Raw genomic sequence first — 57,433 nt, forward strand, 5'->3', positions numbered from 1 at the left:
TCGTTCTCGGCGAGCAGCTCGCTGCGGCTGGTGAACTGGTCGCGCACGCCTTCCCAGGCGCGCACCGGCAGGTCGGCCACGCCATAGAAGGGGGTCAGCACCAGGCCCATCTGGCTGCGCACGGGCTTGAGGTAGTCGAAACGCGCGTCGACCACCATCAGGCCCACCGAGAGCACGGCGAGCACCAGCAGGCGCACGCCCAGCGAGGGCCCTTTGGAGAATAGCGGTTTGATGACCAGCTCCTAGCTGATTGAAGGCGGTTGATGTTTCGCCGCGCGCGACAAAACGTCAACCACCCTCAAGGCTCCCACCTCACTCGGTGGAGAGCAGGTCCATGGAGTGACGGTCCATCATGTCCAGCGCCTTGCCGCCGCCACGGGCCACGCAGGTCAGCGGGTCTTCGGCGACGATCACCGGCAGGCCGGTTTCCTGGGCCAGCAGCTTGTCCAGGTCGCGCAGCAGGGCGCCACCGCCGGTCAGCACCAGGCCGCGCTCGGCGATGTCCGAGGCCAGCTCCGGCGGGGACTGCTCCAGGGCGCTCTTGACCGCCTGGACGATGGTCGCCAGGGATTCCTGCAGGGCTTCCAGGACCTCGTTGGAGTTCAGGGTGAAGCTGCGCGGCACGCCTTCGGCCAGGTTGCGGCCGCGGACGTCCACCTCCCGCACTTCGCCGCCGGAGAAGGCCGCGCCGATCTCCTGCTTGATGCGCTCGGCGGTGGATTCGCCGATCAGGCTGCCGTAGTTGCGGCGCACGTAGGTGACGATGGCTTCGTCGAAGCGGTCGCCGCCGACGCGCACGGATTCGGCGTAGACCACGCCGTTCAGCGAGATCAGGGCGATCTCGGTGGTGCCGCCGCCGATGTCGACGACCATCGAGCCACGGGCTTCCTCGACCGGCAGGCCGGCGCCGATGGCCGCGGCCATGGGCTCCTCGATCAGGTACACCTCGCGGGCGCCGGCGCCGAGGGCCGACTCGCGGATGGCGCGGCGTTCCACCTGGGTGGACTTGCACGGCACGCAGATCAGCACGCGCGGGCTGGGCTGCAGGAAGCTGTTCTCGTGCACCTTGTTGATGAAGTACTGCAGCATCTTCTCGCAGACGCTGAAGTCGGCGATGACGCCGTCCTTCATCGGGCGGATGGCCGAGATGTTGCCCGGGGTGCGGCCGAGCATGCGCTTGGCCTCGGTGCCGACGGCGACCACGCTCTTCTGGTTGCCATGGTTGCGGATGGCCACTACCGAAGGCTCATTGAGGACGATGCCGCGTTCGCGCACATAAATAAGGGTATTGGCAGTGCCCAGGTCGATCGACAGATCACTGGAGAACATGCCACGCAATTTTTTGAACATGGAAAGGGAACCCTGGACGATGCGTGGGTGAAAAATGCGCGGGTAAAAAAGTGCGGCAAACTCTAACAACGACGGGGATTTTGGGCAAGGCGGCATTGTGTTAAATTGCTTGACTTTCAGCGCCTTTGAGGCCTGTCCCCGCGGTCCCTGGGACCGCCCGCCGCGGGTTCCGTTCCCCCGCCTACGTTTCGTCCGGCCATGCGTCCGATCGACGCTGGCAGCTCTAGCCTGGAGACCCCCGATGGCGCTTGACCGCTCCGACGTGGAAAAAATCGCCCACCTGGCCCGCCTGGGCCTGGCGGAAACCGACGTCCAACCGACCACCGCGACCCTGAACAACATCCTCGGCCTGGTCGACCAGATGCAGGCGGTGAACACCGACGGCGTCGAACCCCTCGCCCACCCCCTGGAAGCCACCCAGCGCCTGCGCCAGGACCTGGTGACCGAAAGCAACCAGCGCGAGGCCTACCAGGCCATCGCACCGGCCGTGGAAGACGGCCTGTACCTGGTTCCGAAAGTGATCGAGTAATAAGGAAGGACACGGACCCATGCTGCACCAACTGACCCTCGCCGAAGTCGCCCGCGGCCTCGCCGACAAACAGTTCTCCGCCGAAGAGCTGACCCGTGCCCTGCTGAGCCGCATCGAGCAGCTCGACCCGCAGCTCAACAGCTTCATCAGCGTCACCGCCGACCAGGCTATCGCCCAGGCCAAGGCTGCCGACCAACGGCGCGCCAATGGCGAGACTGGCGCCCTGCTCGGCGCGCCCATCGCCCACAAGGACCTGTTCTGCACCAAGGGCGTGCGCACCAGCTGCGGCTCGAAGATCCTCGACAACTTCGTCTCGCCCTACGACGCCACCGTGGTCGAGCGCCTGGCCGCCGCCGGCGCCGTGAGCCTGGGCAAGCTGAACATGGACGAGTTCGCCATGGGCTCGGCCAACGAATCCAGCCACTACGGCGCGGTGAAGAACCCCTGGGACACCAGCCGCGTGCCCGGCGGCTCCTCCGGCGGCTCGGCCGCGGCCGTGGCCGCGCGCCTGATTCCGGCAGCCACCGGCACCGACACCGGCGGCTCGATCCGCCAGCCGGCGGCGCTGACCAACCTCACCGGGATCAAGCCGACCTACGGCCGCGTCTCGCGCTGGGGCATGATCGCCTACGCCTCCAGCCTCGACCAGGCCGGCCCGCTGGCCCGCACCGCCGAGGACTGCGCGCTGATGCTCGGCGCCATGGCCGGCTTCGATCCCAAGGATTCCACCTGCGTCGACCAGCCGCTGGACGACTACCTGGCCGCCCTGGGCAAGCCCCTGGCCGGCCTGCGCATCGGCCTGCCGAAGGAATACTTCGGCGCCGGCCTGGACAGCCGCATCGCCGACGCCGTGCTGGCCGTGGTCGAGCAGCTCAAGCAACTGGGCGCGCAGGTCAAGGACATCTCCCTGCCGAACATGCAGCACGCCATCCCGGCCTACTACGTGATCGCGCCTGCAGAGGCCAGTTCCAACCTGTCGCGCTTCGACGGCGTGCGCTACGGCTACCGCTGCGAGAACCCCAGGGACCTGCAGGACCTGTACAAGCGCTCCCGCGCCGAAGGCTTCGGCGCCGAGGTGAAGCGCCGCATCATGGTCGGCACCTACGCGCTTTCCGCCGGCTACTACGACGCCTATTACCTGAAGGCGCAGAAGATTCGCCGGCTGATCAAGAACGATTTCGTCAGCGCCTTCGCCGACGTCGACGTCATCCTCGGCCCGACCACGCCGAATCCGGCCTGGAAGCTCGGCACCAAGAACGACGACCCGGTCGCCCAGTACCTGGAAGACATCTACACCATCACCGCCAACCTCGCCGGCATCCCCGGGCTGTCCATGCCCGCCGGGTTCGTCGATGGCCTGCCGGTGGGCGTGCAACTGCTCGCCCCGTACTTCCAGGAAGGCCGCCTGCTCAACGTCGCGCACCAGTACCAACAGGTGACCGACTGGCACAAACAAGCACCGGCTGGATTCTGAGGACGACGCACATGCAATGGGAAACCGTGATCGGGCTGGAAATCCACGCGCAGCTCGCCACCCAATCGAAGATCTTCTCCGGCAGCGCCACCACCTTCGGCGCCGAGCCCAACACCCAGGCCAGCCTGATCGACCTGGCGATGCCCGGCACCCTGCCGGTGCTCAACGCCGAGGCGGTGCGCATGGCCTGCCAGTTCGGCCTGGCGATCAACGCCGAAATCGCCGAGCGCAACGTCTTCGCGCGCAAGAACTACTTCTACCCGGACCTGCCCAAGGGCTACCAGACCAGCCAGATGGACCACCCCATCGTCGGCAAGGGCTTCCTCGACATCACCCTGGAAGACGGCACCGTCAAGCGCGTCGGCATCACCCGCGCGCACCTGGAAGAGGACGCCGGCAAGAGCCTGCACGAAGACTTCCACGGCATGAGCGGCATCGACCTGAACCGCGCCGGCACGCCGCTGCTGGAGATCGTCTCCGAGCCGGACATCCGTTCGGCCAAGGAAGCGGTGGCCTACGTCAAGGCGATCCACGCGCTGGTGCGCTACCTGGGCATCTGCGACGGCAACATGGCCGAAGGCTCGCTGCGCTGCGACTGCAACGTCTCGGTGCGGCCGAAGGGCCAGGCCGAGTTCGGCACCCGCGCCGAGATCAAGAACGTCAACTCCTTCCGCTTCATCGAAAAGGCCATCAACCACGAAGTGCAGCGGCAGATCGAGCTGATCGAGGACGGCGGCAAGGTGGTGCAGGAAACCCGCCTGTACGATCCGAACAAGGACGAGACGCGCTCCATGCGCAGCAAGGAAGAAGCCAACGACTACCGCTACTTCCCCTGCCCGGACCTGCTGCCGGTGGTGATCGAGCGCAGCTTCCTGGAAGAGCTGCGCGCCGGCCTGCCGGAGCTGCCGGACCAGAAGCGCGAGCGCTTCGAGAGCCAGTACGGCCTGTCCGCCTACGACGCCAGCGTGCTCTCGGCCAGCCGCGAGATGGCCGACTACTTCGAGCAGGTGCAGGGCATCTGCGCCGATGCCAAGCTGGCGGCCAACTGGGTGATGGGCGAGCTGTCCAGCCTGCTCAACAAGGACGGCCTGGAGATCGAGCAGTCGCCGGTTTCCGCCGAACAGCTGGGCGGCATGATCCTGCGCATCAAGGACAACACCATCAGCGGCAAGATCGCCAAGATGGTCTTCGAGGCCATGGCCGCCGGCGAAGGCTCGGCCGACCAGATCATCGAGGCCAAGGGCCTGAAGCAGGTCACCGACACCGGCGCCATCGAAAAGATGCTCGACGAGGTGCTGGCGGCCAACGCCGAGCAGGTCGAACAGTACCGTGCCAGCGACGAAGCCAAGCGCGGCAAGATGTTCGGCTTCTTCGTCGGCCAGGCCATGAAGGCCTCGAAGGGGAAGGCCAACCCCGGGCAGGTGAACGAACTGCTGAAGAAAAAGCTCGAAAGCTGAGCCCATTCTTCCTGACGCCGGGCTTGCCCGGCGTTTTTTCGTCCGGAGGTTCGATGCTGCGTTCCCTCGCCCTGCCTGCCCTGCTCTGCGGCCTGGCCCTGCTGGCCGGTTGCGCCAGCTCGTCCTATGAAAGCGGCTCGGCGCGCGGCTACCGCGCCGAGGGCACCGCGTCCTATTACGGCCGCGCGCACCATGGGAAGAAAACCGCCAGCGGCGAGCGCTTCGACCAGCACGCCCTGACCGCCGCGCACCGCAGCCTGCCGTTTGGCACGCGGCTGAAGGTCACCAACCTCGACAACGGCCGCAGCGTGGTGGTGCGGGTGAACGACCGCGGGCCCTTCGGCCGCGGGCGGATCATCGACCTGTCGCGGGCGGCCGCGGAACGCCTCGACATGTTGCGCAGCGGCACCGCGCCGGTGCGCCTGGAAGCCATCGATTAGGAGCACCGAACATGACCGACAAGCGCAAGGCCGGCGAACAGGTTCGCCGCGAAGTGATGGGCGACGCCTTCGTCGACCGCGCCCTGAACAACGCCACCGACTTCACCCAGCCGCTGCAGGACTTCGTCAACGAAAACGCCTGGGGCAGCGTCTGGTCCCGCGACGGCCTGCCGCGCAAGACCCGCAGCCTGATCACCCTGGCCGCCCTGACAGCGCTGAAATGCCCGCAGGAGCTGAAAGGCCACGTGCGCGGCGCGCTGAACAACGGCTGCACGGTGGAAGAAATCCGCGAGGCGCTGCTGCATTGCGCGGTCTACGCCGGGGTGCCGGCGGCGATCGATGCCTTCCGCGCGGCACAGGAAGTGATCGAGGCGTGGCAGGGGGATCAGAAGGCCTGACGGGCGCGGGCCTTGCCCGCGAATCGCGCGCAGGGCGCGCTCCTACATAGGCATGGTGTTGGGGCAGCCCGTAGGATCTCATCCGCGAATCGCGCCGATACGTCCAGCTATCGCGGACAAGGTCCGCTCCTACGACAGCCGGAACGCCGGAGACCGCGGCCAATGGCGGATAACCGGGAGCTCCGCGATTCCAGCTCGCTCCGAACGGTCCCCTCTCCCTTCAGGGAGAGGGTTAGGGAGAGGGAGCGGAGTCAGGGTTGGCAGAGGTGTGTGGGCGAAGTCCGTAACCCTCTCCCCAGCCCTCTCCCTGAAGGGAGAGGGAGCCTGTCCTGAGCAAGCTCAAGGTCAAGAGTCAGCCGGCAACCCCGGCGCTTTCGTAGGAGCGAGCTTGCTCGCGAACCCGCCTCGCAGCAAAACCGTTCGCGAGCAAGCTCGCTCCTACGACAGCCGGAACGCCGGAGACAGGGCCAATGGCGGATAACCGGGAGCTCCGCGATTCCAGCTCGCTCCGGACGGTCCCCTCTCCCTTCAGGGAGAGGGTTAGGGAGAGGGAGCGGAGTCAGGGTTGGCAGAGGCGTGTGGGCGAAGTCCGTAACCCTCTCCCCAGCCCTCTCCCTGAAGGGAGAGGGAGCCTGTCCTGAGCGAGTTCAAGGTCAAGAGTCAGCCGGCAACCCCGGCGCTTTCGTAGGGAACGCTTTTGCTTACGGCTTCCAGCTTCCAGCCTCCAGCCGCCCTTACGGATAACTGAACCGCTTCACCAACGTCAGCTCCCCTGGCTGGCGCATCGGCACCAGGAAGCTCTCCTGCTTCTCGTTCGGCGTGCCCTCCTCCGTCACTATCGTCACCCTGGCCGTGGTCAGCGGCTGGGCGGCTTCCACGTCGCCACTCTCGCTGTCCTGGCTGTAGCCGCCGCCGAAGTAGTTCACGTAGACCAGGTACGCCCCCTTCAGCGGCGTAGGCGTGGCGATGATTTCCGGGCCGTAGCCGGTGGTCACGTCGACGTCCTGGGTGGCGCCGTTGGGCAGGCTGCGGTTGCCGTACCAGACGTGGCCGCCGTCGGGGGTCACCAGGTGCAGGTCGAGGTCGGTGTTGTCGCTGTCCCAGGACAGCATCACCCGCAGCTTGGCCGGCACCTCGCCGCCGCCACCGCCGTGGTAGAACTGCACGCGCTTGCGCTGCTGGCCATCGGGGCTGATCACTTCCAGGCTGTTGCTGCCGGCCGGGAACGCGTAAGGCCTGTCGAAGCCGCCGTCTTCGCCGATCTTCAGCGGCATCGACACGCCGTTGACCACCAAAGTCGCCGGCTTGTCCTTGGCCGCGTTGGCGATCTCGCCCTTGATCCGCGCGGTCATGGCCTGGTCGGCCGGGGTGTTCACCGAGGCTGCCGGGTAGTTCACCCTCTGCCGGAAGTTGGCGCCCTCGCCGTTGCCGGGGCGCCAGCCGCCCAGCGGGGCGTCCAGGCGAATGCCCGGCTCGGCGGCCTGGGCGAGCCCGGTGATCAGGAGGAGGAACAGGCAGGGACGCAGCTTCATGGCGGTCATTCCAGTATCAGGCGGCGGGCGAGGCTTTCGACGAAGCCCTCGTCCTGGCCGTTGGGGTGCGCCTGGAAGGCCAGGTGCAGGTATTCGTGGGTGAGGTCGAGGCGGTCCTGCAACGAGTACAGGCCGCGCACGTAGATGCGCTGGCGCTCGCGGTCGACGTAGGGGCGCCCGGACGCCAGTTGGCACACGGCGAAGCTTTGCAGTTCCTCGTAGCCCGGCTCACCGTCCAGCTTCGTGCGCCACGCGCGGCGCTGCTTGCGCAGCCAGTCCTCGGCCGCCGGCAGCGGCTGGCAGGCGGCCACCGGGTTGTTCCAGGCGCTGAGGCTGGCCTGCGGGAAGGCGCGGGCGAGGATGGCGTCGAAGCGCAGGCCGTTGGTCGCCTGGGCCTTGGCGTCCTGCCAGGAGAGTTTCGCCGGGCCGGCCTGGTCGGCGTGGTAAGTGACCGGGCTGCCGGCCAGTACCAGTCCATCGGTGAAGGCCGCCACGGCGCGCATCTGCGCCGTGGCCGGGCGCGGCGCGACGCGCTGGCGCTGGCTGCTGTCAGCGATGCTCAGGCACTCGCCGCGCTGCCCGGCGTTCTGCAGCAGGTAGCTGCGGATGGCCACGGCCAAGGCGCGGGCGGCCTCGACCGGAGTTGCCGCGGCTTCGCGCTGCAGCACCCGGGCGACGTATTCCTCGCGGTCCAGGCGCGCCACCAGTTGCGGCTTGCCGTCGCGCTGCAGGAAGAGTTCGCCGTCGCTGTGGATATCCAGGTCGTTGCCGTTCGCGAAGCTCACCCGGTAGCTGCCGCTGAGGCCGCCGGCCGCCGCCGGGCGGCCCTGGACGTCGAAGACCTCGCGCAGCGGGTAGCGCTCGAACAGCGCCACCGCCACGCAGCGCCCCGGCTCGCGCGGCCAGGGCGCCGGCAGCGCGGCGCCGAGGGCTTCGGCGTAGTGCGCCAGCACCGTCTTGCTGGTGCCGGGCCCGGAGGCCCAGACCGCCGAGCCGTCCGCCAGCCAGCCGGCGAAGCCGCCGCGGCGGGACTGCGGGTCGTGCTCGTCGAGCCAGCTCCAGGTCTTCACCCGCAGGCGCCCGCCCAGGCTGGCCAGGGCGCGGCCGTCGTCGGCGTTGACTACCACGTCGAGCAGCACCCGGCGCGCCTCGGCCTGGGCCGGCAGGCGCGTCAGCATGTCGAGCAGTTCGGCCACCGGCACTTCGGTCTGCGGCTGCAGGCGTTCAAGGTCGAGCAACCAGGCCGGCGCCTGGCGTTCCTGCCAGTAGCGGCGCCAGGTGGCGGCGTCCAGGCCGAGGCGCGCCGGCTGGTAGTAGAGGCCGCAGGACTTCACCAGCGCCTGGTCGCGGCCGATGCTCTGCCCGGCCGAGCAGCAGTACACCTCCTCGCGGGACTGGCCCTTGCAGGCGTACTCCGGCTCGTGCCGGTCGTTGTCCACCAGCCAGGCGAAGACGAAGAGTTTCCACAGGCTGCCCAGCGGCGTGCGCAGGTCCGCCGGCAGGGGCTCGCGGGCGAGCACCTGCTGCTGGTCCAGATGCAGCAGCAGGTCGCCCTGGGGGCTGCGCCAGGCCAGCTCGACGGGCGCCTGCGCCGCCGCGCACAACGGCAGCAGAAGCAGCAGCCAGGCCAGGCGCCGTCCCATTTACTGCACCTTCACCTTGGCCAGCGCCGGGTGCTGCTCCAGGGCCTGCTCCGCCGGCGCGTACATGCGCACATAGCGCGCCGGCGGCAGAGCGAACTCGCCCTTCTGCGAGAAGCGCACCAGGTGGCGGAAGCGCAATTCGCCGGCCAGGCTGTCCACCGGGATACCGTAGTGCAGGTCGCCCGGCTCGTTGCGCGCGCGTTCCAGGCTGGTGGCCTCGGTACCACCCAGGCCGCTGACCTGGATGCCCCAGGTGGTGCGCTCGACGTCGGCGCCCGGCGGCAGAGGCACTTCCAGCATGCCGTAGCGCAGCGCGGTGGGCTGCTCGGTCTTGACCGTCACTTCGTCCAGGTACAGCTCGTCGCTGGACAGCGGCTTGTCGCCCAGTTCCTCGACCTTGAACTCGAAGGCCTTGTCCCCCGGCACCAGGCGCAGCAGGCGGCGGCTGATGCTCACCGGCAACTGGCTGGCCGGGGCCTCGGCGCTGCGGTAGCTGAGAGAGGCATTGAGCGGGCGCGACGGCGGAGTCTGCAGGGTCAGCTCGGCGGGTACTCCCTGGCCTTGCCACTGCCAGTAGCGCTCGCCACTGGGGCCCTGCTGCTCGGCCCAGTCCTTGCCCGGCTTGAGCGGTTCGGGAGCCTGCGCCTGGGCCAGGGCGCGCTGCAGCCAGGTCAGCGCCAGGGCGCGTTCCAGGGTCGACTGCTGCGGCCCCAGGCGCGCCAGCAGGGCGCGGGCGCGGTTGACGTCGGGCGCCGCCAGCGACAGCTGCACCGCCTGGGCGAACGGCTGGTCGCTGCCGTTGACCTTCAGCCGCGCGCCGTCCAGCTGCTTGGCGAAGGCCGCCGGCAGCGGCACCTTGGCCTGCTGCGCCAGGTTGTTGGCCAGCACCCGCGCCACGGCCAGGCCGAGGCTGGAGTCCGGCTCGGCCATCACCAGGCTGACTTCGGCGTCGGCCGGCAGCTTCGCGTCCTCGCCCTCCCCGGCCTTGGCCAGGTCGTCGAGCAGGCCGCCGACCAGGGTCTGCACCGGCAGCTGCATGTCGCGGGCGAAGCCGAGGATCAGCGCGCGTTGCAGCAGCGGCGTCTGCTCGGCCAGCTTGGCGTAGAGGTCGAGCACGCGCTGCCAGTGCTCCGGCGGCAGGCTGATCTGCAGCGCGCGGCTGGCGTGCCAGTCGGCGTAGTAGGCGTAGGCGGTGAGGAAGGCGTCGCTGTCGGTGTTGTCGCCCCACCAGGTGAAGTAGGCGTTCGGCCCGGCCATCTGCACCAGGCGCAGGCGGCTGTTCTGCATGATCAGGCGCAGGCGGTCGCGCACCCGCGGCTCGCCCTCGGCCAGCAGCGGGTAGGCCACGCTCAGCGGCAGCAGGCGGCTGGCGGTCTGCTCGACGCAGCCGTAGGGGTAGGCCAGCAGGTCGTCGAGGCTGCCGCGGAACAGCGCGCTGGCGCTGTCGTCCAGGCGCAGGCGGATGTCGCGGGCGTCCGCCGGCAATTGCAGCGGGCTGTTCTGCCCGGCCAGTTGCAGGCTGCGCGCTTGCAGCACCTGCCAGCCGTCGGCGGCCAGGGCGAAGCGCACGGCCAGGCTGTCGCGCGTCTGGCCGTCCTGGCGCAGCTCGGCGCTCCACTCGCCGTCGCTCAGGGCCTGGGCCGGCAGGCGCACGTAGTTCACGCCCTTGGCCAGCTCCAGCGCCTGGGTCTGTTCCTGGCCGGCGTAGCGCACCAGCAGCTCGGCCTTGGCCTGCTCGCCCTGGTTGAAGACGAACAGGCCGAGGTCCGGCTTGTCGCCGGCGCGGAAGCGCTTCGGGCCGCTCCACTTCAGGTACAGCGGTTTTTCCGAGCGGATGAACTGCTTCTTCTGGCCGACCTGGCCGTCGCCGTCCATGGCCCGCGCGGTGATGCGCCAGCGCGTCAGCGAATCGGGCATGCGGAAGCTGAAGCGCGCCTTGCCCTCGGCGTCGGTGACCAGCTTGGGCTCCCAGGCGGCGGTGTCCACGTCCTCGCGGCGCGGCCGTTCCAGCACCTTCACCCCGCGCTCGCTGCGGTTGCTGCGCCCCGGCGCGCTGGCGCTGCCCGGCAGGGCCACGTCGTAGCTGATGAACGACAGGCTGGCGCTGGTGCGCACGTTGTTGCGCCGCGGGTGGTAGAAGAACTGGTCGATGCCGGGGGCGATCTCCGGTTGCAGGGCATAGATCATCTCGTCCACCACGCCAACCGCCACCTGGCTGGACACCGGCTTGCCGGCATAGGTGGTGGAGAGGTCGACGGTCACGGTGTCGCCCGGCTCGTAGCGTTCCTTGTCGGTGGCGATGGCGATTTCCACCTGCGGCACCGTCACCTTGATGCCGGCGTTCTGGAAGCTGTAGTCGCCGCCGCGGGTGTAGAGCACGGAGAAGGTCAGGTTCGGCGAGAAGTCCGGCTTCACCGGGATGCGCGCGCGGTACTGGGTGGGGTTGAGCTTCTCCAGCTTCAGCCAGTCGCCGCCCTTGGACAGCAACGCGGTGGCCTCGACCTTGTCGCGCTCCAGCGACAGCAGGGCGTCGTCCACCGGCTCGGGGAAGGTGATCAGCGCCAGGGCTTCGTCGCCGGCCTGGTACTCGGCCTTGTCGAGGACGATTTCCACGGTGCCGGGCACTGCCTTCACGCCCTCCCCGCTCACTGAGTGACCGGTGCCGCCGAGCAGTTGGCCCTGGGCGTCGCGCAGCTCGATGCTGTAGGTGCCGGGCTTGTCGAAGGCGATGACGAACTTGCCGTCGCCAGCCTCGCCGTCACCCGTGGAGCGGTCTTCAAGACGCACCCAGCGATAGCTCTTGGGCTTGAGTTCGGTGGGCTGCTCCGCCGCGTAGCTGAACTCGACCTTGTCGCCCACCGCGCTGAAGCGCTGCGGCGCGGCCAGGCGGTAGCGCGCGGCGCCGCGCTCGATGAGGATTTCCTTGCTGGTCTTCACCCGGTAGGCCGCGCCGTCGCTGGCGAACACCGTCAGCAGGTAGCGGCTGGGCTTGTCCGCCGCCGGCAGTTCGAGGGCCGCGCGGCCCTGGGCGTCGGTGGCAAGCTCGGTGCTGCTCAGCTCCACCGGGAACTGGCCGAGGTACTGCAGCTCGTTGTCCACCATGGACAGCTGCTGGGCGCGCAGGCTCAGTTGCAGCTTGGCGTTGGCCACCGGCTTGCCGTCCGGGTAGAGCAGGATCAGGTTGCCCTTCACCGCTTCGCCGGTCTTGAAGTCCGGCTTGGCCAGGTCCAGGGATATCTCGAAGTGCGGCTTGATGTACTCGGCCACGCGGAAGGCGCTGCTGTAGGTCTGCCCGCGGTAGTCGAAGCGCAGCTCGTAGCCGCCGGCCACGGCATTGCTGGGCAGCTGGAAGCGGCCGTTGGCGCCGGCCTTGGGGTCCATCTGCAGGTCGAGGGTCTGCAGCGTGGTGCCGGCGGCGTCGATCACGCTCAGCTTCACCGGCGCGGCCTGGGGCGCGGCGGAGTCGCGGGCGTTCTTGAATTCGCGGCCGTAGATCTTCAGCGCCACCCAGTCGCCCGGGCGGTACAGCGGGCGGTCGGTGAAGGCGTAGAGCTTGGTGTCGTAGATTTCGCTGTCGTAGTAGAAGTTTTCCGAGACGAAGACGCCGCCCTCCTTGTCTTCGCCGATCACGAAGGAGCGCTCGGGGCTGGCGTGCTGCAGGCGCAGCAGGCCCTCGGCGTCGGTGCGGCCGCTGCTCATCACACCCAGGCCGTCGGTCCAGAGCACCTGGGTATCCGGCACCGGGGTGCCTTCGTGCTTGCGCGCCGACCACACCAGCAGCTCGTTGCCGGCGATCTTGCTCACCGCCACGGTGCTGGAGACGAACACCACGGTGGTGGCGCGGTACTTGCCCACCAGCGCCTCGACCAGGTACAGCCCCGGCTTGAGCTTGCCCAGCGGCACGTAGACGTTGCCCGGCGAGACGTTGATGAACTCGCTGGAGGAGCCGGCCAGCTTGACGTCGGCCGGCGGCTCTATGGGCTTGGCGTCCCACAGCGGGTAGCGGAACTGCTCGACCAGCGGCAGACCGGGGATCGGCGCGTACTGCGGCTGGGCGTCGTAGGGCGTGGGTGCGGCCATAGCCTGGCCCATCTTCAGCTCCGGCACCACCTCGGTGACCTGCTTGCGCGACTCGTAGGAGAAGGCGCGCTGCATCACCCGCCGCGACTTGCGGTACCAGTTGTCCCACAGGTAGGCCAGGGTGTTGGACAGCCCCTCGCCCCTGAACTGCCCCTCGGCCAGTACCCGGTGCAGGTTCTTCTGGCGCTTGAGGAAGTCCAGCGGCTTGTCGATGCGGTAGACGCGCATGTCCACCCCGCCGTAGGCCTCCATGCGGTAGCGGCGGTAGTCGCGGCCCGGCGCCTCCAGGCGCACGCGGGCCTGCTCATCGGGGGCGAAGCTGCTGTCGGCGAGCAGGAAGAACGACTCGCCGCTGATCGGCGCGTAGTTGCTCGCCGGCACCTCGTCGTCGGCCCACGCCTGCGCCGGCGCGCCCGCCAGCAGGCCGCCCAGGGCCAGGCCGGCGCACAGCGCGAGCAGCTTCATCGGGCGAGGAACGACAAGCGGTACACGCCGACGAAGTTGGGGTTGGCAGGGTCGGGTATCCATCGGGTGTCCTTCCATGTCATGAGTTGTTGCAGGCTGACCGAGCGCATGCCGTTGTCGGTCGGCGTGCTGGTACCGGTGTGGTAGGCGATGTTGCGGCCCATCCAGATCATCAGGTGCTGGTCGTCGCCCTGGTCGAAGAAGATCAGGTCGCCGGGCCGTGCCTGGTTGAGGTCGCGGCCGACGAGGGTGCTGTTGTACTGGATCAGCTTGATGGCGTTGACGTAGGGGCCGACCTGGCCGCCGCCCTGCCGCCAGTTCTGCGCCAGGGCGCGCTGCTCGTCGCTCAGCGCCAGCTCCGGCGGCAGGTAGCGGTTGGACAGGCCGTTGGCGCGCAGCCACTTGGCGTCGTGGGGCTTGAGCGCCTCGTTGGCGGCGAAACGCACCAGGCCCGCGCAGTCCTGCTGGTGCCAGCGCGGGCTGGGGCCCTGGCGCAGCTGTTCCTCGGCGATGCGCACGAACCAGGCGCGGAACACCTGGGACTGCTGCGGGTCGAGCGACACGCTACCGGCCTGTGCCGCCTGGGCGGCCCACAGGCCGAACGCCAGCAGCAGGGCGCGTGCCGTCACAGCGCGCGCCACTGCAGCGGCAGCCATTGCCAGGGTTGTTCGGCGCGGCTGCCGGCGGGCAGGCCGAGGGCGTAGCCGCCGTGCCCGGCCAGGGCCTTCAGGCGCGGCAGCAGCAGGCTGTCGGCGGCGTTGCGGAACACCGGCTCCATGTCCTGCGGCAGGCTCTCCAGGGTTTCGCGCTGGAGCAGCGTGGACAGCGACTGCGGCGCCAGGTAGGCCGGCACCAGGGCGTCCTTGGGCAGCACGTCGGCCAGCGGCGGGAAGCGCTTGTCGAGGGTGCCCAGGGCTTTGTCCAGCAACTGGTCGTCGAGGGAGAACAGCAGGGTGCTGCCCTGCCGCGCCAGGCCGACGCGGAAGAAGCCGCGGCCGCTGACGGCGTCCGGGTCGGCCGCATCGGCAGCGGCGTACTGGCCGAAATTGGAGCTGACCTGGCGCAGCCACTTGTGGGTCTCGCCCTGGTTCTGCTCGTCCACCGGGAAGTTGCCGCCTTCGGCGTTGGCCTCGTAGGCGCCCACCAGGCTGTCGAACAGCCTGCCCAGGTCGGCGTCCAGTTCCGGGCCGGGCGGCGCGCTGAGCGTGGCCACCAGCAGCGGCGTGTACAGGCGCGAGTCGGCGTACCAGCACAGGCCGGCGGCGCCGGAGAGGTGTTCGGAGAAGGCCGCGGCCATCTTCTGCTCGGCGCCCAGGCGCACCAGCAGGCTGTCGTACAGGCCCGGGGTCAGCGGCAGCGCCACGCAGGCGCTGGCACCCATGGGCATGGCCTGCCACACGGGGCTGAAGTCGAGGTCCGGCTGGCGCTCCACCGCGTTCAGCGCCAGGTAGCTGCTCCAGCCCTTGGCATCCTTGTCGAAGCGCACCCCGGCGAAGGCCGGGATGAAGCGCTGGTAGCCCATGGCCAGGGCGCCGGCGCCGAGGCTGATGCGCTGGCTCAGCTCGCCGCGCGGACCCAGGCCGAAGGCGCGCGGGAAGGCGTCGTCACCGCCGAGCAGAGCAGCCAGGTCGGCGCTGACCTGGGCATCGGCCGCGCCAGGCTCCTCGTCGCTGGCGTCGGGGAACAGCATCTTCGGGTTGGACAGCAGCACCAGGTAGTCGCCGCTGGAGGCGAACAGCAGGGTCTTCTGGGCGTTGTAGCGCAGGCGATAGACACCGGTGCCGCCCTTCAGCTCGCCGACCTTGCGCAGTTGGCTGTCGTCGGCGGCGATGTGCGCCAGCGGCTCCAGCAACTTGGCCAGGCCGCCGCGCTTCATCACCACCAGGAAGTCGCGCAGGCGGCCGTCGGCGCCACGCCACAGGGCGACCTGGGCCGGCTGGTCAAGCAGTTCCTCGACCAGGCTGTCCTTCAGCGTCAGGTCGTGCTCGTAGACGATGCGCCGCAGGCTGCCGGCCAGGCCGAGGCGGTCGCCGTCGTTCTCGTAGTAGAAGACGAAGTCCTCGGTGAGGGTGTCGCGCAGCAGCGGCACCTCCAGCAGTTCCTTGGGCAGGCGGGCGAGCGAGGCGCTTTCGATGAGCGCGTCCGGGTGCCTGATGTCGCGGCCCGGGGCATTGGCCGGCGGCGCCTCCAGCCCGGCCAGCGGGCCGCTCGGCGGCGCCAGCCAGACGTAGCGCGCCAACAGGCCGCCGAGGACCAGCAGGGCCAGCACCAGGCCGCCGAAGATCAGCGGCCAGCGCTTCACCGGTGCGGCTTCGGCGGAAGGAGTGGGGCTGGGAGTGGTGTTGTCGCTCATGCTTGCTCGATCCCGTTTCATCCCTGGCAGGGGACAGCTTTCAGTAGGTGAAGGTCTTGACCAGGACCAGATCGCCGATGGTGCGCAGCGGCACCACGAAGGTCTCGCGCTTCTCGTCGACGCTGTTTTCGTTGAACACCAGGTTGACCTGGGCGGTGATCACGTCCTGCTGGTTGGCGCCGGCCTGGAAGTTATAGCCCTGCGCGCCGAAATTGCCCCAGTAGTTGACGTAGACCAGGTAGGTGCCGTGCAGCGGCGCGGCCATGGTGAACATTTCCGGGCCGGGGCCGTCGACGCCGTCCGGGTCGAGGCCGCCGCCGTTGCCCAGCCGCGGGCGCGCCCAGAAGGCGTGCTGGCCGTCGGGGGTGACTATGTGCAGGTCCAGCTCGGCCTTGGGGTCGTTCCAGCCCAGGGCCACGCGCACCCGCGGCGGCACGCGCCCGGCGTTGGCCTCGTAGAACTGCACGCGCTTGAGCGACTGGCCGTCGGCGCTGGCCACCTCGACGCTGTTGGAGCCCGCGCCGAAGGCGTAGGGGCGGACGAAGTGGCCCTGGGCGTCGGTATAGAGCGGCAGCGGGTTGCCGTTGACCACCAGGCGCTGGGCGCGGTCGGTGCCGGCGAGGTTCTTCAGGTCGCCCTCGATCAGGCTGCGGCCGCGCTGGCCGCCACGGTCGATGGGCGGGGTCGGATAGGCCACGCGCGGGCTGTCGAGGTCGTCGAGCAACCCCGAGTAGCGCCAGCCGGCGGCCGGGCTGGACAGTTCGGCCCCCGGCCCGGCATACGACGACGCCAGCCACAGCAGGCCGAGCAGCAGCGCGAGGCTGCGGGCGGAATCCTGGAAACGCATGAGCAATCCTTTGTCGCGCGTTGGAAGGGGGACAGTGTAACCGCCTGTAAAACGGCTTGAAATGGCCTTCGGGCAGAGTAAGTGATGCTGTCTGCGAATTCAGAATCTGCCTAGACCGCGCCCCAGCGGGAGGTTGTCCAGGGCGTAGGGCGTATAACGCCTACGGCGTTATACGCCGTTTGACCTCGATCCCAGGCGCGCTTCGAGCTCGGTCACGGAGCGCCTGTTTCGGGGCACTCCGGGCTCGACCGCAACGCCGGGCATGAGTTAGGTGAAGCGGCGTATAACCGCGAACGGTTATACGCCCTACGCCGAGGGAGGGCTGGGCGTAGGGCGTATAACGCCTACGGCGTTATACGCCGTTTAACCTCGATCCCAGGCGCGCTTCGGGTTCGGCCACGGAGCGCCTGTTTCGGGACACTCCGGGCTCGACCGCAACGCCGGGCATGAGTTAGGTGAAGCGGCGTATAACCGCGAACGGTTATACGCCCTACGAACTTGCCGGCTGACGCCGCGATTCGAGGTTGAGCACCTCAGATCCACCCACCCCACTGCAGGATGAACAGCCCGAGGTTGGTGGTCAGCGCCGCCGCCAGGGTGGTGATGACGATGATCGAGGCCGCCAGTTCGGCGTTGCCCTGGGCGGCGCGCGCCATCACGTAGCTGGCGGCGGCCGTGGGGCTGGCGAAGTAGAGGAACAGCACACCCAGTTCGGCGCCGCGGAAGCCGCAGAGCCAGGCGGCGGCGGTGCACAGCGCCGGCAGCCAGAGCATTTTCATCAGGCTGGCGCTCAGGGCCAGGCTGCCGCTGCTGCGCAGGGCCGGCAGCGACAGGGTGCCGCCGATGCAGACCAGCGCCAGGGGCAGGGTCATCTGCGCGAAATAGTCGCCGGAGGTGAGCACCCAGGCCGGCAGGGCGATGCCCCACCAGGCGAACGGGAAGGCCGCCAGTACGCCGATGATCAGCGGGTTGACCAGCACCTGGCGGGCGATGCTCAGCGGGTCGGACTTGAGCACCGGGCTGTAGATCGCCAGGACCACGGTGGCCAACGTGTTGTAGCAGAGGATCACCAGGGCCGCGAGCACCGAGCCCAGGGCCAGGCCGTGCTCGCCGTAGAGGCTGGTGGCCAGGGCCAGGCCGACGATGCCGTTGTTGCCGCGGAAGGCGCCCTGCACGTAGACGCCGCGCTCTTGCCGCGGCACCCGCCAGTGCGCCCAGGCCCAGGCCAGCAGGAAGCCGCCGAGGGTGGCCAGGCAGAAGAACGTCAGCACCGCCGGGCTGGCCGCGCGGTGCAGGTCGGAATGGTAGATGCCGAGGAACAGCATCACCGGCATGGTGGCGTTGAACACCAGGGCCGAGGCGGTCTGGATGAAGCCCTGGTCGATCCAGCCGACGCGGCGCAGCAGCACGCCGATGAACAGCATGGAGAACACCGGCGCGGTGATGCCGAGAGTCTGGAGCAGCAGTGCGAGCATGGAGGGGAAGCGCCGGCGGAAGAACTGCGGCGATCATAGCAAGGGGCAGTGCTTCGCGTGCTAACGATTTGCCTCAGGCGGGCTCCGCTTCCTCGGCCCCGGCACGCGCCCGGTGGCTCTCGGGCGCCGGCAGTTCCAGCGGGCGCTGCTCGTCCAGGCGGGTGAGCTTGCCGTCGACGCTGGCGCCGTTCTCCATGCTCAGTTGGCGGTAGTGGATATTGCCGATGACGCGGGCGTTGGAATGCAGTTCCAGCAGGTGCTCGACGTAGAGGTCGCCGACGATGGTGCCGTCGATCAGCGCGTCGTAGCTGCTGACGCAGCCCTCGATCCGCCCTTCCGCGCCCAGGGCCAGCAGGCTCTGGGTACCCGGCTTGTGGCGCACGTTGCCCTGGATGCGGCCCTGGACCTTCAGGCCCTCCTCGAACTCCAGGTCGCCCACCAGCGCCAGGTTGCCCGACAGCAGGCTGGAAAACCTGTCCACCGCCACCTGCGGCCCCTTCTTCTTGTTGCTGCTGAACATGTTCGTCCTCCTGCGGATCACTTGGCGGGTTTCTGCTGGCGGTAGAACGCCAGGTCGGTCTTGAGCTTCTTGAGTTCCCCGGACATCTGGTCGATGCGCCGCTGCAGCTGCTCGCGCGTAGCCTGGGCCTCGGCGGTCAGCAGCCGCTGGCGCTGCAGGTCGGCGGCCAGCGCGGCATTGCCGGCCTGCAGCGCGTCGATGCGCCGCTGTGTTTCGGCCTGCTGCGAGCCGCGCCAGAAATGCACCGCGGCGAAGGCCATGGCCAGCGCCAGCGCGGCCCAGAGCAGCGGCCGGTAGCTGCGCGCCACCTGGGCCCGCGGCTGGTGCTCGGCGCGCAGCAGTTCGCGGGTGGTCGCCGGCCTAGTCCTGCGCCAGCGCATCGAGGGCCTTCTCCATGTCGCCGAGGGAAAGGAAGTGCTGCGGGTCGACGAACTCGCCGCGGTAGAGCACTTCGAAATGCAGGTGCGAGCCGGTGGAGCGGCCCGTGGAGCCCATGGCGGCGATGCGCTGGCCGGGCATCACCACGTCGCCGACGCGCACCTCGGCCCTGGACAGGTGCGCATAGCGGGTGAGCAGGCCGTTGCCGTGGTCGATTTCCACGCGGATGCCATAGGAGCTGAAGGGGCCGGCGGCGACCACCCGGCCACCGGCGGCGGCCTGGATCCCGGTGCCGCCGGGCGCGGCGAAGTCGAGCCCGGAGTGGAAGGCCAGGCGGCGGTTGAACGGGTCCACCCGGTTGCCGAAGGCCGAGCCCAGGCGCGCCTTGTCCACCGGGCGATGGGTGGGGATGGCGAGGAAGTCGGCGTTGCGCCGCGACACCGCGTCCAGCAGCAGGTCTAGCTGACGCCTCAGGCAACGGGCGGCCTCGGTGCCCTGCTGCACGTCGACCAGCGGCGCGGCCTGGCATGGCCGCGGCGGCAGCAGCAGGCCGCCCTCCCCGTCAGCGCCGCGTGCCGGTGCCTGCTCCGGCACCAGGCCGGGGTCGATGCGCGCCAGCTTGCGGGCGATGTCCTCGTGGCCGTCGACCACTTTCAGCAGGTAGGCGGCGTCCTTTTCCAGCACTTGCAGGCGCCCGGCCAGCTCGCCCAGGCGCGCCACGGCGAAGCGCTGCTCCGGCGTCTGCTGCGGGGCGGCCTCGGCCAGCGGCGCGGGCGGCGCCATGACGCGGCCGAGCCACAGGCCGGCGGCGAAGGTCAGCAGCGCCAGCGCCGCGGCGCCGGCGAGCGCGAGGCCAAGGAAGCGGCGCGGGTTCACCAGGCGCAATGCCTCGCGCGTCAACGCCTGACCAGAAGGGGAAAGACCATGCATGGCGATATCCGGAATCCGAATGCGACGGGCTGTTTACCGCAAAGCCGTCGAGGGTACCGGGTATGGGTCCGGGAACGATGCAGCAGTCCCCAAAACTGCCAAGCAATTGCGAGCTTTCCTGCAAAATCTGAAGGAATTCACAGCACGATCTTTCCCAAAATCCTATCGCCGGGGGATTCCCTTGCGACAGGTAGGCGTGTCAGGCCGGGAGCACCGCCTCGACCTCCCGCAGGTGACGATCCTCCAGGCGCAGCTGGCGCTCGTGGAAGCGCCTGAGGTCGGCGCGGTGGCCGATGCTGACCAGGGTCACGCCGGGCAGTTGCTCCAGCAGGGTCTGGTAGAGCGCGGCTTCGTCGTTGTCGTCCAGCGCCGAGGTGGCCTCGTCGAGGAACAGCCAGGCCGGCGCATAGAGCAGCGCGCGGGCGATGGCCAGGCGTTGCTGTTCGCCCGGCGAGAGCAGGCGCTGCCAGTGCTGGGCTTCGTCCAGGCGTTCGCCCAGGTGCTCCAGGCGGCACAGGCGCAGCACTTCGCGCAGGCGCTCGGGGCCGTGCCGGCCGGGTTCTTCCGGATAGCTCAGGGCCGTGGCCAGGCTGCCGATCGGCAGGTAGGGCTTCTGCGGCAGGAACAGCGTGCGCGCCGCGGGCATCTGCACCTGCCCGGCGCCGTAGCGCCAGAGCCCGCTCATGGCGCGCAGCAGGGTGCTCTTGCCGGCGCCGGAGGGGCCGCTGATCAGCACGTGCTCGCCGGCTCGCAGGGTCAGGTCGGTGGGTTCCAGCAGCACGCTGCCGTCGCCCAGGCGCAGGCTCAGGTGCTTGAGCTGCAGGCCGTTGCCGGCGGCGTGCACGGCGATGCTCTCGTGCTCGCCGGCGACCTCGTCCATGGCGTTGCGGAAGCTCAGCAGACGGTCGCAGGTGGCGCGCCAGGTGGCCAGGCTGGAGTAGGCGTCGATGAACCAGCTCAGGCCGTCCTGGACGTTGCCGAAGGCGGAGTTGATCTGCATGAGCTCGCCGAGCTGGATCTTGCCGGCGAAGTAGCGCGGCGCGGCTACCACGATGGGGAAGATGATGGCGATCTGGGCGTAGCCGGAGCTGAAGAAGGTCAGGCGCTTCTGCACCTTCATCAGTTCCCAGAAGTTGCCCCAGACGTTGCGGAAGCGCGTCATCAGGCGCTCGTTCTCGCTGCCCTCGCCGTTGTACAGGGCGATGCTCTCGGCGTTCTCGCGGATGCGCACCAGGCCGAAGCGCAGGTCGGCCTCGTAGCGCTGCTGCTGGTTGTTCAGGCCGATCAGGCGGCGGGCGATCAGGTGCGTCAGCCAGCTGCCGACCAGGGCGTAGAGCAGCGCGGCCCAGAACATGTAGCCGGGGATGCTGATGCCGAACAGTTCGATGCTGCCGGACACGCCCCAGAGAATCACCGAGAAGGACACCAGGCTGACCAGGTTGCGGATCAGCCCCAGGCCCAGGCTCAGGGTGGTGTCGGTGAAGCTGTTGAGGTCCTCGGACAGGCGCTGGTCGGGGTTGTCGGTGTAGCCGCGCTGTTCCAGGCGGTAGTAGTTCTTGTCGGACAGCCAGGCGGCGAAGTGCTTCTCGGTGAGCCAGCGACGCCAGCGGATGGTCAGCATCTGCGTCAGATACAGGCGGTACACGGCGACCAGGATGGCCACCGCGGCGATCCCGCAGAAGTACAGGATCAGCCGGATGAAGGCGTCGAGGTCCTTGTTCTGCAGGGCGTTGTAGAAGTCGCGGTACCAGGTGTTGACCCACACCGAGACGCCCACGCCGACCAGCGACAGGACGATCACCACGATCAGCAGCAGCCAGGCCATGCCCTTCTCTTCGCTGCGCCAGTAGGGCGCCGTCAGTTTCCACACCTGGGAGAAGAAATGCCCGCGAACGGCATCGTTCGCGGCACGGTATTCGGCGCTTTCGGTCATCGGGTCGGGCTCAGCACGGGCACAAAAAAAGAGCGCCCAGTCGGCGCTCCCTGTCTTAGAACCTGTCTACGATCTGCTGCGCGTCGGCATAACTGCGTTAAAAACAGGCGAGTGATGCTCATTTAGCGGACTGAACTCGAACGCGAGCCCGGTGCCTCCCTCGCCTGTTTTCGCCTTGTTCTGCGCTAGCTCGCGAGATCGTAGATACAGCTTCTTATGAATTCCTTAACGCCTCACGGGGCGCTTCTGCAGCTTACGCTGCAACGTCCGCCGATGCATCCCCAGGGCGCGGGCGGTGGCGGAAATGTTGCCGTCGTGCTCGGCCAGCACGCGCTGGATGTGCTCCCACTGCAGGCGGTCCACCGACATGGGGTTTTCCGGCACCAGGCTGTCCAGGTCGGCGTGCTGCGAGAGCAGCGCGGTCAGCACGTCGTCGGCGTCGGCCGGCTTGCACAGGTAGTTGGTGGCGCCGCGCTTGATGGCCTCCACCGCGGTGGCGATGCTGGAGTAGCCGGTGAGGATCACCACGCGCATCTCCGCGTCCAGCTCCAGCAGCTTGGGCAGCAGCACCAGGCCGGAGTCGCCGTCCATCTTCAGGTCCAGCACGGCGTAGTCGGGCAGGTCCTCCTTGGCCAATGCCAGGCCTTCCTCGGCAGAGCCGGCGACCGATACGCGCAGGCCGCGGCGGCTCATGGCGCGCGCCATCACACGGGTGAAGGTGGCGTCGTCGTCCACCAGCAGCAGGTGGGGTTGCTCTTCGCCTTCGAACAGATTCTCTTCGCTCATGGGTACTTCCTCGCGCGTGGGTTCACACCACACCATAGCTGCGCGGCAGGCGCAGCTCGGTAAGCGTGCCGCCGTCTTCGTGGTTGTACAACTTCACCGTGCCGCCGGCGCGGGTGACGCTGGCCTGGCTGAGGAACAGGCCGAGGCCGAAGCCCTTGCCCTTGGTGGTGAAGAAGGGTTTGCCGAGTTGCTCGGCGATCGCCAGAGGCACGCCGGGGCCGTGGTCGCGGATGCTCAGGCAGATGTCGGTGGCAGTCCAGTCGACGCAGATCTCCAGGTCGTCCGGGCAGGCATCGGCGGCGTTGTTCAGCAGGTTCAGCAGGGCCTGGGTGAGGTCGGTGGGCGGCGTCAGCCGCGGGGCGCTGCCCGGGCCCAGGTTCAGGTAGCGGTAGGTGGCCTCCGGGCGCATCAGGTGCCAGCGGCGCAGCACCGCCTCCAGCCATTCGTTGACGCCCTGTTCCTGGATGGCCTGGCGGCGGTCGGCCTCGGCGGCGCGCACCAGTTGCTGCAGGGTGTCCTTGCACAGCTTGACCTGCTCCTGCAGCAGCGCCAGGTCTTCCTGCAGCAGCGGGTCCTTCGGGTGCGCCTGGCGCAGCTCCTTGAGCAGCACGCTCATGGTCGCCAGCGGCGTGCCCAGCTCATGGGCGGCGCCGGCGGCCTGGGTGGCCACGGCCAGCAGCTGCTGGTCGCGCATGCCCTCCTCGCGGCGCTGCGCGACTATCTGTTCCTGGCGGCGCAGCGCCTGGGACATGCGCGCGACGAAGAAGGTGATCAGCCCGGCGGCCAGGGCGAAGCTCAGCCACATGCCGTAGATCAGCAGGTAGTCGCGCTGCGCCGGGGCGATGTTCAGCGGGTGGAACCACACCAGCAGCACCGTGTAGGCGGCCAGGGCCAGGCCGGCGAGGACGATGGTGTAGAGCCACGGCAGGGTCGCCGCGGCGATGGTCAGCGGCACCAGGTAATAGGAGACGAAGGGGTTGGACGAGCCGCCGGAGAAATACAGCAGGGCGCTGTGGATGATCAGGTCGCAGCCCAGCTGCACCGCGTACTCCACCTCGGTCACCGGCCAGGGCCCGCGCAGGCGCAGGGCGGTGGCCAGGCACAGCACCAGGGACACGCCGAGGGTCACCCCCAGCGCAGCCCAGGGCAGCGGGATCAACTGGGCCTTGTAGGCGATGCCCACCGAACCGGCCTGGGCGGCCAGCACGAGAATACGGATGAGCGTCAGGTGCAGCAGGTTCTGCCGGCTGGCGGATAACTGGAAAACCGGTGTGCGCATGGTGAATTCCGGAATTTGCGCGAGTATAGCCAAGCCCCTTCCCCTCTCGGTGCGTCATAGCGACACAGCATACGAGATAAAGGCTATCGCGATTCAACCCCTTTGAACGCCGACCTGCGTCAATAGGTCTGACTGTCCATGTGCGGGGTCGTCTACCCTGCACCCGGGACTCATTACAGGACCAAGGAGTCGAACATGTCCGCATTGAAGAAAAGCCTCGCCGCCCTGGCCGCAGCCGTCGCCCTGGCCGCCACCAGCTTCGCCGCCCAGGCCGACGAGCCGCGCTACAACCTGGTGTCGCTGCATGCCGAGGCCAGCCAGGAAGTGGCCCACGACCAGATGCACGTGACCCTCTTCAACGAAGCCCAGGCCAGCGACCCGGCCAAACTCGCCGCCGAGACCACCGCCGCCCTCAACGCCGCGGTGACCGAGGCGCGCAAGGCCAAGGGCGTGACCGTCAGCCTGGGCAGCCGCAACAGCTACCCGGTGTACGACGACAAGGGCCAGAAGATCACCGCCTGGCGCGAACGCGCCGAGCTGCGCCTGGAAAGCTCCGACTTCGCCGCGCTGTCGCAGCTCACCGCCAGCCTGCTGGGCAAGCTGAAGATGGGCAACATGAGCTTCAGCATCGCCGACTCCACCCGCCAGCAGAACGAGGACAGCCTGATGAAGAACGCCGTGGCGGCGTTCAAGGCCCGCGCCCAGTTGCTGACCGACTCCCTCGGCGGCAAGGGCTACCGCCTGGTCAACCTGAACCTGAACAGCGCCGGCGCGCCGCGGCCGATGCCGGTGATGCGCATGGCGGCGATGAAGGCCGACGCCGGCTTCGCCGCGGCCCCGGAGATCGAGGCCGGCACCAGCCAGGTCACGGTGACCGCCGACGGCACCATCGAAGTGCAGATGCCCTGATGCGAGCCCGCCGCAGCGCCACCCGCCCGGGCGCCGCGGCGGGCTTCTTGCGTTATTGCGACATTCCCTTACGACTTCCCCACAGCTTCTACACTGTGGCGGGTGTGGCCCTTGCGCCCGGCATGTGCCCTGCATAGTTTCAGGCGACACGCCCCACAAGGACGTGCCTCGATGACAACCACAACAAACTGAGGTCAGCATGCGCAAGAATGCCGTCATCCGCTCCATGATCGCCGCTGGGTTGATCGCCAGCGCTCCCTTCGCCCACGCCGCCAGCAACCTGGTGTTCTGCTCCGAGGGCAGCCCGGCGGGCTTCGACCCCGGCCAGTACACCACCGGCACCGATTTCGACGCCGCCGCCGAGACGGTATTCAACCGCCTCACCCAGTTCGAGCGCGGCGGCACCCAGGTGATCCCCGGCCTGGCCGAGAAGTGGGACGTATCCGATGACGGCAAGACCTACACCTTCCACCTGCGCCACGGCGTGAAGTTCCACACCACCGACTACTTCAAGCCGACCCGCGAATTCAACGCCGACGACGTGCTGTTCACCTTCGAGCGCATGCTCGACAAGAACCACCCGTTCCGTAAGGCCTACCCCACCGAATTCCCCTACTTCACCGACATGGGCATGGACGCCAACATCGCCAAGGTGGAGAAGGTCGACGACTACACCGTGAAGTTCGTCCTCAACGAGGTCGACGCCGCGTTCATCCAGAACCTGGCCATGAGCTTCGCCTCCATCCAGTCCGCCGAATACGCCGACCAGTTGCTCAAGCGGAACCGCGCCAGCGACATCAACCAGAAGCCGATCGGCACCGGGCCCTTCGTGTTCAGCCGCTACCAGAAGGACGCGATGATCCGCTTCAAGGCCAACAAGGACTACTGGGTGCCCGGCGAGGTGAAGATCGACAACCTGATCTTCGCCATCAACACCGACGCCTCGGTGCGCATGCAGAAGCTCAAGGCCAACGAGTGCCAGATCACCCTGTTCCCGCGCCCGGCGGACCTGGAGTCGCTGAAGAAGGACGCCAACCTGAACATGCCTTCGCAGCCGGGCTTCAACCTCGGCTACATCGCCTACAACGTGCTGCACAAGCCGCTGGACAAGCTGGAAGTGCGCGAGGCGCTGGACATGGCGGTGAACAAGAAGGCCATTATCGACGCCGTCTACCAGGGCGCCGGCCAGCTCGCCGTGAACGGCATGCCGCCGACCCAGTGGTCCTACGACGACAGCATCAAGGACGCCGGCTACAACCCGGAGAAGGCCAAGGAACTGCTGAAGAAGGCCGGCGTGCCCGAAGGCACCGAGATCACCCTGTGGGCCATGCCCGTGCAGCGCCCGTACAACCCCAACGCCAAGCTGATGGCCGAGATGCTCCAGGCCGACTGGGCCAAGGTCGGCATCAAGGCGAAGATCGTCACCTACGAATGGGGCGAGTACATCAAGCGCGCCAAGGCCGGCGAGCACGACGCCATGCTGATCGGCTGGAGCGGCGACAACGGCGACCCGGACAACTGGCTGGGCACCCTGTACAGCTGCGACGCGGTCAACGGCAACAACTTCTCCAAATGGTGCGACCAGCCCTACGACAAGCTGATCAAGGAAGCCAAGCGCACCCCCGACCAGGCCAAGCGCACCGAGCTGTACAAGCAGGCCCAGCACATCCTCAAGGAGCAGGTGCCGATCACCCCGATCGCCCACTCCACCGTGTACCAGCCGATGCGCAAGACGGTCGAGGACTTCAAGATCAGCCCCTTCGCGCTCAACTCCTTCTACGGCGTGGGCGTCGGCAAGTAAGGCCCGCGGCCGCCGCGAGGCGGCCGTCACGCCATGCTGCGCTGGCCACAGCCGCTTGCCGATAGACGACCGGGCCGCCCCACGTGGGCGGCCCTGGCGTTGCTGCTCGCCGCCGCGCCGGCCCTGGCCCGGCCCCTGGTGGTGTGCACCGAGGGCAGCCCGGAAGGCTTCGACATCACCCAGTACACCGCCGCCACCACCGCCGACGCCACGGCGGAGACGGTGTACGAACGCCTGGTGCAGTTCGCCCCCGGCAGCACGAAGGTGATCCCCGCGCTGGCGCAGAGCTGGGACATCAGCGCCGACGGCCTGGCCTACACCTTCCACCTGCGCCCCGGCGTGAAGTTCCAGCACACCGACTACTTCACCCCCACCCGCGCCCTCGATGCCGACGACGTGCTCTGGAGCTTCCAGCGCCAGCTCGACCCGGCGCATCCGTGGAACAGGCTGGCCCCGCGCGGCTTCCCCTACGCCCAGTCGATGGGCCTGCCGGGGCTGATCGAGCGCGTCGAGAAGCTCGACGACCTGACCGTACGCTTCACCCTGCGCCATCCCGAGGCGCCCTTCCTCGCCGACCTGGCCATGGGCTTCGCCTCCATCTATTCAGCCGAGTACGCCGACCTGCTGCTGGCGGCCGGCAAGCCCGAGCAACTGAACAACCTGCCCCTGGGCACCGGCCCCTTCGTCTTCCAGCGCTACCAGAAGGACGCCCAGGTGCGCTTCGCCGCCAACCCCGACTACTGGGGCGGCACGCCGAAGATCGAGCGCCTGCTACTGGCGATCACCCCCGACCCCAGCGTGCGCATCCAGAAGCTGCGCGCCGGCGACTGCCAGGTGGCGGTGTACCCGCGGCCCACGGACATCCCCGAACTGCGCAGGGACCCGCGCCTGAAGGTGGAGGAACTGGACTCCCTGCTGGTCGCCTACGTCGCCATCAACACCCGGCACAAGCCGCTGGACGACGTGCGCGTGCGCCAGGCCATCAACCTCGCCTTCGACCGCGACGCCTACCGCAAGGCGCAGTTCGGCGAGGGCGGCGCCAGCCCCGCGGTGGCGCCCTACCCGCCGACGCTGTGGGGTTCGGACGCGGACCTGAAGGGCTGGCCGCGCGACCTCGAACGGGCCCGCCAGTTGCTGGCCGAGGCCGGCGTGCAGCCCGGGCAGAAGCTCAGCATCTGGACCCGCCCCGGCGGCGGCCCGGCCAACCCCAACCCCGGCATAGGCGCGCAGATGCTGCAGAACGACCTGGGCAAGCTGGGCATCCGCGCCGACATCCGCGTCTACGAATGGGGTGAGCTGATCCGCCGTGCCAAGCATGGCGAGCACGACCTGGTGTTCATGGGCTGGGTGGGCGACAACGGCGACCCGGACAACTTCCTCACCCCCAACCTGTCCTGCGCCGCCGCGCAGAGCGGCGAGAACATGGCCGGCTGGTGCAACGCCCAGTTCGACGACCTGCTGCGCCAGGCCCGCGCCAGCACAGACCAGGACGCCCGCGCCGCGCTGTACCGCCAGGCCCTGGCGATCTTCCAGCGCGAAGCGCCCTGGATAGCCCTGGCCTACCCGAAGCAGTTCGTGGTGCTGAGCCCCAGGGTGAAGGGCTTCACCCTGAGCCCGCTGGGCTCGAACAACTTCACCCACGTCGAACTGGGGCCCTGAGCCCGTATTTCCCGCCCCCTGTAGGAGCGGACCTTGTCCTCGATAGCCGGGCGTTCCGGCGCGATTCGCGGATAAGATCCGCTAAGCCACCCCACCCCGCCGTTCCCATGTAGGAGCGCGCCCTGCGCGCGAAATCGCGGGCAGGGCCCGCTCCTACAGGTTACCGAGAGACACGGCATGCCTCCCCCGCAGGAGCGGACCTTGTCCGCGATAGCCGGAGGTTCCGGCGCGGTTCGCGGATAAGACCCGCCTACGCCGCCCCACCCGCACCATTCCAATGTAGGAGCGCGCCCTGCGCGCGAAATCGCGGGCAGGGCCCGCTCCTACAGGTTACCGAGAGACACGGCATGCCTCCCCCCGTAGGAGCGGACCTTGTCCGCGATAGCCGGGCGTTCCGGCGCGATTCGCGGATAAGATCCGCTACGCCGCCCCACCTGCACCATTCCCATGTAGGAGCGCGCCCTGCGCGCGAAATCGCGGGCAGGACCCGCTCCTACAGGTGGGCACCAAGATTCCCACCACGCCGCCTCCCCAAAACGCTTCGAAGCCTCTATTCCGGGCATCGGCGAGAAGCGGCGTAGTGAAGCACCGGGCATTTTTTCATTGTCGCGGCCGCCAGGCATGGCTTAGCTTCCCCCCTGAAGGTCCGGCAGCCCCGGCCCCCACGCCTTCCACGGCACGGCGTACCCGCCGCTGCCGTCCCTGCGCCCGCCCCATCCGCTGCGGGCAGCCATGAGCCAGGCCCGACCGGCCAGGCTCTTCCAACAATCATCCCACCGCACTCGCTTTCCGCCTTGCAGCCGGCCACCGGCCGTTCCCGGCGCGCGCCCAGGTGCCCGCCGTTGCGCACAGCACTAGAAACGAGGAGCAATCAGATGACCAATCCACACTTCCGCCCCACCGCCATCGGCCTTGCGCTGCTCGCCGGCGTCACCGGCCAGGCCTGGGCGGCCGAAGAGGACGACAGGCAGCGGGGGCAGGCCGCCGCCAAGGGCTTCATCGAAGGCCAGAGCCTGACCCTGAGCACCCGCAACTTCGCCTCCCGCGAGCAAAAACATGGGCGCTTCGTCTTCAAGATCCCCAAGGACGACGGCTACGAGCCCACCCACAGCCGGCGCACCTGGGTGCAGGGCAGCATCCTGCAGTACAGCTCCGGCTACACCCGGGGCACCGTCGGCTTCGGTCTCGATGTCGGCGCCTTCCATGCCCTCAACCTGGAGCGCGGCAAGGGCGTGGTCGCCGGCGGCAGCAACCGCACCCTGACCGACAGCGACGGGCGGCCGCTGGACGAGTGGTCCAAGCTGGGCGTGGCCAACCTGCGCCTGCGGCTGTCCAACAGCGAACTGCGCGCCGGCCGCTTCCAGGTCCAGACGCCGGTGCTGGCCACCATCGACAACCGCGCCCTGCCCTCCACCTTCCGCGGCGTCGGCCTGACCAGCAGCGAACTCACCGGGCTCAGGCTGCAGGCCGGCAGCTTCGATCGCGTCAGCCCGCGCACCGGGGCCGGCGACGAGAAACTCACCACCACCTACGGCGACCGCAAGGCCAAAGGCGACCGCTACAGCTACCTCGGCGGGACCTACCGCGCGACGCCCAACCTCAGCCTCAGCGCCTACGGCGGCGAGTTCGAGGACATCTGGCGGCAGTACTACCTGGGCTTCTCCCACGACCTCGGCGACCCCGACGTGCTGGCCCTGCACACCCGTTTCGACGGCTACAGCACCCGCGATGCCGGCAGCCGCAAGGCCGGCTACATCGACAACGACACCTGGAGCCTGGCCTTCACCCTCGCCCGCGGCGCCCATAGCCTGATGGCGGGCTGGCAGCAGGTCGATGGCGACGAGTATTTCGACTACGTCAACGAGACCGCGGCCATCTACCTGGTCAACTACCTGCAATCCGACTACAACGGCCCCAACGAGAAGTCCGCCCAGCTGGCCTACGGCACCGACTGGGCCCGCTACGGCATACCGGGGCTGAGCAGCACGCTGTGGTACGCCAAGGGCTGGGGCATCGACGGCACCCGCTACGACGGCGACCGCAACGGCGCCCACGGCAGCTACGCCGAGGTGCGCAAGCAGGATGGCGAAAGGCATCGCGAACTGGGCATGACGCTCGCCTACAAGATCCAGGACGGCCCGCTCAAGAGCAGCAGCATCAAGCTGACCTACCGGCGCCACCGGGCCAGCCAGAACCAGGCCGACGGCAGCATCGACGACGTGCGCCTGATCACCACCCTGCCCTTCAACCTGCTGTAGTCCCCACCCCGGCGCCGCCCCGCCAGAGGCGGCGCCGGGCAGGTACGCGCCCTCCATCGCCCCCGCGCCTACCTTCGACGAGTACCCCGTCGCCCGAATGCAATCCCCTGAATATTCGGAATTTTCCGTTTTTCGCAGCGCGGCCGAATCCGCCTTGATCGCCCTTCCCGCCCCCACTTAGCTTCGGCCCCTCACAGGGGCCAGCGCACCCACGGCGTCATCGGCCTAGCCCCTCCAACAAGAACAAGAAGGGAGCAACAGCCAATGATCCAGCAGCACATCCGCCCCACCGCCCTGGGCCTGTCCCTCGGCGCCTGCCTGTTCGGCCAGGCCTGGGCCGCCGAGGACGACCGCCGCGAGGCCCGCGGCCAGGCCGGCGCCAAGGGCTTCGTCGAAGGCCAGAGCCTGAGCCTGCGCACCCGCAACTTCGCCGCCCTGGAGCAGGCCCAGGACAGCAACGGCTTCCGCATCCCCAAGGAAGACGGTTCGGAGTTCACCCACAACCGCCGCACCTGGGTGCAGGGCACCCTGCTCAAGTACAGCTCCGGCTACACCCGGGGCACCGTCGGCTTCGGCCTGGACGTAGCCGGCTACCACGCCCTCAGCCTGGAGCGCGGCAAGGGTGTGATCGCCGGCGGCGGCGGCAACCGCACCCTGACCGACAGCGACGGCAACGCGGTGGACGAATGGTCCAAGCTGGGCATCGCCAACCTGCGCCTGCGCGTCTCCAGCACCGAACTCAGGGGCGGCCGCTTCCAGGTCGACACGCCGGTGTTCAACAGCCACGACAACCGCGTCCTGCCCGCCAGCTTCGACGGCTTCGCCCTGCTCAGCGAGGAACTGCCGGGCCTGGCGCTACAGGCCGGCAGCTTCACCCGCGCCAGCCCCCGCGCCGGCGCCGGCGAGGAAGACCTGACCACCGAATACGGCACCCGCCTGGCCAAGGGCGACCGCTACAGCTACCTCGGCGGCAGCTACAAGGCCCCCGGCGGCCTGTCGGCGACACTCTACGGCGGGCATTTCGAGGACATCTGGAACCAGTATTACCTGGGCCTGGGCCACAGCCTGGGCGACCCGCAGAAGCTCGCCCTGCGGACCCGCGCCAACCTCTACAGCACCCGCGACACCGGCCGCCGCGCCGCCGGCTACATCGACAACGACACCTGGAGCCTGGACTTCACCCTCAGCCGCGGCGCCCACTCGCTGATGTTCGGCTGGCAGCAGGTCGAAGGCGACGAATACTTCGACTACGTGCACGAGACCAAGGCCATCCACCTGAGCAACGTGGCCTTCGCCGACTACAACGGGCCCAACGAGAAATCCGCGCAGCTGCGCTACAACACCGACTGGGCGGCCTACGGCGTGCCGGGGCTGAGCACCTCGGTGTGGTACGTCAAGGGCTGGGACATCGACGGCACGGGCTACACCGGCGACCGCAACGGCGCCTACGGCAACTACGCGAAGGGCCGCGAGCAGGACGGCGAGAAGCACCGCGAACTGGGCCTGTCGGCCGCCTACGTGGTGCAGAACGGGGCGCTCAAACGCAGCCACTTCCGCCTCATGTACGTCAGCCACCGCGCCAGCCAGAAGCAGAGCAACGGCAGCGTCGACGAGCTGCGGCTGGTCAGTACCTTCCCCTTCGAGTTGCTCTAGTAGCCACAGCTGTCTTGTCAGCCGTGCCGAAGCGCTTTTCGTAGGATGGGTTGAGCCTGCGAAACCCATGCGGTGGTGATGATGGGTATCGCTTCGCTCAACACCATCCTACGACGGTGTTCCCACAACCCGTAGGGCGCATAACGCCTACGGCGTTATCCGCCGTTTGGCCTTGGCTTCCAGCGGCGCCAAGGTTGACCTTGGCGTTGACTATGGCCTCGGTGTGTCGGCGGATAACCGCGAACGGTTATGCGCCCTACGCCGCACCAGCCATGGCATCCCCTGTAGGTTGGCCCTACCCCGCCAGACCGAATGGATCGTCGAGGCAATGGCTCGGCCGGGTGAACCAGCGCGGGCCTTCGGCGCTCATGTAGAAGTGGTCTTCCAGGCGGATGCCGAACTCGCCGGGCACGCAGATCATCGGTTCGTTGCTGAAGCACATGCCGGCCTCCAGCGGGGTTTCGTCGCCGCGCACCAGGTAGGGGCCTTCGTGTATGTCGAGGCCGATGCCGTGGCCGGTGCGGTGCGGCAGGCCGGGCAAGGCGTAGTCCGGGCCCAGGCCGCCGGCTTCCAGGCAGCGCCGCGCGGCGGCGTCCACCGCCTGGCAGGGCGCACCCGGCACGGCGGCGGCGAAGGCGGCCAGTTGCGCGGCCTTCTCCAGGTTCCACAGGCTGCGCTGGCGCTCGCTGGGGGTGCCGAATACGTAGCTGCGGGTGATGTCCGAGTTGTAGCCGTGCAGCTGGCAGCCGGTGTCGATCAGCACCATGTCGCCGTCGCGCAGCGGGCGCGGCTCGCGCACGCCATGGGGGAAGGCACTGTCCTCGCCGAACAGCACGATGCAGAAGGTCGAGCCCGGCGCGCCGACGCGGCGGTGCGCGGCTTCGATGAAGCGCACCACCTCGGTGGTGGTGATGCCTTCGCGGAGGATGCTGGCGGTGGCCTTGTGCACTTCCAGGGTCATGTCCTTGGCGCGCTGCATCAGCGCCAGCTCGGCGGCCGACTTGCGCTGCCGCCCATGGTCGACGGCGGCGCTCGCATCCACCAGGCGCAGGGCGCCGGCAACCTCGCGCAGGCGCTCGGCCATGCCGAACGGCAAACTCGGGCACAGGCCGAGGCGGGCGTTGGCCGGCACGCCCAGTTCCACCAGCATGTCCAGCAGCAGGCGGTAGGGGCTCTGGTGTTCCTGCCAGGTGCGGATCGCCCCGGGCAGCACCTGGAAGTCGCGCACCGTGCCCTCCTCGAAGGCCGGGGCGAGGTACTGCGGCGCGCCCTCGGTGGGCACCAGCAGGCCGACCAGGCGTTCGCTGGGGTTCCATTTCACCCCGCTGAAATAGCGCAGGTAGCTGCCGGCATCGACGAACGCCGCGGCCATGCCCTGCTCGCGCAGGCGCGCCTGCAGGCCGGCCACGCGGGCCCGGTATTCGTCCAGCCCGATCGGCTCGACGCCGCCGCTCATGTCGCGCAGCCCCGCCAGAGCCTGCTCGGGGCTACTGCCCCCAACGCCCAACGTCATCGCCCAACTCCCATCCTGAAAATTCCGGCGGAATTTAAGCATTACTTAAAATCCGTGCCAAACGAATTTTAAGCACCACTTAAAATCACAGCAAAAGCCCTCTTCGCAAGCCAACCTTTCCGGCCCTCTTCCTCCGCCTTCCTTCGCCGGTATACTGCCGGCATCCTCCAAGAGCCCAGCCAATGACCGTCGATCGAATCGGAGAGCGCCTGCGTCGCTATAGGCGCGCCGCGAAGAAGACCCTCAACCAGGTGGCCAGCGAATCCGGCCTCACCGCCAGCTTCCTGTCCCAGGCCGAACGCAACCTCACCGGGGTTTCCATCTCGTCCCTGGCCAGCATCGCCAAGTCCCTGGGGGTGCCGCTCAACGAACTGTTCGACCAGCCGCAGCAAGCGCAGCCGGACACCCACCAGGGCGAGCGCGTGCGCTATGCCATCGAGGGCCAGCCGCTGGGCTACGAGCGCCTGTCCAGCTCCTTCCCCGGCAACCAGCTCAACGCGGTGAAGATGAACATGCCGGTCGGCTACCAGTCCGAGCTGATTGCCCACGAGGGCGCGGAATTCGCCTACGTGCTCAGCGGCAGCATCGTCTACACCATCGACGGCCGCAGCTACCCCCTGGGCCCCGGCGACTCGGTACACTTCGACGCCGGCAAGCCCCACTGCCTGCGCAATGCCGGCGAGGAAACCGCCGAGGTGCTGACCGTCACCACCATGCCGCTGTTCGGCGAGCATCCGGGTACCTGAGACATTCCCTAGGTATTAGGACGCTTCTGATTTTTGCAGTAGCACTGAATTTAAGTTGACCTTAATTTCAGCCTGACTTAACTTCGCGTTCGACGTTCGCCGGCTACCCCGGCGGCATCCGACCATCGCCCACGGGGGAGCGGTGGCGCCCGAGCCGGCACAGGTCCATCAGGCCCGCGCCCGGCTCCCTCAGAAAAAGAACAACGAGGTTAGGCATGCGTATGAAGCGTCGTAACTCCATGCATTCACTGGTCGCCGGCGGCCTGTTGCTGGCCAGCTCGGCGAGCTTCGCCGGCAACACCCTGGTGTACTGCTCCGAAGGCAGCCCGGCCGGCTTCGACCCGGGCCAGTACACCACCGGCACCGACTACGACGCCACGTCGGAAACCCTGTTCAACCGCCTGGTGCAGTTCGAGCGCGGCGGCACCGAGGCCGTGCCGGCCCTGGCCGAAAGCTGGGAGACCAGCGCCGACGGCAAGGCCTGGACCTTCCACCTGCGCCACGGCGTGAAGTTCCACACCACCGACTACTTCAAGCCGACCCGCGAATTCAACGCCGACGACGTGGTCTTCACCTTCGAGCGCATGCTCGACAAGGACCAGCCGTTCCGTAAGGCCTACCCCACCGAGTTCCCCTACTTCACCGACATGGGCCTGGACCGCAACATCGCCAGGGTGGAGAAGCTCGACGACTACACCGTGAGGTTCGTCCTCAACGAAGTCGACGCCGCCTTCATCCAGAACCTGGCCATGAGCTTCGCGGCCATCCAGTCCGCCGAATACGCCGGCCAGTTGCTCGCCCAAGGCAAGGCCAGCGAGATCAACCAGAAGCCCATCGGCACCGGGCCCTTCGTGCTCAGCCGCTACCAGAAGGACGCGCTGATCCGCTTCAAGGGCAACAAGGACTACTGGAAGCCCGAGGACGTGCGCCTGGACAACCTGATCTTCGCCATCAACACCGACGCCTCGGTGCGCATGCAGAAGCTCAAGGCCGGCGAATGCCAGATCAGCCTCAACCCGCGCCCGGCGGACCTGGCCTCGCTGAAGCAGGACGCCAACCTGAACATGCCCTCGCAGCCGGGCTTCAACCTCGGCTACATCGCCTACAACGTCACCCACAAGCCGCTGGACCGCGTCGAGGTGCGCCAGGCGCTGGACATGGCGGTGAACAAGCAGGCGATCATCGACGCCATCTACCAGGGCGCCGGCCAGTTGGCGGTGAACGCCATGCCGCCGACGCAGTGGTCCTATGACGAATCCATCAAGGGCCAGGCCTACGATCCGGCGAAGGCCCGCGAACTGCTGAAGCAGGCCGGCATCGCCGAAGGCACCGAGATCACCCTCTGGGCCATGCCGGTGCAGCGCCCGTACAACCCCAATGCCAGGCTGATGGCCGAGATGATCCAGGCCGACTGGGCCAAGGTCGGCATCAAGGCCAGGATCGTCAGCTACGAGTGGGGCGAGTACATCAAGCGCGCCCACGCCGGCGAGCACGACGCCGCCCTGTTCGGCTGGACCGGCGACAACGGCGACCCGGACAACTGGCTCGGCACCCTCTACGGCTGCGACGCGGTCAACGGCAACAACATCTCCAAGTGGTGCGACACGGCCTACGACAAGCTGGTCAAGCAGGCCAAGGCCACCACCGACCATGCCCAGCGCGTCGCCCTCTACCAGCAGGCCCAGCAGTTGCTCGCCCAGCAACTGCCCATCAGCCCCATCGCCCACTCCACGGTGTACCAGCCCATGCGCAAGTCGGTGCAGGGCTTCCTCATCAGCCCCTTCGGGCGCAACACCTTCTACGGCGTGAGCAACCAGCCCTAGCCGAGGCTTTCGGCCCGCCGACCCGGCGCAGACCGGGCGGCCCTTCGTTTCGCCACTGCCCCACACCCCGCGCGCCCGCCCCGGCAGGCGCGGCGGGATGCGTTTGCCGTCTCGAACAACAACGAAGAAGAAAAAGGAGCAATCCATGCAGTGTCCCTACCTCAAACCCGCTGTACTGGGCCTGGCGATCGGCGCCGGGCTGCTCGGCCAGGCGCAGGCCGCCGAGGACGATGCGAACAAGGGCCAGGCCGGCGCCAGCGGCTTCATCGAGGGCCAGAAACTGACCCTCAGCACGCGCAACTTCTTTTCCCGCGAGCAGATGCACGACCGCTTCGGCTTCCGCATTCCCAAGGAAGGCGGCTCGGAATTCACCCACAGCCGCCGCGCCTGGGTGCAAGGCACCATCCTCCAGTACAGCTCCGGCTACACCCAGGGCACCGTCGGCTTCGGCCTCGACGTGGCCGGCTTCAACGCCATCAACCTGGAGCGCGGCAAGGGCGTGATCGGCGGCGGCGGCAACCGCACCCTGGCCCACAGCGACGGCGAGGCGGTGGACGAGTGGTCGAAGCTGGGCATCGCCAACCTGCGCCTGCGCGTCTCCAACACCGAGCTCAAGGCCGGGCGCTTCCAGGTGGAGACGCCGGTGTTCAACAGCATCGACAACCGCGCCCTGCCGTCGAGCTTCAACGGCGTCGGCCTGCTCAGCGAGGAGCTGGCCGGCCTCTCGCTGCAGGCCGGCAGCTTCACCCGCGCCAGCCCGCGCACCGGGGCGGGCGACGAGGACTTCACCACCGAGTACGGCACGCGCCAGGTCAAGGGCGACCGCTACAGCTACCTCGGCGGCACCTACAAGGTCGCCGACAACCTCTCGGTGAGCGCCTACGGCGGGCATTTCGAGGACGTCTGGAACCAGTACTACCTCGGCTTCTCCCACGACCTGGGCGACGCGCAGGGCCTGGCCCTGAACACCAGCTTCAACCTCTACAGCACCCGCGACACCGGCAACCGCGAGGCCGGCTACATCGACAACGACACCTGGAGCCTGGCCTTCACCCTCAGCCATGGCGCCCACAGCCTGATGCTCGGCTGGCAGCAGGTGGACGGCAACGAGTACTTCGACTACGTGCACGAGACCTCGGCCATCTACCTGGCCAACTCGCTGCTGTCGGACTACAACGGTCCCAACGAAAAATCCGTGCAGCTGCGCTACGGCACCGACTTCGCGCCCTACGGCGTGCCCGGCCTGAGCACCGCGGTGTGGTACGCCAAGGGCTGGGACATCGACGGCACCCACTACGACGGCGATCGCAACGGCGCCTACGGCAACTATGCCGAGGTCCGCGGCCAGGACGGCGAGAAGCACCACGAACTGGGCCTGATGGGCACCTACGTGGTCCAGGACGGCCCGCTCAAGCGCAGCAAGTTCCGCCTGATGTACATGAAGCACCTGGCCAGCCAGAACCAGGTCGACGGCAGCGTCGACGAGGTCCGCCTGGTCAGCACCTTCCCCTTCGACCTGCTGTAGGAGAACCCCCATGATCCCGCGCTACCTGCCCCTGCTCCTGGCGCTCGGCGCCGGCCCCGCGCTGGCGCAGAACCTGGTGGTGTGCACCGAGGCCAGCCCCGAGGGCTTCGACATCGTCCAGTACACCGGCGCGGTCACCGCCGACGCCGCCGCCGAGACGGTGTTCAGCCGCCTGGTGGCGTTCCGCCCGGGCACCACCGAGGTAGTGCCGGCCCTGGCGCAGCGCTGGGAGGTCAGCCCCGACGGGCTGGCCTACACCTTCCACCTGCGCCCAGGAGTGAAGTTCCACAGCACCGAGTACTTCAAGCCCAGCCGCACGCTGAATGCCGACGACGTGCTCTGGAGCTTCCGCCGCGCACTGGACCCGCAACACCCCTGGCACGCCTCGGCGCCGCGCGGCTACGCCTACTTCGAGGCCATGGGCATGGGCGAGCTGATCAAGTCGGTGGACAAGCTCGACGAGCTGACCGTGCGCTTCAGCCTCAACCACCCGGAAGCGCCCTTCCTCGCCGACATGGCCATGGGCTTCGCCTCCATCTACTCGGCCGAATATGGCGACCAGCTGCTCAAGGCCGGCAGGCAGGAACAGCTCAACACCCAGCCCATCGGCACCGGGCCCTTCGTCTTCAGCCGCTACGCCCGCGACGCCCAGGTGCGCTACGAGGCCAACCCGGACTACTTCGGCGGCAAGCCGGCCATCGACAACCTGGTGTTCGCCATCACCCTCGACCCCAACGTGCGCATGCAGAAGCTGCGCCGCGGCGAATGCCAGGTGGCGCTCTACCCGAAACCGGCCGACGTGCCGCAGCTGCAGAAGGAAGCGAACCTGGCGGTGGACAGCACCGACGCCCTGCTGACCACCTACGTGGCCCTCAACACCCAGCACAAGCCACTGGACGATGCGCGGGTGCGCCAGGCCATCAACCTGGCCATCGACAAGCCGGCGCTGCTGGAGGCGGTGTTCGGCCCCGGCGCGGCGACCCCGGCGATCAACCCCTACCCGGCGACGCTGCTCGGCTACAACCGGCAACTGCAGGACTGGCCGCACGACCCCGGGCGCGCCCGGGCCCTGCTCAAGGAAGCCGGGGTGGACGACGGCCTGAAGCTGACGCTGTTCATCCGCAACGGCAGCTCGCCGACCATCCCCAACCCGGCGCTGGCGGCACAGATGATGCAGGCGGACCTGGCCAAGGTCGGCATCGCGCTGCAGATCCGCTCGCTGGAATGGGGCGAGCTGCTCAAGCGCTCCAAGGCCGGCGAGCACGACCTCTCGCTGCTCGGCTGGGCCGGCGACAACGGCGACCCGGACAACTTCCTCAGCCCCAACCTCAGCTGCGCGGCGGCCAAATCCGGGGAAAACCAGGCGCGCTGGTGCGATGCGGCCTTCGAATCACTGATCCAGCGGGCCCGGCGCACCGACGAGCGGTCGAAACGGCAGGAACTTTATGAAAAGGCGACAAAGATATTCCACGAACAGGCCCCCTGGATTCCCCTGGCGCATCCTAAGCTGTTCAATGTGCGCCGCAGCAATATCGAGGGCTACACCATCAGCCCGCTGAGCAATAACAACTTCGCCGAAACCCGGGTGAAGTGACAATAAAAACGGGCGCCCGCGTTATCCCCGCGGGCAGCCGCGTGATGAGGAGTCCGCCCCCACCATGCTGAGTTTCATCGCACGCCGTTTCGGCCTGCTCATTCCGACCTTCTTCGGCGTCACGCTGCTGACCTTCGCGCTGATCCGCATGATCCCCGGCGACCCGGTCGAGGTGATGATGGGCGAGCGCCGCGTCGACCCGCAGATGCACGCCGAGGCCATGCACCGCCTGGGCCTGGACAAGCCACTGTACCAGCAGTACCTGGACTACATCGGCAACCTCGCCCAGGGCAACCTCGGCGAATCCCTGGTGACCCGCGACAGCGTCTGGCACGAGTTCCTCACGCTGTTCCCGGCGACCCTGGAACTGGCCATCGCCGCCATGCTCTTCGCCGGCACCTTCGGCCTGCTGGCGGGGGTGATCGCAGCGCTCAAGCGCGGCTCGGTCTTCGACCACGGGGTGATGACCATCTCCCTGGCCGGCTACTCGATGCCGATCTTCTGGTGGGGCCTGATCCTCATCATGCTGTTCTCCGTGACCCTCGGCTGGACGCCGGTGTCCGGGCGCCTGGACCTGCTCTACGACATCGAGCCGAAAACCGGCTTCATGCTCATCGACACCCTGCTCTCCGACGAGGAGGGCGCCTTCCTCGACGCCCTGCACCATCTCATCCTGCCGGCCATCGTGCTGGGCACCATCCCGCTGGCGGTGATCGCCCGCATGACCCGCTCGGCCATGCTCGAGGTGCTGCGCGAAGACTACGTGCGCACCGCCCGCGCCAAGGGCCTGTCGCCGGCCCGGGTGGTGTTCGTGCACGCCCTGCGCAACGCCATGATCCCGGTGCTCACCGTGTTCGGCCTGCAGGTCGGCGCGCTGCTGGCCGGCGCCGTGCTGACCGAGACCATCTTCTCCTGGCCGGGCATCGGCAAGTGGCTGATCGACGCCATCAGCCGCCGCGACTACCCGGTGGTGCAGAACGGCATCCTGCTGGTCGCCACCCTGGTGATCCTGGTCAACTTCACCGTGGACATCCTCTACGGCCTGGTCAACCCGCGCATCCGCCACCAACGCTGAGGAGCCCGCGATGAATTCCATGCAAAACGCTCCCGCCGGCGACCCGAGCCTGGTCTACCCCTCGCCCCTGAAAGAGTTCTGGCAAGCCTTCGCGCACAACAAGGGTGCGGTGGGCGGCCTGGCCTTCATGGTGCTGATCGTCTTCTGCGCGCTGTTCGCGCCCTGGGTGGCGCCGTACGACCCCAGCGAGCAGTTCCGCGACTTCCTGCTCACCCCGCCGGTGTGGCTGGAAGGCGGCACCGGGCAGTTCCTGCTGGGCACCGACGAAGTGGGCCGCGACATGCTCTCGCGGCTGATCTTCGGCGCCCGCCTGTCGCTGCTGATCGCCTTGAGCTCGGTGGTCATCTCGCTGCTGCCGGGGCTGGTGCTGGGCCTGGTCGCCGGCTTCTCGCCGAACCGCCTGGGCCCGGTGATCATGCGCCTGATGGACATCATGCTGGCGCTGCCCTCGCTGCTGCTGGCGGTGGCCATCGTCGCGGTGCTCGGCCCGGGGCTGTTCAACACCGTGATCGCCATCGCCGTGGTCTCGCTGCCCTCCTACGTGCGCCTGACCCGCGCGGCAGTGCTCGGCGAGGTCAACCGCGACTACGTCACCGCCTCGCGCCTGGCCGGCGCCGGCCTCTGGCGGCTGATGTTCGTCACCGTGCTGCCCAACTGCATGGCGCCGCTGATCGTCCAGGCCACCCTGAGCTTCTCCTCGGCCATCCTCGACGCCGCCGCCCTGGGCTTCCTCGGCCTCGGCGTGCAGCCGCCGACCCCGGAGTGGGGCACCATGCTGGCCTCGGCGCGCGACTACATCGAGCGCGCCTGGTGGGTGGTGAGCCTGCCGGGCCTGGCCATCCTGCTCAGCGTGCTGGCCATCAACCTGGTGGGCGACGGCCTGCGCGACGCGCTGGACCCGAAGCTCAAGAGCGCGGCGTAAGGAGCATGCAGATGAAGAACTTCATGCTCCTCGTAGGATGGGTGGAGCGAAGCGATACCCATCATTCCAGCGCCAAGCCGATGGGTTTCGTTGCACTCAACCCATCCTACGCGCCCCGCATGCCCGCCCCCGCAACGATGAATGTTCCCGTGCAGCGCCTGATGGAGACCGCCGTATGAGCCTCCTGGAAATCCGCAACCTCTCGGTGCGCTTCGGCGGCGCCGACGCCGTGCCCGTGGTCGACGGCCTCGACCTGAACGTCGACAAGGGCGAGGTGCTGGCCATCGTCGGCGAGTCCGGCTCCGGCAAGTCGGTGACCATGATGGCGCTGATGGGCCTGATCGACGCCCCCGGGCGCATCACCGCCGACACCCTGCGCTTCGACGGCAGCGACATGCTCAAGCTCAAGGGCCGCGAGCGCCGGCGCATCGTCGGCAAGGACATCGCCATGGTCTTCCAGGACCCGATGACCGCGCTCAACCCCAGCTACACCGTGGGCTTCCAGATCGAGGAAGTGCTGCGCCTGCACCTGGGCCTGCGCGGCAAGGCCGCGCGCCAGCGCGCCCTGGAACTGCTGGAGAAGGTGGAAATCCCCGGCGCCGCCCAGCGCCTGGACGCCTACCCGCACCAGCTCTCCGGCGGCATGAGCCAGCGCGTGGCCATCGCCATGGCCATTGCCGGCGAGCCCAAGCTGCTGATCGCCGACGAACCCACCACGGCCCTGGACGTGACCATCCAGGCACAGATCATGGAACTGCTGCTGAACCTGCAGCGCGACCAGGGCATGGCGCTGATCCTGATCACCCACGACCTCGCCGTGGTCGCCGAGACCGCCCAGCGCGTCTGCGTGATGTACGCCGGCCAGGCGGTGGAGATCGGCCAGGTGCCGGCGCTGTTCGACCTGCCCACCCATCCCTACACCGAGGCGCTGCTCAAGGCGATTCCCGAGCACAGCGCAGGCGAGGAACGCCTGGCCACCCTGCCCGGCATCGTCCCCGGGCGCTACGACCGGCCGCAGGGCTGCCTGCTGTCGCCGCGCTGCCCCTACGTGCAGGACGACTGCCGCGCCGTCCGCCCGGCCCTGGAACCCCACGTCCGCGGCGCGGTGCGCTGCTACTACCCGTTGAACCTCAAGGAGGTGGTCTGATGGAAGCCGTACTGACCGCCCGCGATCTGACCCGCCACTACGACATCGCCCAGGGCCTGTTCAAGCCCCACGCCCTGGTCCGCGCCCTCAACGGCGTGTCCTTCGAACTGCAGGCCGGCAAGACCCTGGCGGTGGTCGGCGAGTCCGGCTGCGGCAAGTCGACCCTGGCCCGCGCCCTGACGCTGATCGAGGAGCCCACCTCCGGCTCCCTGCGCATCGCCGGCCAGGAAGTGAAGGGCGCCAGCCACGAGCAGCGCAAGCAACTGCGCCGCGACGTGCAGATGGTGTTCCAGAACCCCTACGCCTCGCTCAACCCGCGGCAGAAGATCGGCGATCAGCTCGGCGAGCCGCTGCTGATCAACACCGGCCTGTCGCGCAGCGAACGCCGCGAGCGGGTGCAGGCGATGATGCAGCAGGTGGGCCTGCGCCCGGAGCACTACCAGCGCTACCCGCACATGTTCTCCGGCGGCCAGCGCCAGCGCATCGCCCTGGCCCGCGCCATGATGCTGCAGCCCAAGGTGCTGGTGGCCGACGAGCCGACCTCGGCGCTGGACGTGTCCATCCAGGCCCAGGTGCTCAACCTGTTCATGGACCTGCAGCAGGAGTTCGGCACCGCCTACGTGTTCATCTCCCACAACCTGGCGGTGGTGCGCCACGTGGCCGACGACGTGCTGGTGATGTACCTCGGCCGCCCGGCGGAAATGGGCCCGGCGGACAAGCTCTACGAACGCCCGCTGCACCCCTACACCCGCGCCCTGCTCTCGGCCACCCCGGCAATCCACCCGGACCCGGGCAAGCCGAAGATCAAGATCCAGGGCGAACTGCCCAACCCGCTGAACCCGCCCAGCGGCTGCGCCTTCCACAAGCGCTGCCCCTATGCGACGGAGCGCTGCAAGACGGAAGTGCCGGAACTGCGGCTGCTGGATGAGCGGCAGGTGGCTTGCCATCATGCGGAGCAGTTTCTGGGGTAGCCGGGGACGGTGGTGCTCGTGCTGGGTCCCGTTCCCTCTCCCCAACCCTCTCCCTGAAGGGAGAGGGAGCTTGTCCGTGCCGGCTGGAGGTAAGGTTTCAGCCGGATAGCACAGCGTCCGGCTAACGCCGAATTATCAGCGCACTCCGAACGGCCCCCTCTCCCTCCGGGAGAGGGCTGGGGTGAGGGGAACGAAGCATCCCTGTACTCCACAATTCCCCCACACTCCTACACCTCCCTCAACAACGCCAACCGCGCCCCGAACCCGATCAGCAACGAAGCAAAAGCCCACTGCTGCACCCGCTGCGCCAAGGCATGCCGCTCCAGCCAACGCCCCAACCGAGCCCCGCTCAACGCATAGAAACTATCGAACACCAAGCCCACCCCCACCAACACCGCCCCCAGCACGCCGAACTGCAACGCCAACGGCCCCGCATCCGGCCGCACGAACTGCGGCAACAACACCGAACAGAACAATAACGCCTTGGGATTGAGCAGATTGGTCAGCAACCCATTGCCAAAGGCCCGCCGCCAACTCCGCGCCTGTACCTCAGCCACAGGCTCGATACCCGCCAACGACGGCCGCGCCAGCAACATGCGCAGCCCCAGCCACGCCAGGTAGGCAGCGCCAGCCAAACGCACCGCATCGAAGGTCCAGGGCACGCTGCGGAACAACAGCGCCAGCCCGGCACCAGCCAATACCACATGGCAGCCCCGCGCCGTCGCCAGGCCCAGGGCGGTGACCAGGGCCGTGCGGCCGCCGCGGCTGGCGCCGGTGTGCAGCAGCAGGAGCATGTCCGGCCCGGGCAGCAGGTAGACCATCGCCAGGGCCAGCAGGAAGACGCCGAAATCCATGGTTCGCACTCCGCAGCAAGGGGCTCCGGTCAAGGATTCTATGCCCGAAGGCCGGGGCAGGTGCTTGCGTATTCGGCTTGCCAGTCCGTCTGGTTTTGGCATGATCTGCCAATCCAAATCCTGAAAGCTGGCCAGATATGCCAAACCACAAATTGGACGCCTACGACCACCGCATCCTCGCCGCCCTGCAACGCGACGGCCGCCTGAGCAACGTGCAACTGGCCGAGGCCATCGGCCTGTCGCCCTCCCCCTGCCTGCGCCGCGTGCGCCTGCTGGAAGAGGCCGGGGTGATCCGCCGCTACGGCGCCGACCTGGACCGCGACCAGGTCGGCCTGGGTCTGACGGTGTTCGTCGGGATCAAGGTGGAGCGTCACCACGAGGAGCAGGCCGAAGCCTTCCGCCGCGCGGTGGTCGACCTGCCCGAGGTGATCTCGGTGCACCTGGTCTCCGGCGAAGCGGACTTCCTGCTGCAGGTGGTGGTGCCGGACCTGCGCGCCTACGAGCACTTCCTCACCGGCACCCTGCTGAAGCTGCCGGGGGTGAGCGACATCCGCAGCAACTTCGCCATCAGCACCCTCAAGGAATCGGCGCCGCTGCCCCTGCAGCACCTGCCCCGCTAGCCGCGGAAGAAACGGTAGAAGCGCCGCAGCTCGTCCTGCGCCGCTTCCAGCGTCGTCTCGGCGAAGCGCACCTCGGCGTGGGCCGGGCACTGCGCCAGGCGGCCCAGGTCCAGGGGGTGGACGAAGCCGAGCAGCGGGTAGCCGCCCATGCTCTGGTGGTCGGCCTGCAGGACGATGGGCCGGCCATCCGGCGGCACCTGGATGGCGCCACGGACCATGCCCAGCGACCATTGCCGGCGGGGTGCGCGGATCGGCTCGCCGTGCAGGCGCGCGCCCATGCGGTCGGATTGCGGGCTGAGTTGCCAGGTGCGCTCGAAGAAGGCCGCCCGCTGCTCCGGCTCGAAGACGTCGCCGCCGGGCAGCACGCGCAGCACCAGCGTCTCGCGGTAGTCCGGCACGTAGGGCCAGGGCACGCTGGCGCCGCGTTCGAAGGCTGCACCGCTAGCCGCGCAAGGCAGCAGGTCGCCCTCCTCCAGCGCCCGGCCGTCGCCGTGCAGGCCGCCCAGGCCCTCGCGGCGCTGGGTGGCGACGCTGCCCAGCACGGGTTCGACGCGGAAGCCGCCCGCCACCGCCAGGTAGGCGCGCTGGCCGCTGGCGGCGAAGCCCAGTTCCAGTTTCTGCCCGGCGCGCAGGGCGAAGCGCGACCAGCCAGGGCGCGCTTCGCCGTCCACGCGAATCGACACTTGCGCACCGCACAGCGCCAGCCAGCAGTCCGCTTCGGCCCGCAGGCGCAGTCCGCCGAGGGCTACCTCCAGTAGCGGCGTGCCCCAGGCGTTGCCCAGCAGATGGTTGGCCCAGGCCGCGGCATGGATATCCACAGGGCCGCCGGCAGAAACACCGAGGTGCTGCCAGCCGTGGCGGCCGGCATCCTGCAGCAGGCTCAGCGGGCCGGCATTGAGCACCCGCAGGCCGCTCATGAGCGACCTCCGGCGCGGCGGAAGGCAGCCTCGTCGATGGGCAGGAAACGCACCCGGTCGCCCACCGCCAGCGGGCACGGCGGCTCCTGGTGTGGATCGAACAGGCGCTGCGCGGTGAGCCCCAGCAGGTGCCAGCCGCCCGGCGAGGCCTGTGGATAGACCGCGGTCTGCCGCTCGGCGATGGCCAGGCTGCCGGCCGCCACGCGGGTGCGCGGGTTGGCCCGGCGCGGCAGGGCCAGGCGCTCGTCCAGTTCGCCGAGATAGGCGAAGCCGGGCGCGAAGCCGATGGCACCGACGCGGTACTCGCGGGCGCTGTGCAGCTCGATCACCTGGTCCCGCCGCAGGCCGCAGCGCCGGGCCACCTCGTCGAGGTCCTCGCCGGCGTACCACACGCGGATTTCATGCAGGCGCCCGGCGGCGTCGCTCGGCTCGGGGCCGGGCCAGTCCGCTAGCAGCGGCGCCAGGCGGCGCTGCAGGTCGAGGGGCTCGGTGCGGCGCAGGTCGTAGTGCAGCAGCAGCGTGGTCCAGCCCGGCACCAGGTCGGTCAGCACCTCGCCCAGGGCTGCGCGCAGGCGTTCGGCCAGGGCGGCGATGCGCAGCGGCAGGTGCGCGTCCGGGCGTTCGGCCAGGGTCAGCAGCAGGGCTTCGGCGCCGAAGGGCTCGACGCGGATCATGCGGCGTCCAGCAGGCCACGCAGGCGCCGCAGCACCGCCAGGGATTCGGGGTTGTCGCCGTGCACGCAGAGGCTGTCGGCGCGCAGGCGCAGGGGGTTGCCGTCGATGTCCGGGAAGGGCTCGCCACGGGCGATGGCCAGGGCCTGGTCGAGGATGCGCTGCGGCTCGTGGTGCACCGCGCCGGCCAGGCGCCGCGGGGCCAGCTGGCCGTCGGGCAGGTAGGCGCGGTCGGCGAAGGCCTCGAACATCAGCGGCACGTCGGCGGCGTCGGCCAGGGCCAGTTCGCGGCGGTTGTCGGCCAGGGCCAGGACCATCAGCGGCAGGCCCTTGCGGTAGGCCGCGCAGGCATCGAGCACCGCCGCCAGCAGGGCGTCGTCGCGCACCAGGTCGTTGTACAGCGCGCCGTGGGGCTTCACGTAGTCGACGCGGGTGCCGGCGGCGCGGCAGAAGGCGTCCAGCGCGCCCACCTGGTACAGCACCAGGGCCTGCACCTCTTCCGGCGAACAGCTCAGATGGCGGCGGCCGAAGCCGGCCAGGTCGGGGTAGGACGGGTGCGCGCCTATGCTCACGCCCTGCTCCACCGCCAGGCGCACGGTGCGCTGGATGGTCAGCGGGTCGCCGGCGTGGAAGCCGCAGGCCAGGTTGGCCTGGTCGATCAGCGGCATGGCGTGGACGTCGTCGCCCATGCGCCAGGCGCCGTAGCTTTCCCCCATGTCGCAGTTGAGCAGGATGCGAGTTGACTGATCGGTCATGATACTGCCTCGACTTCGCCGGCGAGTTTCGGAAACATCCCTAGGTTAAACCAGAGGGCCATCATTTAGTCTTAGGAATATTCAGTAACGATTCAGGGGAGTAATATCCTCCGCTTCCTCCCGCCGAAAGCCATCGACTCGAAGATGAAAGCCCTGATCCTGGCTGCCTACGCGGCCTGCATCGCCTATGTGCACGTACGCGGCAAGGTCCGCCACAAGCTGTCCCGGCAGTTGAGCGACCACTCCAGCTTCCTCGCCCCGCTGAACTGCTTCATGTACCTGTTCTCCAGGGTGCCCAACACGCCGTACCTGACGCCCAACGCCTTCCCGGAGATGCAGAAGCTCACCGACAACTGGGAAGTCATCCGCGCCGAGGCCCTGCGCCTGCGCGAGGCCGGCAGCATCAAGCGCTCCGAGCAGTACAACGACGTCGGCTTCAATTCCTTCTTCAAGACCGGCTGGAAGCGCTTCTACCTGAAGTGGTACGACGACGCCCACCCCTCGGCCGACGTGGTCTGCCCGCAAACCACCGCGCTGCTGCGGGAAATCCCCTCGGTGAAGGCGGCGATGTTCGCCGAGCTGCCGCCGGGCTCGCGCCTGGTGCGCCACCGCGACCCCTACGCCGGCTCGCTGCGCTACCACCTGGGGCTGTTCACGCCGAACGACGAAGGCTGCTTCATCGAGGTGGACGGCCAGCGCTATGCGTGGAAGGACGGCGAGGCCGTGGTGTTCGACGAGACCTACATCCACTACGCCGAGAACACCACCGAGCATGACCGGGTGATCCTCTTCTGCGACGTCGAGCGGCCGCTGAAGTACCGCTGGGCGCAGGCCTTCAACCGCTGGTTCAGCCGCAACGTGATGGCCGCCGCCGCCTCGCCCAACGACGACGGCGACAAGACCGGCGGCATCAACCGCGCCTTCGGCACGCTGTACAAGATCCGCCTGCAGGGCAAGGCGCTGAAGAAGCGCAACCGCAAGCTGTACTACCTGCAGAAGTGGGCGTTCTTCGGGGCGATCCTGGCGTTCATTCTCTGGGTTTGAAGAGCCGCTGGAGGCTAGAGGCTGAAGGCTGGAGGTAAGAGCCTTTCCGCCTTCAGCCTTCAGCCTCTTTAATAAACATCCCGCCGATAGCGCCCTTCTTCCAGCAACGCTTCCACCGCCAGGTCGCCCAGCGCTTCGCGCAGCACCGCGTCCACGCCGCCGGCCATGCCTTCCAGGCTGCCGCAGACGTAGATCGCCGCGCCCTCTTCCAGCCACTGCCGCAACTCCTCAGCACGTTCGCGCAGGACGTCCTGCACGTAGACCTTGCTCGCCTGGTCGCGGGAGAAGGCCACGTCCAGGCGCTGGAGTTCGCCGGTCAGCAGGTAGCCTTCCAGCTCTTCGCGGCAGTAGAAGTCGTGCTCGCGGTTGCGTTCGCCGAACAGCAGCCAGTTGCGCCGGCGGCCCGCGCCTATGCTGGCGCGCAGCAGCGAGCGCAGGCCGGCCAGGCCGGTGCCGTTGCCGATCAGGATCAGCGGGCGGTCTTCCTCCGGCAGGTGGAAGCCGGCGTTGCGGCGCAGGCGCAGGGCCAGGCCGGCGCCGGGTTGCAGGTATTCGGTGAGCCAGCCGGAGCCCACGCCCAGACTGCCGTCGGGGTGGCGCTCCTGGCGCACGATCAGCTCCAGGGCACCGTCGCTGGGCAGCGAGGCGATGGAGTATTCCCGCGCCGCCAGCGGCACCAGGGCGTCCAGCAGCGCCTGCGGATGCAGGCCGACCAGGTGGCCGAGGGAGACCGGTAGCTCGCGCCCGGTCAGGGCATCGGCCAGGGCCATGCTGCCGCCCTCGACTTCGACGCTGGCCTCGGCGTCCACGCCCAGATGCTCCAGCCAGGCCAGCACGCGTTCGCGCGGGTGCTGCGGAAGGATTTCCACCAGGTCGCCGGCGCGCCAGTCGGCGCTGCTGCCGGCCGGCGCCTGCAGGCGCAGCAGCCAGGTGGACTGGCCCTGGCTGCCGGGGTTGAGGTGCTCGCGGGCGGCCAGGCTCCACAGCTCGTACTGCGGCGCGGCGAAGGGCGTCGGCGCGGCCACGCCGGTCAGTTGCGCCAGGTGCTGCTGCCACTCGCGCAGGGCGGCGGCGTCGCCGTTGTCCACTTCCACGCCGTCGAACAGCGGTTGCGCGCCCTGCCCTTGCAGCCAGCCCTGCATCCGCCGGGCGAAGCCGCAGAAGGCCTGGTACTGGCGGTCGCCCAGGGCGAGCATGGCGAAGCGCAGCTGGCCGAGGCCGGCGGCTTCGCCGAGCAGCTTGCGCTCGAAGCCGCGGGCGCTGTCCGGGGCCTCGCCGTCGCCGAAAGTGCTGACCACGAAGAGCGCGTTGCGCGTCTGCTCCAGTTGCTGGCGGTCCAGGCGCGCCAGGGGCTCGACGCGCACCGCCAGGCCCGCGGCCTGCAGCTGCCCGGCGCTCTGCCAGGCCAGTTGCTCGGCGAAACCGCTCTGGCTGGCGTAGCCCACCAGCCAGGCATCGGCGCCGCCGGCGCCAGCCAGTTCGACGCGGGCAGCCTGGGCGGCTTTCTTCTTGCGCCGGCGATCGAGGTAGAGCAGCCAGCCGGTGACGAAGAACAGCGGCATGGCCAGGCTCGCCAGCATCATCAGGATGCGCCCGGGCATACCGAAGTAGCTGCCCACGTGCAGGGCGTAGACGCTGGTCAGCAGCTGTTTGCCGAAGCTGCTGTCGGCGTAGCGCTTGTCGCCCAGCAGGCGGCCGCTCTTCGGGTCGATGCGCATTTCGTTGAAGGCGCGTTCGTGGGCGGCGTCGTCCAGGCGGTAGAACACCGTGGCCGGCTGCCCGCCCACCGGCGGCAGGCGCAGGTTGTAGGCCTCAAGGCCAGGACCGGCGGTGCTGCGCAGGGTGTTCCACAGGGCGCTGTAGTCCACTTCCAGCGGCGGCCCCTTGGGCGCTTCGCCGCCACGGCCACCGCGGCCGCCCTGGCGCTGCTGGCCGGCCGGGGCGTCGTCGAGCAGCTTGAACAGCGCGCCGCGGTACCAGTCGTAGGACCAGTACAGGCCGGTCAGCGAGGCCAGCAGGTAGAAGGCCAGGCACCAGGTGCCGGCCACGGCGTGCAGGTCCCAGTTGAAGGCGCGGCCCTTCTTGCGCCAGTCCAGGGCCAGCCAGGCGCGCCAGCTCAGGGTCTTGCGCGGCCAGCGCAGGTACAGGCCGGAGAGGCAGAAATAGATGAGGATCAGGGTGCAGGCAGCGGTCACCTGCTTGCCGAACTCGCCCAGGGCCAGGAAGCGGTGCAGCTGCATGATGAACATGAACAAGCCTTCCCCGGACGGCGCCGGCAGCGAGGCACCGGTGTAGGGGTCGACGTAGCGCGATTCGCCGCGGCGCTGGCCCGGCGGCGGGGTGAAGAAGATGCGCGCGGCCTCGTCGCCGTCGACCTTGGCCCAGACGAAGGACACCTTCCTGCCCGGCTCGGCGGACTCCACCCGCTGCACCAGTTCGTCCAGCGCCAGGGTGCCGCCGGGCTGCTCCTGCACCGTCAGGCTGGCAGGGTTGAAGGCGCGCAGCAGTTCGTCCTGGAACGACAGCGCCGCCCCGGTCACGCCCATCAGGGCCAGCACCAGGCCGGCGCTTATGCCGAAGAACCAATGCAGCTGGAACCAGACTTTCTTCAACACCTTGCTCTCACCTCGGGCGCGGGGCGCCAAACAATAGAAAACCCCGCCCGAAGGAGCAACGGGCGGGGTGCACGGAAGGCCGTGCGATCAGAAGTGGAAGTTGGTGGTCAGCAATACGGTGCGGCCCGCCGCTTCCGAGGCATAGTGCGCGGCATAGGCCTTGTCGAAGTACTTCTTGTCGAAGACGTTCTGCACGTTCAGCTGGAAGTCCACATTCTTGCTCAGCTTGTAGCTGGCCATCGCGTCATAGCGCCAGTAGTCCGGCACGTAGACGGTATTGGCGACGTCGCCGTAGACCTTGTCGACATAGAAGGTGCCGCCGCCGATGGTGGCGTTGGGCAGGATGTCGTAGGTGGTCCACAGGCTGAAGCTGTTCTCCGGCGTGTTGGGCATCTGGTTGCCGTCGTTGGACGGCGCGGTGGCGGTCACGTTGCCGCTGCGGCCGGACTTGCCGGCCTTGACCAGCTCGCTGTCCAGGTAGCTGTAGCCGGCGAACACCTTCCACTTGTCGGTCAGCTTGCCGGTAGCGCTCAGCTCGACGCCGTCGACGCGGGATTGGCCGGCGTTGTCGTAGGTCTGGTTGGCGACCAGTACGCGGGTGTTGTCCTTGTCGGTGCGGAAGATCGCCCCGGTCAGCTCCAGGCGCTCGTTGAAGAACGCCCACTTGGTGCCGATCTCGTAGTTGGTGGTCTCTTCCGGTTCGAGGTTGTTCTTCACCGCGAAGGCATCGACCGCATTGCTGGTGTCGCCGTTGTCCAGCATGGCGCCAGGCGGGGTCGCCGAGGTGGCGTAGGAGGCGTACACGCTACCGTTGGGCAGCGGTTTCCAGACCACGCCGGCCTGCCAGTTCCAGAAAGTGGAGCTGTTTTCCAGCTTGGTGGCCGGGTTGGCCGAGTGATTCTTCGCGGTGGTGTCGAAGCTGTCGAAGCGCGCGCCGAGGTTGACTTGCCACTGCTCGGACAGGTCGATGGTGTCGAAGCCGTAGATCGCCTTGGTGGTGCCCACGGTGTTCAGCGGCTTGTAGTTGCGGGTGATGCTGCCGTTCCACGGGTCGTGCGGGTTCGGGTCGGTCACGCTGGTGCAATTGTAGCCGCTCGGCGCGCCGATCAGCGACGGGTTGCATTTGTTCGCGCCGGCGCTGGAGCCGGTATTGGTATTCACCGTGTAGCTGTCGCGCTTGCTGTCCTCGCGGCTGAATTCCAGGCCAGTGGTGAAGCTGTTCTTGAAGCCGCCCAGGTAGAACTCGCCGAACAGGTCGGTCTGGTTGATCGCCGTGGTGGTGTTGCTGACGCGGCTGTTCACGCGGCGCCACAGGCTGCCGTTGTTGATGTTGCCCTGGCTGTCGTCGGGCTGGGTCCAGATGTAGTCCTGGTGGCTGGTGCCGTAGCGCGTGGTGTTGCGCACGGTCAGGTTGTCGGCCAGGTCGTGTTCGATGGCGAGGGTGCTGGTGTCGACGCGGCTCTTCTGGAAGTCGCGGTTTTCCAACCCGTAGTAGGTGCTGCGATCGACGTGGATCGGCTTGTCCGGGTTGGACTTGCTGCGGTCGGCGCTCCTGGCGTAGGGGATGCCGGAGTCCGGGGTGTCGTCGCTTTCCAGGTGGTAGTGGCTGACGGTGACGCGGGTCGGGCCGTTCAGGCCGAAGGTCAGCGAGGGCGCGACGCCCCAGCGGCTGTAGTCGACGTTGTCGCGGCCGGCCACGTTCTGGTCGTGGGTCATCAGGTTCAGGCGGAACGCGGCGTTGCCGTCGAGGAATTCCTGGTTGGTGTCCAGGGTGTAGCGGCGGGTCTGGTCGGAACCGTAGGTGAAGCTGCCATCGGTGAAGTTGCCGGCCTTGGCCTGCTTGCTCACCAGGTTGATGCTGCCGCCGGCCGAGCCGCGGCCGCCGAAGGCCGAGTTCGGGCCCTTGCTGACTTCGATCTGCTCGAGGTTGAAGACCTCGCGGGACTGCGCGCCGGTGTCGCGGACACCGTCCACGTAGACGTCGCTCTGGGCGTCGAAGCCGCGGATGAAGGGGCGGTCGCCGGTCGGGTTGCCACCCTCGCCGGCACCGAAGGTGATGCCCGGCACGGTACGCAGGGCATCCTGCAGGGTCAGTGCGCCGGTGTCCTTGATCACCTGTTGCGGCACCACGGTCACCGAGCGCGGCGTATCGAGCAGCGGCGCGGTGTACTTCTTGGATGCGGATTGCTCGACGTTGTAGCTGGCCGGCTCCTGTTGCTTGGCACCGACGACGGTGTCGGCATCCAGCGACAGCACATCCTGTGCGGGCTTCTTCTCGGTGGACTCCGCCGCCTGGGCGAAGTGGCTGCCGGACATGGCGGTGAGGGCCACACCGACGGCGGAGACCAGCAGGCGCGGAGCGCTGGTGGCTTCGACAGATTGACGCGACATCGAAAGTTCCCTCCCCAGGGACTTGCTGAAGGCGGCGCAATCTAGTGCAAAACGAGAATCTGTATCAATTAGTAAATATTATCAGACGCACTTTATTTACAACATTTACATTTACCCCGTGCGACCGTTCGCCACCTCCGCTATACGCTGCAAATGCAAATGTCTATCATCGGCGTCGGATTTTCATTTGACCGAGCCCCGCCATGCTGCTGCACATTCCCGGCCTGTTCACCCGCGACGAGGTGACCCGCATCCGCACCGCCCTGGAGCAGGCCGAGTGGGGCGACGGCAAGGTCACCGCCGGCTACCAGTCGGCCAAGGCCAAGCACAACCTGCAGCTGGCCCAGGACCACCCGCTGGCCCGTGAGATTTCCGAGGCCATGCTGCTGCGCCTGTGGCAGAACCCGCTGTTCATGTCCGCGGCCCTGCCGCACAAGGTGTTCCCGCCGCTGTTCAACTGCTACACCGGCGGCGGCAGCTTCGACTTCCACATCGACAACGCCGTGCGCGACGTCCAGGGCGGCCGCGAACGGGTGCGCACCGACCTCTCCTCCACCCTGTTCTTCAGCGACCCCGAGGACTACGACGGCGGCGAACTGGTCATCCAGGACACCTACGGCGAGCAGCGCGTGAAGCTGCCGGCCGGCGACCTGGTGCTCTACCCCGGCACCAGCCTGCACAAGGTCGAGCCGGTGACCCGCGGCGCGCGCTTCGCCTCGTTCTTCTGGACGCAGAGCCTGGTGCGCGAGGACAGCCAGCGCGCCCTGCTGTTCCAGATGGACCAGGCGATCCAGAAGCTCAGCGCCGATGTGCCCGAGCACCCGGCCCTGGTCGAGCTGACCGGCACCTACCACAACCTGCTGCGGCGCTGGGTCGAGGTCTGACATGGCGTTCGTCCTGCGCCGGCGCGAAGAGCTCTCGGTGGAGCAACTGCGCGCCCGCCTGGCCAGCGACCCGCGCCAGGCCGCGGCGGCCATCCTCGAAGCCGCGCGCCAGGGCGACGTCGAGGCCCAGGCGCTGCTCGGGCAGATCCTCCTCGACGGCCAGGGCATCGAGCGCGACGCCGCGCTGGCGGCGACCTGGTTCCGCATCGCCGCCGAGCGCGGCCACGCCATGGCGCGCAACATGCTCGGGCGCTGCCTGGAGCACGGCTGGGGCGTGCCCGCCAACCCCGCCGAGGCAGCCGAGCACTATGCCCGCGCGGCGGCCGTGGACCTCGACTGGGGCCTGTACAACCTGGCCAACCTGCTGGCCACCGGCCGCGGCGTGCCGCGTGACGCGGCCCATGCCCTGGCGCTGTACCGGCGCGCCGCCGACCTCGGCCACGCCAAGTCGATGAACCTGGTCGGCCGCCATTACGAGGAAGGCCTGTGCGTGCCGCGCGACCCCGAGCAGGCCCGCGAGTGGTACCGCCGCTCGGCGGTGGCCGGCGACTTCCGCGGCCAGTTCAGCCACGCCGCGGCGCTGGCCGAGCGGGGCGAGGTGGAGGACGCGCGCTACTGGCTGCTGCGCGCCCTGGAGGGTGGCAACCTGAACTTCCTGCGGGTGGCCCGCGAGCAGCTGGAACGGGCGCCGCAGCCGGAACTGCGCAGCCTGGCCCTGGCCTACTACCGGCGCGCCGCGGAACTCGGCGAGACGGCCGACGCCGATCTGTTCGCCGCGGCGCTCAAGCGCCTGTAAGCGATTTCTTGACGTTTTTTTCACATGTCCTTGCCCCGCCCTTCACACATGCCTCGCTAGGCTCGCAAGCCAACTGACCGCCCCGCACGGGCGGCCCCTGCAAGACGAGGCAAGCGTGTCGACTGCAACCACCCCCTCCCGCCGCAAGGTGGACTGGGCCGGCCTGGGCTGGCTGCTGCTGTTCTTCTGGTACTTCTCCGGCGTCACCCAGGCGCTGATCCTGTTCAGCGGCACCACCGGCTTCGCCGGCTTCCGCGACGCCTTCTTCCTCAGCAGCCTGTGGCTGGCCCCGCCGCTGCTGCTGCCGCGCTTCACCCGCGGCCTGGCGGCGCTGATCGGCCTGGTGCTGTGGGCGGCCTCGCTGGTGGGCCTGAGCTACTTCGGCATCTACCACCAGGAGTTCTCGCAGAGCGTCATCTTCGTCATGTTCGAGTCGAACACGGCCGAGGCCGGCGAATACTTCAGCCAGTACTTCAGCACCTGGCTGTGCCTGGCCCTGCTGCTCTACACCGCGGTGGCGGTGCTGTTGTGGCGGCGCGTGCGCCCGCTGCGCATGCCCGCGCCGGCCCGGGTGGCCCTGGCCGTGCTGCTGGTGGCGGCGAACCTGGTCTACCCCTTCTACAAGCAGATGGTCAGCCAGGAGCGCAGCTTCGCCCAGGCCCTGGAGAAGGTGCAGCAGCGCATGGAGCCGGCGGTGCCCTGGCAACTGGTGGTGGGCTACGCGCAGTACCGCCAGCAGCTGGACAACATGCAGAAGCTGCTGCAGCGCAACGCCGCCCTGCCGCCGCTGAAGAACCTGCAGGACAACAGCGGCGAGGCGCCGCGCACCCTGGTGCTGGTGCTGGGCGAATCCACCACCCGCGAGCACATGCACCTGTACGGCTACGACCGGCCGACCACGCCGAACCTCGACGCCCTGGCCGCCGGCGACCGCAACCTGACGGTGTTCAAGGACGTGGTCTCGCCGCGCCCCTACACCATCGAGGTGATGCAGCAGATCCTCACCTTCGGCGACGAGCAGCACCCGGACCGCTTCCTCACCGACCCGTCGCTGATCAACCTGATGAAGCAGGCCGGCTACAAGACCTTCTGGATCACCAACCAGCAGACGATGACCAAGCGCAACACCATGCTCACCACCTTCTCGCAGCAGACGGACGAGCAGTTCTACCTGAACAACCAGCGCAACCAGAACGCCCGCCAGTACGACGACGTGGTCTTCGCACCCTTCGAACAGGTGCTCAAGGACCCGGCGCCGAAGAAACTCATCGTGGTGCACCTGCTGGGCACCCACATGGACTACCGCTATCGCTACCCCGAGGCGTTCGCCCGCTTCAAGGACCGCCAGGGCGTGCCGGCCGGGCTCTCGGACGATCAGGCGGACACCTACAACGCCTACGACAACGCGGTGCTGCACAACGACTTCGTGGTCGCCAGCCTGATCAAGCGCTACGCCGCCAGCGAGCCGAACGGCTTCCTGGTGTACCTTTCCGACCATGGCGAGGAGGTCTTCAGCTCCGGCAAGCACGACCGCCTGGGGCGCAACGAGGGCGACCCAACGCGGCCGATGTACACCATCCCCTTCCTGCTCTGGACCTCGCCGAGCTGGCAGCAGGCCCATCCGCGCGACCTGCAGGCGCTGAGCGGAAGGCCCTACAGCAGCTCGCACCTGATCCACACCCTGTCCGACCTGGCGGGCCTGAGCTACGACCGCTACGAGCCGGGCAAGAGCCTGGTCAACGAGCGCTTCGTGGCGGCACCCCGCTGGATCGGCGATCCCTACGCGAAGAACGGCCTGCATGAGTTCGACAAGCTGCCGCTGGATAACGCCATGGGCGACCAGCAACTGGCCAAGGCCGGCAAGGCGCCGGCTACCGCCCAGGCACGCCAGGCCAACGAGGGTTGAGCCGCGCGGGCCCTGCCCGCGAAATCGCGCGCAGGGCGCGCTCCTACATGGGTACGGTGTTGGGGCAATCTGCGAATCACGCCGATACGTCCGGCTATCGCGGACAAGGTCCGCTCCTACGCCCGTGCTTTCCTGGAACTGTAGGAGCGGGCCCTGCCCGCGATTTCGTGCGCATGACGTGCGTCCCGGGGATGGTGTGGGCGGGGCAGCGTAGCGGATCTCATCCGCGAATCGCGCCGACACCCCCGGCTATCGCGGACAAGGTCCGCTCCTACGCCCGTGCGTCCCTGGAACTGTAGGAGCGGGCCCTGCCCGCGATTTCGCGCGCAGGGCGCGCTCCTACATGGGAATGGCGTGGGTGGGGTCGCGTAGGAGCGGATCTCATCCGCGAATCGCGCCGATACCTCCGGCTATCGCGGACAGAGTCCGTTCCTACGTCCGAGCTATCCTGCCTACACCTCCGCGCCCGTAGGATGGGTTGAGCGAAGCGATACCCATCATCACCACCGCATGGG

46 protein-coding genes (1 of these 46 cut by a window edge) are annotated in these 57,433 nt (G+C 68.4%); 24 read left to right on the forward strand and 22 right to left on the reverse strand.

Features of this window, described 5'->3' with window-relative positions; all coding sequences use genetic code 11:
• On the reverse strand, positions 1-233 hold the 5' portion of the coding sequence (gene mreC / locus PM1_RS25075) for a rod shape-determining protein MreC (RefSeq protein WP_082816257.1). Its footprint begins 832 nt before the window's first position; 233 of the gene's 1,065 nt are visible here — the first part of the coding sequence; the start codon lies at positions 231-233; the stop codon falls past the left edge of the window.
• A 79-nt stretch (positions 234-312) separates the two neighbouring features.
• On the reverse strand, positions 313-1,350 hold the full coding sequence (gene mreB / locus PM1_RS25080) for a rod shape-determining protein MreB (RefSeq protein WP_009617768.1): 1,038 nt from the start codon (positions 1,348-1,350) through the stop codon (positions 313-315).
• Positions 1,351-1,591: 241 nt separating this feature from the next.
• On the opposite strand from mreB, the gene gatC reads away from it, so the two are divergent.
• The 5 genes from gatC to PM1_RS25105 are packed head-to-tail and all read left to right on the forward strand — an operon-like array spanning position 1,592 to position 5,648.
• Positions 1,592-1,879 (forward strand): Asp-tRNA(Asn)/Glu-tRNA(Gln) amidotransferase subunit GatC, encoded by a 288-nt coding sequence (gene gatC / locus PM1_RS25085; protein ID WP_009617767.1) that lies wholly within the window; start codon positions 1,592-1,594, stop codon positions 1,877-1,879.
• Positions 1,880-1,898: 19 nt separating this feature from the next.
• Entirely contained in the window at positions 1,899-3,353 is a 1,455-nt protein-coding gene (gene gatA / locus PM1_RS25090; protein ID WP_009617766.1) for an Asp-tRNA(Asn)/Glu-tRNA(Gln) amidotransferase subunit GatA, read from the forward strand.
• Between the two features lie 11 nt (positions 3,354-3,364).
• Entirely contained in the window at positions 3,365-4,810 is a 1,446-nt protein-coding gene (gene gatB / locus PM1_RS25095; protein ID WP_009617765.1) for an Asp-tRNA(Asn)/Glu-tRNA(Gln) amidotransferase subunit GatB, read from the forward strand.
• A gap of 53 nt (positions 4,811-4,863) precedes the next feature.
• Positions 4,864-5,250 carry a septal ring lytic transglycosylase RlpA family protein gene (locus PM1_RS25100; protein WP_009617764.1) on the forward strand — a complete coding sequence of 129 codons (387 nt, stop codon included), beginning with the start codon at positions 4,864-4,866 and terminating at the stop codon, positions 5,248-5,250.
• A gap of 11 nt (positions 5,251-5,261) precedes the next feature.
• A complete protein-coding gene (locus tag PM1_RS25105; RefSeq protein WP_009617763.1) occupies positions 5,262-5,648 on the forward strand; it encodes a carboxymuconolactone decarboxylase family protein in 387 nt (128 codons plus the stop codon).
• Between the two features lie 734 nt (positions 5,649-6,382).
• Here the strand turns inward: PM1_RS25105 and PM1_RS25110 are convergent.
• The 13 genes from PM1_RS25110 to PM1_RS25170 form a co-directional block, all read right to left on the reverse strand.
• Positions 6,383-7,180, reverse strand: a complete 798-nt coding sequence (locus tag PM1_RS25110) for a YfaP family protein (protein ID WP_009617762.1) — start codon at positions 7,178-7,180, stop codon at positions 6,383-6,385.
• 5 nt (positions 7,181-7,185) lie between these two features.
• Positions 7,186-8,823 carry a DUF2300 domain-containing protein gene (locus tag PM1_RS25115; protein ID WP_009617761.1) on the reverse strand — a complete coding sequence of 546 codons (1,638 nt, stop codon included), beginning with the start codon at positions 8,821-8,823 and terminating at the stop codon, positions 7,186-7,188.
• Positions 8,824-13,368: an alpha-2-macroglobulin family protein gene (locus tag PM1_RS25120; RefSeq protein ID WP_009617759.1), complete on the reverse strand. Its 4,545-nt coding sequence runs from the start codon at positions 13,366-13,368 to the stop codon at positions 8,824-8,826.
• The gene (locus tag PM1_RS25125) at positions 13,365-14,024 is read right to left on the reverse strand and encodes a DUF1175 domain-containing protein (RefSeq protein ID WP_043299978.1); all 660 of its coding nucleotides are present in this window, start codon (positions 14,022-14,024) and stop codon (positions 13,365-13,367) included. Before PM1_RS25125 ends, PM1_RS25120 begins: the two co-directional genes overlap by 4 nt.
• Positions 13,994-15,721, reverse strand: coding sequence for a DUF2138 domain-containing protein (locus tag PM1_RS25130; protein WP_009617757.1), 1,728 nt, complete (start codon positions 15,719-15,721; stop codon positions 13,994-13,996). Before PM1_RS25130 ends, PM1_RS25125 begins: the two co-directional genes overlap by 31 nt.
• A gap of 40 nt (positions 15,722-15,761) precedes the next feature.
• Positions 15,762-16,568: a YfaP family protein gene (locus PM1_RS25135; RefSeq protein ID WP_009617756.1), complete on the reverse strand. Its 807-nt coding sequence runs from the start codon at positions 16,566-16,568 to the stop codon at positions 15,762-15,764.
• A gap of 533 nt (positions 16,569-17,101) precedes the next feature.
• Positions 17,102-18,043 (reverse strand): AEC family transporter, encoded by a 942-nt coding sequence (locus PM1_RS25140; protein WP_009617755.1) that lies wholly within the window; start codon positions 18,041-18,043, stop codon positions 17,102-17,104.
• 73 nt (positions 18,044-18,116) lie between these two features.
• The gene (locus PM1_RS25145; RefSeq protein ID WP_009617754.1) at positions 18,117-18,563 is read right to left on the reverse strand and encodes a bactofilin family protein; all 447 of its coding nucleotides are present in this window, start codon (positions 18,561-18,563) and stop codon (positions 18,117-18,119) included.
• A 17-nt stretch (positions 18,564-18,580) separates the two neighbouring features.
• Entirely contained in the window at positions 18,581-18,943 is a 363-nt protein-coding gene (locus tag PM1_RS25150; protein ID WP_009617753.1) for a metallopeptidase, read from the reverse strand.
• On the reverse strand, positions 18,924-19,871 hold the full coding sequence (locus tag PM1_RS25155) for a M23 family metallopeptidase (RefSeq protein WP_009617750.1): 948 nt from the start codon (positions 19,869-19,871) through the stop codon (positions 18,924-18,926). Before PM1_RS25155 ends, PM1_RS25150 begins: the two co-directional genes overlap by 20 nt.
• Before the next feature lie 199 nt (positions 19,872-20,070).
• Positions 20,071-21,804, reverse strand: a complete 1,734-nt coding sequence (locus PM1_RS25160; protein WP_009617749.1) for an ABC transporter ATP-binding protein/permease — start codon at positions 21,802-21,804, stop codon at positions 20,071-20,073.
• 225 nt (positions 21,805-22,029) lie between these two features.
• Positions 22,030-22,590 carry a response regulator transcription factor gene (locus PM1_RS25165; RefSeq protein ID WP_009617747.1) on the reverse strand — a complete coding sequence of 187 codons (561 nt, stop codon included), beginning with the start codon at positions 22,588-22,590 and terminating at the stop codon, positions 22,030-22,032.
• A 22-nt stretch (positions 22,591-22,612) separates the two neighbouring features.
• The gene (locus tag PM1_RS25170) at positions 22,613-23,869 is read right to left on the reverse strand and encodes an ATP-binding protein (protein WP_009617745.1); all 1,257 of its coding nucleotides are present in this window, start codon (positions 23,867-23,869) and stop codon (positions 22,613-22,615) included.
• A 195-nt stretch (positions 23,870-24,064) separates the two neighbouring features.
• Here PM1_RS25170 and PM1_RS25175 point away from each other — a divergent pair, with 195 nt between their 5' ends.
• From PM1_RS25175 to PM1_RS25195, 5 genes are all read left to right on the forward strand, one after another.
• Positions 24,065-24,778, forward strand: a complete 714-nt coding sequence (locus PM1_RS25175) for an SIMPL domain-containing protein (RefSeq protein WP_009617743.1) — start codon at positions 24,065-24,067, stop codon at positions 24,776-24,778.
• 199 nt (positions 24,779-24,977) lie between these two features.
• Positions 24,978-26,579: an ABC transporter substrate-binding protein gene (locus PM1_RS25180; protein WP_009617741.1), complete on the forward strand. Its 1,602-nt coding sequence runs from the start codon at positions 24,978-24,980 to the stop codon at positions 26,577-26,579.
• A 33-nt stretch (positions 26,580-26,612) separates the two neighbouring features.
• Entirely contained in the window at positions 26,613-28,238 is a 1,626-nt protein-coding gene (locus PM1_RS25185) for an ABC transporter substrate-binding protein (protein WP_009617739.1), read from the forward strand.
• 875 nt (positions 28,239-29,113) lie between these two features.
• A complete protein-coding gene (locus tag PM1_RS25190; protein WP_009617737.1) occupies positions 29,114-30,496 on the forward strand; it encodes an OprD family porin in 1,383 nt (460 codons plus the stop codon).
• Between the two features lie 264 nt (positions 30,497-30,760).
• Positions 30,761-32,149, forward strand: coding sequence for an OprD family outer membrane porin (locus PM1_RS25195; RefSeq protein WP_009617735.1), 1,389 nt, complete (start codon positions 30,761-30,763; stop codon positions 32,147-32,149).
• A 295-nt stretch (positions 32,150-32,444) separates the two neighbouring features.
• Here PM1_RS25195 and PM1_RS25200 read toward each other — a convergent pair whose 3' ends face one another.
• The gene (locus PM1_RS25200; RefSeq protein WP_009617733.1) at positions 32,445-33,662 is read right to left on the reverse strand and encodes a M24 family metallopeptidase; all 1,218 of its coding nucleotides are present in this window, start codon (positions 33,660-33,662) and stop codon (positions 32,445-32,447) included.
• Positions 33,663-33,844: 182 nt separating this feature from the next.
• On the opposite strand from PM1_RS25200, the gene PM1_RS25205 reads away from it, so the two are divergent.
• The 9 genes from PM1_RS25205 to PM1_RS25245 all read left to right on the forward strand — a co-directional run bounded on the left by PM1_RS25205 (position 33,845) and on the right by PM1_RS25245 (position 43,465).
• Entirely contained in the window at positions 33,845-34,408 is a 564-nt protein-coding gene (locus tag PM1_RS25205; protein WP_009617731.1) for a helix-turn-helix domain-containing protein, read from the forward strand.
• A gap of 221 nt (positions 34,409-34,629) precedes the next feature.
• Positions 34,630-36,231 carry an ABC transporter substrate-binding protein gene (locus tag PM1_RS25210; protein WP_024128160.1) on the forward strand — a complete coding sequence of 534 codons (1,602 nt, stop codon included), beginning with the start codon at positions 34,630-34,632 and terminating at the stop codon, positions 36,229-36,231.
• A gap of 145 nt (positions 36,232-36,376) precedes the next feature.
• Positions 36,377-37,756, forward strand: a complete 1,380-nt coding sequence (locus PM1_RS25215; RefSeq protein ID WP_009617727.1) for an OprD family porin — start codon at positions 36,377-36,379, stop codon at positions 37,754-37,756.
• Positions 37,757-37,766: 10 nt separating this feature from the next.
• Positions 37,767-39,350, forward strand: a complete 1,584-nt coding sequence (locus PM1_RS25220; RefSeq protein WP_009617725.1) for an ABC transporter substrate-binding protein — start codon at positions 37,767-37,769, stop codon at positions 39,348-39,350.
• A gap of 64 nt (positions 39,351-39,414) precedes the next feature.
• Entirely contained in the window at positions 39,415-40,425 is a 1,011-nt protein-coding gene (locus PM1_RS25225) for an ABC transporter permease subunit (RefSeq protein WP_009617723.1), read from the forward strand.
• A 10-nt stretch (positions 40,426-40,435) separates the two neighbouring features.
• Positions 40,436-41,347, forward strand: a complete 912-nt coding sequence (locus PM1_RS25230; protein WP_009617722.1) for an ABC transporter permease subunit — start codon at positions 40,436-40,438, stop codon at positions 41,345-41,347.
• Between the two features lie 11 nt (positions 41,348-41,358).
• Complete coding sequence (locus tag PM1_RS25235; protein WP_009617720.1) at positions 41,359-41,526, forward strand: hypothetical protein; 168 nt, start codon at positions 41,359-41,361, stop codon at positions 41,524-41,526.
• Positions 41,523-42,494, forward strand: coding sequence for an ABC transporter ATP-binding protein (locus PM1_RS25240; RefSeq protein ID WP_009617719.1), 972 nt, complete (start codon positions 41,523-41,525; stop codon positions 42,492-42,494). Before PM1_RS25235 ends, PM1_RS25240 begins: the two co-directional genes overlap by 4 nt.
• The gene (locus tag PM1_RS25245) at positions 42,494-43,465 is read left to right on the forward strand and encodes a peptide ABC transporter ATP-binding protein (protein ID WP_009617718.1); all 972 of its coding nucleotides are present in this window, start codon (positions 42,494-42,496) and stop codon (positions 43,463-43,465) included. Before PM1_RS25240 ends, PM1_RS25245 begins: the two co-directional genes overlap by 1 nt.
• A gap of 227 nt (positions 43,466-43,692) precedes the next feature.
• Here PM1_RS25245 and PM1_RS25250 read toward each other — a convergent pair whose 3' ends face one another.
• Positions 43,693-44,319 (reverse strand): LysE family translocator, encoded by a 627-nt coding sequence (locus PM1_RS25250; RefSeq protein WP_009617717.1) that lies wholly within the window; start codon positions 44,317-44,319, stop codon positions 43,693-43,695.
• Between the two features lie 137 nt (positions 44,320-44,456).
• On the opposite strand from PM1_RS25250, the gene PM1_RS25255 reads away from it, so the two are divergent.
• A complete protein-coding gene (locus tag PM1_RS25255) occupies positions 44,457-44,939 on the forward strand; it encodes an Lrp/AsnC family transcriptional regulator (RefSeq protein ID WP_009617716.1) in 483 nt (160 codons plus the stop codon).
• Here the strand turns inward: PM1_RS25255 and PM1_RS25260 are convergent.
• Genes PM1_RS25260 through PM1_RS25270 form a run of 3 tightly spaced genes read right to left on the reverse strand, consistent with a single transcriptional unit; the run spans position 44,936 to position 47,282 of the window.
• Positions 44,936-45,856, reverse strand: a complete 921-nt coding sequence (locus tag PM1_RS25260) for a 5-oxoprolinase subunit C family protein (RefSeq protein ID WP_009617715.1) — start codon at positions 45,854-45,856, stop codon at positions 44,936-44,938. The genes PM1_RS25255 and PM1_RS25260 overlap by 4 nt on opposite strands.
• Complete coding sequence (gene pxpB, locus PM1_RS25265) at positions 45,853-46,530, reverse strand: 5-oxoprolinase subunit PxpB (RefSeq protein WP_009617714.1); 678 nt, start codon at positions 46,528-46,530, stop codon at positions 45,853-45,855. Before pxpB ends, PM1_RS25260 begins: the two co-directional genes overlap by 4 nt.
• Positions 46,527-47,282, reverse strand: coding sequence for a 5-oxoprolinase subunit PxpA (locus PM1_RS25270; protein ID WP_009617713.1), 756 nt, complete (start codon positions 47,280-47,282; stop codon positions 46,527-46,529). Before PM1_RS25270 ends, pxpB begins: the two co-directional genes overlap by 4 nt.
• 144 nt (positions 47,283-47,426) lie before the next feature.
• Here PM1_RS25270 and lpxO point away from each other — a divergent pair, with 144 nt between their 5' ends.
• Positions 47,427-48,326: a lipid A hydroxylase LpxO gene (gene lpxO / locus PM1_RS25275; RefSeq protein ID WP_009617712.1), complete on the forward strand. Its 900-nt coding sequence runs from the start codon at positions 47,427-47,429 to the stop codon at positions 48,324-48,326.
• 68 nt (positions 48,327-48,394) lie between these two features.
• Here lpxO and PM1_RS25280 read toward each other — a convergent pair whose 3' ends face one another.
• Together PM1_RS25280 and PM1_RS25285 are read right to left on the reverse strand one after the other, a co-directional pair.
• Positions 48,395-50,938, reverse strand: coding sequence for a PepSY domain-containing protein (locus PM1_RS25280; protein ID WP_024128159.1), 2,544 nt, complete (start codon positions 50,936-50,938; stop codon positions 48,395-48,397).
• A 90-nt stretch (positions 50,939-51,028) separates the two neighbouring features.
• On the reverse strand, positions 51,029-53,332 hold the full coding sequence (locus PM1_RS25285) for a TonB-dependent receptor (protein ID WP_009617710.1): 2,304 nt from the start codon (positions 53,330-53,332) through the stop codon (positions 51,029-51,031).
• A gap of 203 nt (positions 53,333-53,535) precedes the next feature.
• On the opposite strand from PM1_RS25285, the gene PM1_RS25290 reads away from it, so the two are divergent.
• The 3 genes from PM1_RS25290 to PM1_RS25300 all read left to right on the forward strand — a co-directional run bounded on the left by PM1_RS25290 (position 53,536) and on the right by PM1_RS25300 (position 56,918).
• On the forward strand, positions 53,536-54,216 hold the full coding sequence (locus tag PM1_RS25290; RefSeq protein ID WP_009617709.1) for a Fe2+-dependent dioxygenase: 681 nt from the start codon (positions 53,536-53,538) through the stop codon (positions 54,214-54,216).
• A 1-nt stretch (position 54,217) separates the two neighbouring features.
• Complete coding sequence (locus PM1_RS25295; RefSeq protein ID WP_009617708.1) at positions 54,218-55,012, forward strand: tetratricopeptide repeat protein; 795 nt, start codon at positions 54,218-54,220, stop codon at positions 55,010-55,012.
• Positions 55,013-55,127: 115 nt separating this feature from the next.
• The gene (locus PM1_RS25300; RefSeq protein ID WP_009617706.1) at positions 55,128-56,918 is read left to right on the forward strand and encodes a phosphoethanolamine transferase CptA; all 1,791 of its coding nucleotides are present in this window, start codon (positions 55,128-55,130) and stop codon (positions 56,916-56,918) included.
• Positions 56,919-57,433: the final 515 nt, after the last annotated feature.

The organism is Pseudomonas sp. M1 (assembly GCF_022760135.1).
In the GTDB taxonomy this organism is placed as follows: Bacteria; Pseudomonadota; Gammaproteobacteria; order Pseudomonadales; family Pseudomonadaceae; genus Pseudomonas; species Pseudomonas citronellolis.

Coding starts and splice junctions, on each gene's coding strand:
- pxpB (WP_009617714.1), bottom strand. CDS start 46,530: ATGATCCGCGTCGAGCCCTTCGGCGCCGAAGCCCTGCTGCTGACCCTG.
- PM1_RS25260 (WP_009617715.1), bottom strand. CDS start 45,856: ATGAGCGGCCTGCGGGTGCTCAATGCCGGCCCGCTGAGCCTGCTGCAG.
- PM1_RS25245 (WP_009617718.1), top strand. CDS start 42,494: ATGGAAGCCGTACTGACCGCCCGCGATCTGACCCGCCACTACGACATC.
- PM1_RS25285 (WP_009617710.1), bottom strand. CDS start 53,332: ATGTCGCGTCAATCTGTCGAAGCCACCAGCGCTCCGCGCCTGCTGGTC.
- PM1_RS25295 (WP_009617708.1), top strand. CDS start 54,218: ATGGCGTTCGTCCTGCGCCGGCGCGAAGAGCTCTCGGTGGAGCAACTG.
- PM1_RS25160 (WP_009617749.1), bottom strand. CDS start 21,804: ATGACCGAAAGCGCCGAATACCGTGCCGCGAACGATGCCGTTCGCGGG.
- PM1_RS25210 (WP_024128160.1), top strand. CDS start 34,630: ATGAAGCGTCGTAACTCCATGCATTCACTGGTCGCCGGCGGCCTGTTG.
- PM1_RS25150 (WP_009617753.1), bottom strand. CDS start 18,943: ATGCGCTGGCGCAGGACTAGGCCGGCGACCACCCGCGAACTGCTGCGC.
- PM1_RS25200 (WP_009617733.1), bottom strand. CDS start 33,662: ATGACGTTGGGCGTTGGGGGCAGTAGCCCCGAGCAGGCTCTGGCGGGG.
- PM1_RS25170 (WP_009617745.1), bottom strand. CDS start 23,869: ATGCGCACACCGGTTTTCCAGTTATCCGCCAGCCGGCAGAACCTGCTG.
- PM1_RS25155 (WP_009617750.1), bottom strand. CDS start 19,871: ATGCATGGTCTTTCCCCTTCTGGTCAGGCGTTGACGCGCGAGGCATTG.
- PM1_RS25115 (WP_009617761.1), bottom strand. CDS start 8,823: ATGGGACGGCGCCTGGCCTGGCTGCTGCTTCTGCTGCCGTTGTGCGCG.
- PM1_RS25175 (WP_009617743.1), top strand. CDS start 24,065: ATGTCCGCATTGAAGAAAAGCCTCGCCGCCCTGGCCGCAGCCGTCGCC.
- PM1_RS25180 (WP_009617741.1), top strand. CDS start 24,978: ATGCGCAAGAATGCCGTCATCCGCTCCATGATCGCCGCTGGGTTGATC.
- PM1_RS25220 (WP_009617725.1), top strand. CDS start 37,767: ATGATCCCGCGCTACCTGCCCCTGCTCCTGGCGCTCGGCGCCGGCCCC.
- PM1_RS25165 (WP_009617747.1), bottom strand. CDS start 22,590: ATGAGCGAAGAGAATCTGTTCGAAGGCGAAGAGCAACCCCACCTGCTG.
- PM1_RS25235 (WP_009617720.1), top strand. CDS start 41,359: ATGAAGAACTTCATGCTCCTCGTAGGATGGGTGGAGCGAAGCGATACC.
- PM1_RS25190 (WP_009617737.1), top strand. CDS start 29,114: ATGACCAATCCACACTTCCGCCCCACCGCCATCGGCCTTGCGCTGCTC.
- gatB (WP_009617765.1), top strand. CDS start 3,365: ATGCAATGGGAAACCGTGATCGGGCTGGAAATCCACGCGCAGCTCGCC.
- gatA (WP_009617766.1), top strand. CDS start 1,899: ATGCTGCACCAACTGACCCTCGCCGAAGTCGCCCGCGGCCTCGCCGAC.
- PM1_RS25195 (WP_009617735.1), top strand. CDS start 30,761: ATGATCCAGCAGCACATCCGCCCCACCGCCCTGGGCCTGTCCCTCGGC.
- PM1_RS25290 (WP_009617709.1), top strand. CDS start 53,536: ATGCTGCTGCACATTCCCGGCCTGTTCACCCGCGACGAGGTGACCCGC.
- PM1_RS25125 (WP_043299978.1), bottom strand. CDS start 14,024: ATGGCTGCCGCTGCAGTGGCGCGCGCTGTGACGGCACGCGCCCTGCTG.
- gatC (WP_009617767.1), top strand. CDS start 1,592: ATGGCGCTTGACCGCTCCGACGTGGAAAAAATCGCCCACCTGGCCCGC.
- PM1_RS25205 (WP_009617731.1), top strand. CDS start 33,845: ATGACCGTCGATCGAATCGGAGAGCGCCTGCGTCGCTATAGGCGCGCC.
- PM1_RS25270 (WP_009617713.1), bottom strand. CDS start 47,282: ATGACCGATCAGTCAACTCGCATCCTGCTCAACTGCGACATGGGGGAA.
- PM1_RS25105 (WP_009617763.1), top strand. CDS start 5,262: ATGACCGACAAGCGCAAGGCCGGCGAACAGGTTCGCCGCGAAGTGATG.
- PM1_RS25120 (WP_009617759.1), bottom strand. CDS start 13,368: ATGAAGCTGCTCGCGCTGTGCGCCGGCCTGGCCCTGGGCGGCCTGCTG.
- PM1_RS25215 (WP_009617727.1), top strand. CDS start 36,377: ATGCAGTGTCCCTACCTCAAACCCGCTGTACTGGGCCTGGCGATCGGC.
- lpxO (WP_009617712.1), top strand. CDS start 47,427: ATGAAAGCCCTGATCCTGGCTGCCTACGCGGCCTGCATCGCCTATGTG.
- PM1_RS25240 (WP_009617719.1), top strand. CDS start 41,523: ATGAGCCTCCTGGAAATCCGCAACCTCTCGGTGCGCTTCGGCGGCGCC.
- PM1_RS25135 (WP_009617756.1), bottom strand. CDS start 16,568: ATGCGTTTCCAGGATTCCGCCCGCAGCCTCGCGCTGCTGCTCGGCCTG.
- mreB (WP_009617768.1), bottom strand. CDS start 1,350: ATGTTCAAAAAATTGCGTGGCATGTTCTCCAGTGATCTGTCGATCGAC.
- PM1_RS25110 (WP_009617762.1), bottom strand. CDS start 7,180: ATGAAGCTGCGTCCCTGCCTGTTCCTCCTCCTGATCACCGGGCTCGCC.
- PM1_RS25145 (WP_009617754.1), bottom strand. CDS start 18,563: ATGTTCAGCAGCAACAAGAAGAAGGGGCCGCAGGTGGCGGTGGACAGG.
- PM1_RS25130 (WP_009617757.1), bottom strand. CDS start 15,721: ATGAGCGACAACACCACTCCCAGCCCCACTCCTTCCGCCGAAGCCGCA.
- PM1_RS25185 (WP_009617739.1), top strand. CDS start 26,613: ATGCTGCGCTGGCCACAGCCGCTTGCCGATAGACGACCGGGCCGCCCC.
- PM1_RS25230 (WP_009617722.1), top strand. CDS start 40,436: ATGAATTCCATGCAAAACGCTCCCGCCGGCGACCCGAGCCTGGTCTAC.
- PM1_RS25100 (WP_009617764.1), top strand. CDS start 4,864: ATGCTGCGTTCCCTCGCCCTGCCTGCCCTGCTCTGCGGCCTGGCCCTG.
- PM1_RS25255 (WP_009617716.1), top strand. CDS start 44,457: ATGCCAAACCACAAATTGGACGCCTACGACCACCGCATCCTCGCCGCC.
- PM1_RS25140 (WP_009617755.1), bottom strand. CDS start 18,043: ATGCTCGCACTGCTGCTCCAGACTCTCGGCATCACCGCGCCGGTGTTC.
- PM1_RS25250 (WP_009617717.1), bottom strand. CDS start 44,319: ATGGATTTCGGCGTCTTCCTGCTGGCCCTGGCGATGGTCTACCTGCTG.
- PM1_RS25225 (WP_009617723.1), top strand. CDS start 39,415: ATGCTGAGTTTCATCGCACGCCGTTTCGGCCTGCTCATTCCGACCTTC.